At 64.1% G+C, this 55,551-nt stretch carries 54 protein-coding genes, 1 tRNA gene and 1 riboswitch (1 of these 56 only partly in view); of the genes, 21 read left to right on the forward strand and 34 right to left on the reverse strand.

What is annotated here, in order from left to right; translation table 11 throughout:
* A protein-coding gene (locus IQ24_RS14535; protein WP_145399010.1) for a sugar ABC transporter ATP-binding protein crosses the window boundary here: on the forward strand, positions 1-186 show its 3' portion. Its footprint begins 1,356 nt before the window's first position; the window shows 186 of its 1,542 coding nt (coding positions 1,357-1,542); its start codon lies beyond the left edge, outside the window; the stop codon is at positions 184-186.
* A complete protein-coding gene (locus tag IQ24_RS14540) occupies positions 179-1,192 on the forward strand; it encodes an ABC transporter permease (protein ID WP_242008210.1) in 1,014 nt (337 codons plus the stop codon). The genes IQ24_RS14535 and IQ24_RS14540 overlap by 8 nt, the downstream gene beginning before the upstream one ends.
* 42 nt (positions 1,193-1,234) lie before the next feature.
* Here IQ24_RS14540 and IQ24_RS14545 read toward each other — a convergent pair whose 3' ends face one another.
* Complete coding sequence (locus tag IQ24_RS14545; RefSeq protein WP_145399132.1) at positions 1,235-3,541, reverse strand: transketolase-like TK C-terminal-containing protein; 2,307 nt, start codon at positions 3,539-3,541, stop codon at positions 1,235-1,237.
* A 176-nt stretch (positions 3,542-3,717) separates the two neighbouring features.
* On the opposite strand from IQ24_RS14545, the gene IQ24_RS14550 reads away from it, so the two are divergent.
* Complete coding sequence (locus tag IQ24_RS14550; protein WP_422386280.1) at positions 3,718-4,188, forward strand: Lrp/AsnC family transcriptional regulator; 471 nt, start codon at positions 3,718-3,720, stop codon at positions 4,186-4,188.
* A gap of 45 nt (positions 4,189-4,233) precedes the next feature.
* Here IQ24_RS14550 and IQ24_RS14555 read toward each other — a convergent pair whose 3' ends face one another.
* The 11 genes from IQ24_RS14555 to IQ24_RS14605 form a co-directional block, all read right to left on the reverse strand.
* Entirely contained in the window at positions 4,234-4,575 is a 342-nt protein-coding gene (locus IQ24_RS14555) for a RidA family protein (RefSeq protein WP_145399012.1), read from the reverse strand.
* Positions 4,572-6,926, reverse strand: coding sequence for a molybdopterin-dependent oxidoreductase (locus IQ24_RS14560; protein ID WP_145399013.1), 2,355 nt, complete (start codon positions 6,924-6,926; stop codon positions 4,572-4,574). Before IQ24_RS14560 ends, IQ24_RS14555 begins: the two co-directional genes overlap by 4 nt.
* 10 nt (positions 6,927-6,936) lie before the next feature.
* On the reverse strand, positions 6,937-7,644 hold the full coding sequence (locus IQ24_RS14565; RefSeq protein WP_158637533.1) for a GntR family transcriptional regulator: 708 nt from the start codon (positions 7,642-7,644) through the stop codon (positions 6,937-6,939).
* A 1-nt stretch (position 7,645) separates the two neighbouring features.
* Positions 7,646-9,022 (reverse strand): FAD/NAD(P)-dependent oxidoreductase, encoded by a 1,377-nt coding sequence (locus IQ24_RS14570; protein WP_145399015.1) that lies wholly within the window; start codon positions 9,020-9,022, stop codon positions 7,646-7,648.
* On the reverse strand, positions 9,019-9,321 hold the full coding sequence (locus IQ24_RS14575; protein WP_242008211.1) for a (2Fe-2S)-binding protein: 303 nt from the start codon (positions 9,319-9,321) through the stop codon (positions 9,019-9,021). The genes IQ24_RS14570 and IQ24_RS14575 overlap by 4 nt, the downstream gene beginning before the upstream one ends.
* Complete coding sequence (locus IQ24_RS14580; protein WP_145399017.1) at positions 9,305-10,408, reverse strand: NAD(P)/FAD-dependent oxidoreductase; 1,104 nt, start codon at positions 10,406-10,408, stop codon at positions 9,305-9,307. The genes IQ24_RS14575 and IQ24_RS14580 overlap by 17 nt, the downstream gene beginning before the upstream one ends.
* Before the next feature lie 3 nt (positions 10,409-10,411).
* The gene (locus IQ24_RS14585; RefSeq protein ID WP_145399018.1) at positions 10,412-11,128 is read right to left on the reverse strand and encodes an aspartate/glutamate racemase family protein; all 717 of its coding nucleotides are present in this window, start codon (positions 11,126-11,128) and stop codon (positions 10,412-10,414) included.
* Positions 11,129-11,183: 55 nt separating this feature from the next.
* Positions 11,184-13,073: a TRAP transporter permease gene (locus IQ24_RS14590; protein WP_145399019.1), complete on the reverse strand. Its 1,890-nt coding sequence runs from the start codon at positions 13,071-13,073 to the stop codon at positions 11,184-11,186.
* Between the two features lie 58 nt (positions 13,074-13,131).
* The gene (locus tag IQ24_RS14595; protein ID WP_158637534.1) at positions 13,132-14,118 is read right to left on the reverse strand and encodes a TAXI family TRAP transporter solute-binding subunit; all 987 of its coding nucleotides are present in this window, start codon (positions 14,116-14,118) and stop codon (positions 13,132-13,134) included.
* Positions 14,119-14,200: 82 nt separating this feature from the next.
* A complete protein-coding gene (gene metC, locus IQ24_RS14600; protein WP_145399021.1) occupies positions 14,201-15,382 on the reverse strand; it encodes a cystathionine beta-lyase in 1,182 nt (393 codons plus the stop codon).
* 210 nt (positions 15,383-15,592) lie between these two features.
* On the reverse strand, positions 15,593-16,567 hold the full coding sequence (locus IQ24_RS14605; protein WP_145399022.1) for a quinone oxidoreductase family protein: 975 nt from the start codon (positions 16,565-16,567) through the stop codon (positions 15,593-15,595).
* 174 nt (positions 16,568-16,741) lie between these two features.
* On the opposite strand from IQ24_RS14605, the gene IQ24_RS14610 reads away from it, so the two are divergent.
* On the forward strand, positions 16,742-17,134 hold the full coding sequence (locus tag IQ24_RS14610) for a carboxymuconolactone decarboxylase family protein (RefSeq protein WP_145399023.1): 393 nt from the start codon (positions 16,742-16,744) through the stop codon (positions 17,132-17,134).
* 113 nt (positions 17,135-17,247) lie between these two features.
* Positions 17,248-17,604, forward strand: coding sequence for a hypothetical protein (locus tag IQ24_RS14615; RefSeq protein WP_199756586.1), 357 nt, complete (start codon positions 17,248-17,250; stop codon positions 17,602-17,604).
* A 51-nt stretch (positions 17,605-17,655) separates the two neighbouring features.
* On the opposite strand, the gene IQ24_RS14620 is transcribed toward IQ24_RS14615, so the two are convergent.
* Entirely contained in the window at positions 17,656-18,213 is a 558-nt protein-coding gene (locus IQ24_RS14620; RefSeq protein ID WP_145399024.1) for an NADPH-dependent FMN reductase, read from the reverse strand.
* A 151-nt stretch (positions 18,214-18,364) separates the two neighbouring features.
* A riboswitch (TPP riboswitch) is annotated at positions 18,365-18,480 on the forward strand.
* Between the two features lie 79 nt (positions 18,481-18,559).
* On the opposite strand from IQ24_RS14620, the gene IQ24_RS14625 reads away from it, so the two are divergent.
* The 5 genes from IQ24_RS14625 (at position 18,560) to IQ24_RS14645 (ending at position 22,291) form a co-directional block, all read left to right on the forward strand.
* Positions 18,560-19,201 (forward strand): TenA family protein, encoded by a 642-nt coding sequence (locus IQ24_RS14625; protein ID WP_145399025.1) that lies wholly within the window; start codon positions 18,560-18,562, stop codon positions 19,199-19,201.
* Positions 19,202-19,343: 142 nt separating this feature from the next.
* Positions 19,344-20,570, forward strand: coding sequence for a hypothetical protein (locus IQ24_RS14630; RefSeq protein ID WP_145399026.1), 1,227 nt, complete (start codon positions 19,344-19,346; stop codon positions 20,568-20,570).
* 112 nt (positions 20,571-20,682) lie between these two features.
* Positions 20,683-21,201, forward strand: coding sequence for a hypothetical protein (locus tag IQ24_RS14635; RefSeq protein ID WP_145399027.1), 519 nt, complete (start codon positions 20,683-20,685; stop codon positions 21,199-21,201).
* A gap of 29 nt (positions 21,202-21,230) precedes the next feature.
* Positions 21,231-21,881, forward strand: coding sequence for a hypothetical protein (locus IQ24_RS14640; RefSeq protein WP_145399028.1), 651 nt, complete (start codon positions 21,231-21,233; stop codon positions 21,879-21,881).
* A gap of 131 nt (positions 21,882-22,012) precedes the next feature.
* Positions 22,013-22,291, forward strand: a complete 279-nt coding sequence (locus tag IQ24_RS14645; RefSeq protein WP_145399029.1) for a hypothetical protein — start codon at positions 22,013-22,015, stop codon at positions 22,289-22,291.
* Positions 22,292-22,323: 32 nt separating this feature from the next.
* Here IQ24_RS14645 and IQ24_RS14650 read toward each other — a convergent pair whose 3' ends face one another.
* The 12 genes from IQ24_RS14650 to IQ24_RS14705 all read right to left on the reverse strand — a co-directional run bounded on the left by IQ24_RS14650 (position 22,324) and on the right by IQ24_RS14705 (position 32,727).
* Positions 22,324-22,788 (reverse strand): DUF411 domain-containing protein, encoded by a 465-nt coding sequence (locus IQ24_RS14650; protein WP_145399030.1) that lies wholly within the window; start codon positions 22,786-22,788, stop codon positions 22,324-22,326.
* A gap of 144 nt (positions 22,789-22,932) precedes the next feature.
* Positions 22,933-24,414, reverse strand: coding sequence for a multicopper oxidase family protein (locus tag IQ24_RS14655; RefSeq protein ID WP_145399031.1), 1,482 nt, complete (start codon positions 24,412-24,414; stop codon positions 22,933-22,935).
* A 67-nt stretch (positions 24,415-24,481) separates the two neighbouring features.
* Entirely contained in the window at positions 24,482-24,772 is a 291-nt protein-coding gene (locus tag IQ24_RS14660; protein WP_145399032.1) for a hypothetical protein, read from the reverse strand.
* Between the two features lie 193 nt (positions 24,773-24,965).
* On the reverse strand, positions 24,966-25,703 hold the full coding sequence (locus IQ24_RS14665; protein ID WP_145399033.1) for an HlyD family secretion protein: 738 nt from the start codon (positions 25,701-25,703) through the stop codon (positions 24,966-24,968).
* Between the two features lie 193 nt (positions 25,704-25,896).
* Positions 25,897-26,946 (reverse strand): LLM class flavin-dependent oxidoreductase, encoded by a 1,050-nt coding sequence (locus IQ24_RS14670; protein ID WP_145399034.1) that lies wholly within the window; start codon positions 26,944-26,946, stop codon positions 25,897-25,899.
* Positions 26,947-27,070: 124 nt separating this feature from the next.
* Entirely contained in the window at positions 27,071-27,631 is a 561-nt protein-coding gene (locus IQ24_RS14675) for a nucleotidyltransferase family protein (RefSeq protein WP_145399035.1), read from the reverse strand.
* Positions 27,628-28,527, reverse strand: a complete 900-nt coding sequence (locus IQ24_RS14680) for an XdhC family protein (RefSeq protein WP_145399036.1) — start codon at positions 28,525-28,527, stop codon at positions 27,628-27,630. The genes IQ24_RS14675 and IQ24_RS14680 overlap by 4 nt, the downstream gene beginning before the upstream one ends.
* A gap of 4 nt (positions 28,528-28,531) precedes the next feature.
* Positions 28,532-29,128 carry an Isoquinoline 1-oxidoreductase subunit gene (locus IQ24_RS14685; RefSeq protein WP_199756587.1) on the reverse strand — a complete coding sequence of 199 codons (597 nt, stop codon included), beginning with the start codon at positions 29,126-29,128 and terminating at the stop codon, positions 28,532-28,534.
* Positions 29,125-31,272 (reverse strand): xanthine dehydrogenase family protein molybdopterin-binding subunit, encoded by a 2,148-nt coding sequence (locus IQ24_RS14690; RefSeq protein ID WP_145399037.1) that lies wholly within the window; start codon positions 31,270-31,272, stop codon positions 29,125-29,127. The genes IQ24_RS14685 and IQ24_RS14690 overlap by 4 nt, the downstream gene beginning before the upstream one ends.
* Before the next feature lie 3 nt (positions 31,273-31,275).
* A complete protein-coding gene (locus tag IQ24_RS14695; protein WP_145399038.1) occupies positions 31,276-31,734 on the reverse strand; it encodes a (2Fe-2S)-binding protein in 459 nt (152 codons plus the stop codon).
* A 269-nt stretch (positions 31,735-32,003) separates the two neighbouring features.
* Complete coding sequence (locus IQ24_RS14700) at positions 32,004-32,399, reverse strand: (R)-mandelonitrile lyase (protein ID WP_145399039.1); 396 nt, start codon at positions 32,397-32,399, stop codon at positions 32,004-32,006.
* Between the two features lie 58 nt (positions 32,400-32,457).
* Positions 32,458-32,727, reverse strand: coding sequence for a GIY-YIG nuclease family protein (locus tag IQ24_RS14705; protein WP_199756588.1), 270 nt, complete (start codon positions 32,725-32,727; stop codon positions 32,458-32,460).
* Between the two features lie 173 nt (positions 32,728-32,900).
* On the opposite strand from IQ24_RS14705, the gene IQ24_RS14710 reads away from it, so the two are divergent.
* Together IQ24_RS14710 and IQ24_RS14715 are read left to right on the forward strand one after the other, a co-directional pair.
* Complete coding sequence (locus tag IQ24_RS14710; protein ID WP_145399041.1) at positions 32,901-34,034, forward strand: OmpA family protein; 1,134 nt, start codon at positions 32,901-32,903, stop codon at positions 34,032-34,034.
* Between the two features lie 92 nt (positions 34,035-34,126).
* The gene (locus tag IQ24_RS14715) at positions 34,127-34,969 is read left to right on the forward strand and encodes an EamA family transporter (protein WP_145399042.1); all 843 of its coding nucleotides are present in this window, start codon (positions 34,127-34,129) and stop codon (positions 34,967-34,969) included.
* Here the strand turns inward: IQ24_RS14715 and IQ24_RS14720 are convergent.
* From IQ24_RS14720 to IQ24_RS14740, 5 genes are all read right to left on the reverse strand, one after another.
* Positions 34,966-37,197 (reverse strand): PAS-domain containing protein, encoded by a 2,232-nt coding sequence (locus tag IQ24_RS14720; RefSeq protein WP_145399043.1) that lies wholly within the window; start codon positions 37,195-37,197, stop codon positions 34,966-34,968. The two genes, IQ24_RS14715 and IQ24_RS14720, sit on opposite strands and share 4 nt — an antisense overlap.
* Entirely contained in the window at positions 37,194-38,366 is a 1,173-nt protein-coding gene (locus IQ24_RS14725) for an FIST N-terminal domain-containing protein (RefSeq protein ID WP_145399044.1), read from the reverse strand. Before IQ24_RS14725 ends, IQ24_RS14720 begins: the two co-directional genes overlap by 4 nt.
* Positions 38,367-38,403: 37 nt before the next feature.
* Positions 38,404-39,084: a response regulator gene (locus IQ24_RS14730; protein ID WP_242008212.1), complete on the reverse strand. Its 681-nt coding sequence runs from the start codon at positions 39,082-39,084 to the stop codon at positions 38,404-38,406.
* Between the two features lie 139 nt (positions 39,085-39,223).
* Entirely contained in the window at positions 39,224-40,981 is a 1,758-nt protein-coding gene (locus IQ24_RS14735; RefSeq protein ID WP_145399046.1) for a PQQ-dependent methanol/ethanol family dehydrogenase, read from the reverse strand.
* Positions 40,982-41,134: 153 nt separating this feature from the next.
* On the reverse strand, positions 41,135-41,677 hold the full coding sequence (locus IQ24_RS14740) for a tetratricopeptide repeat protein (protein WP_145399047.1): 543 nt from the start codon (positions 41,675-41,677) through the stop codon (positions 41,135-41,137).
* Between the two features lie 168 nt (positions 41,678-41,845).
* Between IQ24_RS14740 and IQ24_RS14745 the strand changes: the two genes are divergently transcribed.
* The 4 genes from IQ24_RS14745 (at position 41,846) to IQ24_RS14760 (ending at position 45,687) form a co-directional block, all read left to right on the forward strand.
* Positions 41,846-43,018, forward strand: a complete 1,173-nt coding sequence (locus IQ24_RS14745) for an ABC transporter substrate-binding protein (RefSeq protein ID WP_242008213.1) — start codon at positions 41,846-41,848, stop codon at positions 43,016-43,018.
* Positions 43,015-43,974, forward strand: a complete 960-nt coding sequence (locus IQ24_RS14750) for a YVTN family beta-propeller repeat protein (protein ID WP_145399048.1) — start codon at positions 43,015-43,017, stop codon at positions 43,972-43,974. The genes IQ24_RS14745 and IQ24_RS14750 overlap by 4 nt, the downstream gene beginning before the upstream one ends.
* A gap of 121 nt (positions 43,975-44,095) precedes the next feature.
* Positions 44,096-44,779, forward strand: coding sequence for a cytochrome c-550 PedF (pedF, locus tag IQ24_RS14755; protein ID WP_145399049.1), 684 nt, complete (start codon positions 44,096-44,098; stop codon positions 44,777-44,779).
* A complete protein-coding gene (locus tag IQ24_RS14760) occupies positions 44,779-45,687 on the forward strand; it encodes a substrate-binding periplasmic protein (protein ID WP_338419478.1) in 909 nt (302 codons plus the stop codon). Before pedF ends, IQ24_RS14760 begins: the two co-directional genes overlap by 1 nt.
* 3 nt (positions 45,688-45,690) lie before the next feature.
* On the opposite strand, the gene IQ24_RS14765 is transcribed toward IQ24_RS14760, so the two are convergent.
* Both IQ24_RS14765 and IQ24_RS14770 read right to left on the reverse strand, forming a co-directional pair.
* Complete coding sequence (locus tag IQ24_RS14765) at positions 45,691-46,551, reverse strand: FAD:protein FMN transferase (RefSeq protein WP_145399051.1); 861 nt, start codon at positions 46,549-46,551, stop codon at positions 45,691-45,693.
* On the reverse strand, positions 46,548-48,575 hold the full coding sequence (locus tag IQ24_RS14770; protein WP_242008214.1) for a 4Fe-4S binding protein: 2,028 nt from the start codon (positions 48,573-48,575) through the stop codon (positions 46,548-46,550). Before IQ24_RS14770 ends, IQ24_RS14765 begins: the two co-directional genes overlap by 4 nt.
* 187 nt (positions 48,576-48,762) lie before the next feature.
* On the opposite strand from IQ24_RS14770, the gene IQ24_RS14775 reads away from it, so the two are divergent.
* A complete protein-coding gene (locus IQ24_RS14775; protein WP_145399053.1) occupies positions 48,763-49,188 on the forward strand; it encodes a cupin domain-containing protein in 426 nt (141 codons plus the stop codon).
* Positions 49,189-49,214: 26 nt separating this feature from the next.
* Entirely contained in the window at positions 49,215-50,738 is a 1,524-nt protein-coding gene (locus IQ24_RS14780) for a hypothetical protein (protein ID WP_199756589.1), read from the forward strand.
* A gap of 31 nt (positions 50,739-50,769) precedes the next feature.
* Here IQ24_RS14780 and IQ24_RS14785 read toward each other — a convergent pair whose 3' ends face one another.
* Positions 50,770-51,561, reverse strand: a complete 792-nt coding sequence (locus IQ24_RS14785) for a helix-turn-helix transcriptional regulator (protein ID WP_145399055.1) — start codon at positions 51,559-51,561, stop codon at positions 50,770-50,772.
* A gap of 442 nt (positions 51,562-52,003) precedes the next feature.
* On the opposite strand from IQ24_RS14785, the gene IQ24_RS14790 reads away from it, so the two are divergent.
* The 3 genes from IQ24_RS14790 (at position 52,004) to IQ24_RS14800 (ending at position 55,279) form a co-directional block, all read left to right on the forward strand.
* A complete protein-coding gene (locus IQ24_RS14790) occupies positions 52,004-53,887 on the forward strand; it encodes an NACHT domain-containing protein (RefSeq protein WP_145399056.1) in 1,884 nt (627 codons plus the stop codon).
* Between the two features lie 419 nt (positions 53,888-54,306).
* Entirely contained in the window at positions 54,307-54,942 is a 636-nt protein-coding gene (locus IQ24_RS14795) for a recombinase family protein (RefSeq protein ID WP_145399057.1), read from the forward strand.
* An 82-nt stretch (positions 54,943-55,024) separates the two neighbouring features.
* The gene (locus IQ24_RS14800; protein ID WP_145399058.1) at positions 55,025-55,279 is read left to right on the forward strand and encodes a hypothetical protein; all 255 of its coding nucleotides are present in this window, start codon (positions 55,025-55,027) and stop codon (positions 55,277-55,279) included.
* 145 nt (positions 55,280-55,424) lie between these two features.
* Here IQ24_RS14800 and IQ24_RS20145 read toward each other — a convergent pair.
* A tRNA-Tyr gene (locus IQ24_RS20145) sits at positions 55,425-55,508 on the reverse strand.
* Positions 55,509-55,551 lie beyond the last annotated feature (43 nt).

The raw sequence follows: 55,551 nt of genomic DNA on the forward strand, positions 1-55,551 counted from the left end.
GATCAGGGCGTCGGCATCTTGGTGGTGTCGTCAGAGGTGCCGGAACTGCTGGGCTTGGCCGACCGGGTGCTGGTCATGTCGCGCGGCGTGATCGCGGGAGAGCTTGCCCATCAAGACATGAGTGAAGAGGCCATCTTGCAACTGGCCTATGCCGAATATGCGAAAGAACAGGTGACCCGTGGCTAAAACCGACATGACCGAAATGACCGCGAAACGCTCACCCATGGCCGCGATCTCGGGCGTGATGCGCAATGCGGGAATCGCCGTGGCGCTGGTCCTGCTGATATTGGTCTTCAGCCTGACGACGACGACGTTCCTGACGCCGCTGAACCTGACCAATATCATGGTCCAGATCACGCTGAACATCATTCTGGCCGCAGGCATGACCTTCGTCATCCTGATCGGCGGGATCGACCTGTCCGTCGGCTCGGTCATGGCGCTGGCGGGCGTGGTGGGTGCCACTTTCGTCAGCAACCCCGAGCTTCCGACATGGCTCGCGATCCTTGGGATGATCGTCGCCTCCTGCGGGGTCGGCGCGATTGCGGGGACGATCAACGGGCTCATCTCGGCCTGGTGGGCGATCCCGTCCTTCATCGTGACCTTGGGCATGCTGAACATGGCCCGAGGCGGCGCGCTGCAATTCACGCAAGCGAACACCGTTTATATCGCCAACCCCGCCATCACCAAATTCGGCACGGCGACCGTCGCGGGCATCCCGGTCCTGTTCCTTGTCGCCGTCGCGATCATCATTCTGGGCTGGTTCGTTCTGAACAAGACCGTGTTCGGGCGGATGCTCTATGCCATCGGCAACAATGAAGAGGCCGTGCGTCTGGCCGGTCACAACACGCTGTTCTACAAGACCGCCGCCTTCGCGATCTGCGGACTTGGCGCGGGCATCGCCGCGATCATGTATATGGCCCGCCTGACCAGCGCGAGCCCGATCATGGGCAACGGGTATGAGCTGAACGCCATCGCCGCCGTCATCATCGGGGGCACCAGCCTTGCAGGCGGGCGCGGCTCGATGATCGGGACGCTGCTGGGCGCGGCGGTGATCGGGGTCTTGGGCAACGGGCTCATCCTGATCGGCGCCAGCGATTTCGTCCGCCAGATCATCACCGGCGCGGTCATCATTCTGGCGGTCATCCTTGATGCCGTGCAGGGGCGGCTGGCGGCCAAGCGCAAAGGCGCGTGAGGGTCAGCGGGCGGTGATCACCGCCCGCTGACTGCGTTCCCCTCAGGACAGGACCAGCGGCTTTCCCGCCGTCAGACCCGACACCGCCCGCACGATCGAGGCCGTGTCGATGCCGAAATGGCGGTAGAGGTCGTCGATGGTCCCGGTCTGGCCGAAATGCTCGACCCCCAGCGGAATGGTCTGATGCCCGGCAACCGAGCCCAGCCATGAGAGCGTCGTCGGATAGCCGTCGATCACCGTCACGATCCGGCAATGACGCGGCAGTGACTCAAGCAGGCGCTCGACCTGACTTTTCGCGTCCACCTGCCCGTGCCATCTGGCCCGCTGCGCCGCCGACCAACCGGCATGCAGCCGGTCCGCCGAAGTCACCGCAAGCACGCCGACATCGCGCCGACCCTGGGCGATCAGGCCCGCCGCCGCGATTGCCTCGGGCGCAACCGCGCCCTGATAGGCGATCACCACATCGCAGTTCGGGCCGGGTTCGCGCAGCCAGTAGCCGCCGTCGATGACGCCCTGCGCCAGCCTGTCCTTCGGCAGCGCCGCCTGCTCGATGGGCCGGGTGGTCAGGCGCAGATAGACCGAGCCGCCCTTGGCATCTCGCAGCCAGGTGCGGGGGTCGATCTCGGCCTCGCCATCGCGCTGCATATAGTCGAAGGCCCATTCCATGATGATGGCCAGTTCCTCGGCGAAGGCGGGCTCGAAGGCCGCCAGCCCGTCCTGCGCCATGCCGATCAGCGGGGTCGAGATCGACTGATGCGCGCCCCCCTCCGGTGCCAGCGTTATCCCCGAGGGCGTGCCCACGATCATGAAGCGCGCATCCTGATAGCAGGCATAGTTCAGCGCATCGAGACCGCGACAGACGAAGGGATCATAGACCGTGCCGATGGGCAGCAGGCGCTTGCCGAACAGCGAATGCGACAGGCCCGCGGCGGCCAGTTGCAGAAACAGGTTCATCTCGGCAATGCCAAGCTCGATATGCTGTCCCTCGGGCGCAAAGTCCCATTTCGCGGTCGAGGGGATGTTCTCGGCCCGGAACAGATCCTTGCGCGCCTCGCGCGCCCACAGCTTGCGGCGGTTGACCCAGGCCCCCAGCCCGGTCGTGCCGGTCACATCGGGGGACATGGTCACGATCCGCTCGGCCAGCGGGGTCTGCAAGCGCGACAGATCGTCAAGGATGCGCCCGAAGGTGGCCTGCGTCGAGGTCGCGCGATCCTGCGCCGCCGCGATGGCCGGAACGTCAAGGCGGTCGTCGACGAAGCGACGCGGGCCGCTGGTGAAGAAGGGCACCTGCCGCAGGAAGGTGCGCAGATCGGCGGGATCGGCGACCCCGGCCAGCGGCTCCCACTCCTGCCCCTCGGGCACGCCCATATGCTGCTGCCAACCGGCCATCTGCGCCTTGGTCATCAGCCCGCCGTGGTTGTCCTTATGGCCCGCAATCGGCGTGCCCCAGCCCTTGACCGTATAAGCCAGGAAGCAGACGGGACGGTCATGGTCGACGGCGGCGAAGGTCTGCGCCATGGTCTCGACACAGTTGCCGCCCAGATTTTCCATCAGCTCGGCCAATTCGGCATCGCTGCGCCGCTCGATCAGCGCGGTGACCTCGCCCTGATCGCCCAGATCATCCATCAGGCGCTTGCGCCAGACCGCCCCGCCCGAGAAGGTCAGCGCGGAATAAAGCTGGTTCGGGCAATCGTCGATCCATTGGCGCAGCCGCTCTCCGCCCGGCTCGGCGAAGGCCGCCCGCTGCAGGACGCCGTATTTCACCCGCACGACATCCCAGCCGAAGGCGTCGAACAGGCGCTCGATCCGCGACCACAGGCCCTCGCGCACCACGCCGTCCAGCGACTGACGGTTATAGTCGATCACCCACCAGACATTGCGCAGATCGTGCTTCCAGCCTTCCTGCAGGCATTCATGGACGTTGCCCTCATCGACCTCGGCATCGCCCATCAGCGCGATCATGCGCCCCTGCTTCAGGTCCGAGCCCCAGCTTTTATCGCTGATGTAATCCTGCACGATCGAGGCGAACGAGGTCACCGCCACCCCCAGCCCCACCGAGCCGGTCGAGAAGTCGACGTCATCCACATCCTTGGTCCGGCTGGGATAGCTTTGCACCCCGCCATAGCCGCGGAAATTCTTCATCCGCTCCAGATCCAGATTGCCCATCAGATATTGCATCGCATGGAAAATCGGCCCGGCATGCGGCTTCACCGCCACCCGATCCTCGGGGCGCAATTCCGAGAAATAAAGCGCGGTCATGATCGACACCATCGAGGCCGAGGACGCCTGATGCCCGCCGATCTTGATGCCATCGCTTTTGTCACGCAGATGGTTGGCGTTGTGGATCATCCAATGTGACAGCCACAGCAACCGGCTTTCGATGGTCTTGAGATGAGATTTTGTCACAGTGCGCGTCCTCCGATTCTGGGCATGACCAGAATATGACAAGCTTCGCGCGATTTCCGTGCTATTTCGGTGCCAACCATGATCAGATTTAGCGAAATCCCCTGCCAATGAAAAAATCCTTGCCGGAAACCGTCACGCTGGATGAGTTCGATATCCGCATCCTCAGAATTCTGCGCGATGAGGCCCGCATCGCCGTGCAGGACCTCAGCGAGCGGATCGGCCTTTCGCCGACGCCAGTGGCGCGCCGCATCCGCAATCTGGAAGCCTCAGGCATCATCACCGGCTATGCCGCGATGATCGACGAGGCGGCGCTTGGCTATTCGGTGACGGTCTTCGTTTCGGTGAAGCTTGACCGGCAGGTCGATCAGGCGCTGGCCGATTTCGAGAATGCGATCCGCGATTGCCCCGAGGTGGTCGATTGCTGGCTGATGACCGGCAACCGCGACTATCTGCTGCGCGTGGTCACCGATGGGCTGGCCGGGTTCGAAGAGTTTCTGACCGGGCGCCTGACCCGCCTGCCCGCCGTTTCCAGCATCGAAAGCTCGATCCCGCTCCGGCGCGTCAAGGCCGGGATCAGCCGGCAGCCCTGAGAGGCTGCGCGCCCGCACCCCGAACGGGCGGGCGCGCCTTCGATGTTACAGAATGGCGGTCGGGATGATCTCGACCAGAATGCGCGGATCTGCCATTTCCACGACGCCACAGGCGCGGGTCGGCGCGCCATCGGCATTGATCCATTGATCCCAGACGGCATTCATCGCAGCGTAATCATCCATCGACTTCAGCCAGATCTGGGCCGAGACCATCTTGGTCTTGTCGCTGCCATTTTCGGTCAGAAGCGTCTCGATCCGCGCCAGCGTCTGCCGGGTCTGTTCGGTGATATCGGCGGACAAATCATCCGCGACCTGACCGCCCATGAAAATGGTGCCATTGGCGATGATCGCGCGCGAGCGGCGGCCATTGTTGTCGATATGCTTCATTTTCTGGGTTCCTTCATTGGCATAAGCATCGGTCGTGAAATGAATTCCGGCGGTTCGAAGGCGCGCACAGGCGGCAGCGGCTGGGTATAAGGCGCGACCTCGACGAGGCACGAGTGCGCGGACGGCCCCTGCCCCAGTTTCGAGGTGCCGCGATCCGCCGTCAGCACATTGGGGTTGCCGTGACGCTCCAGCGGTTGGGGCGCGTCCCCCTCTTCCGGGTCGAACCATGCGCCGGTCGGAAGCTGCACCACACCCGGCAGCAGGTCCGAGGACAGGCGCACGGCGGCAAGGCAGGCCCCGCGATCATTGAAGACCCGCACCACCGTAGCGTCCGCGATGCCCCGCGCCTCGGCGTCGCTTGGATGCATGCGCAGCACCTCGCGCCCGTGCAGTTTCGCCGCCCGCGACTGGCCCACCAGATCATATTGGCTGTGCAGCCGCGTCGCGGGCTGGTTCGACATCAGGTGCAGCGGATACTTCCCCGCTGCCCCCAGCCATTCGCGGGGCGCGATCCATACCGGATGGCCGGGGCAGTCGTCATAGCCGAAGCCTGCGACGGTTTCGGAATAAAGCTCGATCCGGCCCGAGGGTGTCGACAGCGCATGGGCCTGCGGATCGGCGCGGAAATCGGCCAAAAGGTCGATCTGATCCTCCAGCGCTGGCGCGTCCAGAACCACTGGCCCGCCGCGCCAGAAACTGTCGAAATCGGGCAGGTCCAGCCCGTTCGCCGCTGCGCGCTGCCGACCTCTGCCATAAAGATGGCGCAGCCAATCCTCGGTGCTGCGCGAACGGGTGAACTCATCCTCGACGCCCAGTCGCTGCGCCAGCCCCGAGAAGACGGCGTAATCGTCCCGCGCCTCGCCCGCCGGATCGGCCACGCGATGGGACGCCGTGACGAAACGGTCACGCGAGGAAAAGGCGATGTCGTCACGTTCCAGCACCGTCGTCACCGGAAAGACGATATCGGCGTGCCGGGCCAGCGGGTTCCACCAGCTTTCATGGACGATCACCGCCTCGGGGCGCTGCCATGCGCGGCGCAGGCGGTTCAGGTCCTGATGATGGTGGAAGGGGTTGCCGCCCGCCCAATAGATCATCTTCAGATCGGGATAGATCCGGTCCATGCCGTTGAACTGATAGGGCTCCCCCGGATGCAGCAGCGCATCCGCGATGCGGGCGACCGGGATGTAATCCGTCACCGGATTAACGAGTTGCGGCATGGCAGGAAAGCTCAGGTCCGGGGTCGGATTGCCGATCCCGTTGGCCGAGGCATAGCCATAGCCGAAGCCCCCGCCCGGCAGGCCGATCTGCCCCAGCATCGAGGCCAGCGCCGCCGCCATCCAATAGGGCTGCTCACCATGATCGGCGCGTTGCAGCGACCACGCGACCATGATGAAGCTGCGGGTCGCGGCCAGGAGGCGGGCCAGTTCGCGGATACGGTCGGCAGGGACGCCAGTGATCGGCGCGGCCCAGTCAGGCGTCTTCGCGATGCTGTCAGCAGCCCCGGTGATATAGGCCTCCAGCCGGTCGAACCCATGGGTGTGGCTCGCCAGAAAATCGCGGTCGGCCAGGTCTTCGGCCAGCAGCACATGCGCCATGCCCAGCATCAGGGCCGTATCGGTGCCGGGCCGGATGGGCAGCCAGTCCGCGCCCTCGGCATCGTCCCGGATGGGTGAGGCCGAGATCAGACGCGCCCCCCGCGCCCGCAAGGCGGCAAGGTTCTCGGTCAGGATATGGCGCGCGATGCCGCCGGAACTGACCTGCGCGTTCTTCCAGGGCACGCCCCCCAGCATCAGCAGCGTCTGGGTATGGGCGGCGATGCGCGGCCATGTGCTGTGGCCTGAGACCAGCCCCCGGTCGTCCCCCAGAATATGCGGCACGATCATCGCGGCCGCCGCGAAACTGTAGTTCTGGACCGAGCGCGTATAGCCGCCCGCCGCGTTCAGAAAACGATGGATCTGGCTTTGCGCATGGTGGAACCGCCCGGCCGAGGCCCAACCGTAGGAGCCGCCATAGATCGCCTGATTGCCGTGCTCACTGCGAATGCGCGCGATCTCGGCTGCGGCCAGATCCAGCGCCTCATCCCAGGGCAGCTCGACGAAGGGCTCATGCCCGCGACCCGCGCCATCCGTCGCGACCCGCCCCGCCTCGCGTGCGGCAAGGAACGAGGCGCGGACCGAGGGGCGCAGAATGCGCGCGGGCGCGGTCAGCGCCTCGATCATGCCGTCGGACAGCGGCGAGGGGTCCGGGTCGATCTCGATCGGGCGAAGCTCGGCAATCCGGTCCCCTTCCAGGCGGGCGTGGTAGGTGCCCCAATGGGTCGCGACGGTCGGCTGTTCGGGTCTGGGCAGCATCGGTTTCGCCTTATGGCTGCCGCTTCAGGCGCGACCAGTCGTCGATCAGGCGCCATGCGACGGTGAAATGGGCTTTCTGCAGTTCCGCCATCCGCGCCGTATCGCGCGCGCGCAGGGTGTCGACCAGTTCGTGATGCTCGGCCGAGCGGCTTTGCCCGACCTCCTGCTCCAGAATGGCCAGATAGCGCACGCGATAAAGCCGCAGGCTGAGGTTCGCGTGAATCTCGATCAGCGTCTTGTTGCGCGAGGCGGCGATGATGGCCAGGTGGAAGGCCTGATTGGCGCGGAAATACTTGATCCGGTCGCCCTCGGCGCTGGCGGCCTCCATCAGGGCCAGCTGACGCTCGACATTCAGGAAGTCGCTTTCATTGGCCATGCGACAGGCGGCGACCCCGCCAATCGCCTCCAGCTCGGTATAGACGGTCAGCATGTCGGCGATGTCGTCGATGCTGTTTTTCACAACCACCGCGCCACGGTTCGGGATCAGCTCGACCAGCCGCTCGACCGAGAGGATCTTCAGCGCATCCCGCATCGGCGTGCGCGAGACATTCAGCTGTTCGGCAATCACCCGCTCGCGGATCGGCTCGCCCGGTTTCAGGATGTCATGGATGATCTGGTGACGGATATAGCCCGCGATCTGCACCGGCAGCGGCTCATCGCCTTCAAGGATCTGCCCCGGCGGTTCGGCCAAAATAGCTTGAGCAAAATTGGAATACATTTCAATTCCTTCCATCAACTCTTTCTGTGGGCAGACCCGCAACTTCGGCCAGTGTAACGGGTTTTACCGGCATCCTGATCCGATAATATCCGATGTCCTCGGGGCTTCTGCCCGAAATCTCGGACATGATCGAGACGACCGTCGGGCCACACATCCGGCCCTGACACGGACCCATTCCGGCGCGGCAGAAGGCCTTGAACTGATTGGGGCCGGGGCAGCCTTCCTGCATGGCGCGGGCCAGATCGCCGCGCGTCACCTCTTCACAGCGGCAGATCACCGTACGGTCGTCCTGCGGCGCAAGAAATGCCGGGGCCGGTCGATAGAGGCGATCAAGGAAGGGCCGGATCGCAACCTCGGCCGCGTAGTCCCGCAGCAGCCTGGCGCTGTCGGGCGCGCCGCGGTCCAGATCGCGCGCAATGGCCCGCGCGGCGATGCGGCCCGAAAGTGCGGCGGCCTTAGCCCCAGCGATGCCGCCGCCGTCACCCGCCACGAACAGCCAGGGCAGGCTGCTGCGTCCCTCGGCGTCGCGGTCGACGACCCATGCGGCCTGCGCCTTGTCCCAGTGATGGCTGGCGCGGGCGGCCATGGTCATATTCGCATTGGGGATCACGCCGTGATGCAGGAAGGCATGCGCGCACTCCAGCCGATGCGCCGTGCCGCCAGAGGTCCAGCGCACGGCGCTGAGCGCCTGATCCCCCTCGAACGCCACATCCGTCACGCCCCGGTGGAAGGGCACGCCCGAGCGGCGCAGACGCCTCAGCATCCGCAGGCCCTTCATCAGCATGCCGGGGCGACGCAGTGCGCCCGGCAGATGAGAGGCCGCGCCCAGCAGCGCGCCTTTCGTGGTCGTGTCCAGAATGGCGGCGATGGTCATGCCCGCGTCAAGATATTGGCAGGCAACCAGATAGAGAAGCGGCCCCGTTCCGACAAAAACCGCGCCATCGGCGGCCGTACCGGTGGTTTTCAGCATGATCTGCGCCGCACCCGCCGTCATCACGCCCGGCAGGGTCCAGCCGGGCACGGCAAAGGGACGCTCCATCGCGCCGGTCGCGACCAGCACCCGCGCGGCGGCCTGATCTCCGCCGCCCTCGGGCGCGGTGAAGGACAGCCCGTCCTCGGCGATCCGCCAGACGGTCGCGCGCGGCTGATAGCCCGCGCCCGAGGCCAGAAACGCCTTCGCCAAAGGACGGCCCGCAAGATAATCCGGGCCGAGGATGGCGGCGCTGCGATCACTGCGCGGACGGGTGATGTCGCGATAGATCTGCCCGCCCGGCCCCGGCTGCTCGTCATAAAGGGTGACGCGTAGGCCCAGAGCCCGCGCCTCGATTGCAGCGGCAAGTCCGGCGGGCCCTGCCCCGATAATGGCCAGATCGATCATTCAGCGGCCTCCAGATTGGCAGCACCCGATTGGCGGCGCAGGCGCATGCCTGCCCGGACCTGCTCAAGGCAGGCTTGGCGATTGGGGATGCCGTCGATCTCGATCAGGCAATCGAAACAGACGCCCATCATGCAGAACGGCAGGCGCGGCGCGCCGCTGACCGGGGTGGTGCGGAAGGGCGAAAACCCTGCCGTCAGAAGGGCAGCGGCCAGATTGGCCCCTTCGGGCAGATCGACCGGCGTGTCGTCCAGAAAGACACGGACGCGCGGGCCGGAACCGGGTTCAAGCGGCTGGAACATCGGCATCCTCGGGCTGGAAGGAACGGAAGGTCTGGGGGTCGAACCGGCCCGCGACCAGATGCGGGATCAGGCCCATCGCATGCCAGGGCGCAAGGGTCACGCCCGAATGGACGCAGACGACGAAAGCCCCGTCGCGGCTTTGATAGACCGGCACACCGGTGGGCGTCATGATGCGCAGCGCGCCCCATGCGCGGACCACGCGGGCGCGCGCCAGCATCGGGAAGACGGTGATCGCACGCCGTGCAGTTTCACGCAGGATCGGCAGGGTGGTGCCGTCATCGGTTCCCACCTCCTCCGAGCTTTCGCCGATGATGCAACCGCCCTCGACGGTCTGGCGGATGAAGCTGACATTGACCGGCAGGAAGGGTTGCAGCTTCTCGGTAATCAGGATCTGGCCGCGCACCGGGCGGACCGGGGCGGACAAGCCCAGCTTCGGGGCCAGCTCGGCATTGCCAAGGCCGCTTGCCAGCACGATGCGGCCACAGCGGAACGCGCCTTGCCCGGTCTGCGCGACAAAGCCCTGCCCGTCGCGGGCAAGGTCGGTGACGGTATGGCGCGGCAGGTAGCGCCCGCCACGGGCGATGAAGCCCGCGATCAGCGCGCGCAGCAGGAACAGCGGGTTGGCCGCGCCGTCATCGGGGGAAAAGGTGCCCCCCGCGACGTCCGGCCCGAGCATCGGCAGCCGCTCGGCCAGCGCGTCGCGATCCAGCACCTCGAAGGTATTCTTGATGCGGGTATCCGCGTTCGAGGCGGCCAGCGCCTTGCCGCGACGCTGAAGCTCTTCCTCGGTGAAGCAGACGAAGGCGGCGCCGGGGCGGCGGAAATGCAGGTCGATACCGGTCTCATCCTGAAGCATCGCCGCAAGCTGGGGCCAGTCCAGCGCCGCCTGACGGGTCAGGTCGGCATAGTCGGGAACCGTGACGCCCTTGCCCTGCACCCAGACGTTGCCCAGATTGCCCCGCGCCGCACGGAACGCCACATCACCCTGATCCAACAGGGTGACGCTTTCGCCCGCCCGGGCAAGGCCATAGGCGATCGAGGCACCGACGATGCCCCCACCCACGATGATGTAATCCGCCGCCGTCATGGGTCAGAACATCGGATAGGCGCGCGGGCGCAGACTGGCCTGGAAAGTATTGACCATGGTCACCGTGTCATAGACCGCGAGCCCCGTCGCCTCGGCGATGTAATAGGAGAACGGCGCAAGATTCGTGCATTCCAGAACGATGGCCCCGATGTCGGGGTGACGTTCGACAAAGGCGCGGGCGGTCGCCACCACCTCGGATTTCAGGGTCTCATAGGTGACCGAGGTATCGCCTTCCTTGATCCAACGCACAAAGTTCGAATCCTGCGGGATGCCCGCGACTGGCGTGTCCTGCGCAATGCCCACCGCGTCCAGATAAGGTCCGTTCAGCACGTCGCCGTTATAGGTCATGATACCCACGCGCTTGCCGGTGGGCAGCACCCGCTCGACCATCGGCACCTGCAACAGGCTTGAGGTCGCAACGGGGACCGAGCAGTGATCCGCAAGCTCGCGCTGATAGATCGACAGGAAGCCGCAGGTGGTGGTGATGCCGTCGACACCCGCCGCGATCAGCTCATCCGCGGCGCGCTTGAAGGGCTCAAGCAGGCTTGCGTTGTGCAGATCGGTCATGCGCGAGGGCACGGCGTCATGGACGATCTTATACTGGACCGGGAAATCCCAGGTCATCGCATTGCCGATATCGCCGATATAGCGCTGGAACGTGCTGTTCACCATCAGGATGCCAAGCGACACGCCGTAATAGGTCTTTTTCCGTGATTGCATTGTGATTTCCTTTCACGAGATCGCAGCGAGGCGGCGCTGGCGCGCCGCCTTTGGTTCAGTTGATGGCAGGGCGCGTTTCCTTGGTGCCCGGCATGGGCAGCAGCAGAAGCGCGATGAAGATCGAATAGCCCACAATCCCGCGCAGAATTTCAGGTGTCGTATGCCAAAGAGCGCAGGCGACACCGATGGCGAACAACGGCACCCGCAGCCACATCGGCAGGGGTCGCGAACTGTAGCCGACATAGGCCATCGAGATCAGGATGATCCCCGCCGATACCGCCATGGTCGCGGTGATGATCTCGTAAAGCGTGCCGTCCAGCGTCAGGGCCGGCTCATAGATGAAGGCGATACCGGTGATGAAACCGCCCGCCGCCATGCGGAACGCCCAGGCTCCGGTCGCCAGCGGATTGGCCTTGGCGATGGCCGCCGCCGCGTATGAGGCCGCAGCAACCGGGGGCGTCGCATCCGCCATGACCGCGAAGTAAAGCACGAAGAGGTGGATCGCGATCAGCGAGGCGCCGCCATGTTCGGCAATCAGCGGGGCGCCGATGGCCGCCGTGATGATATAGGCAGGCGTCGTCGGCACACCCATCCCCAGGAACAGGCAGCTGACCGCGACCAGCAGCACCAGAAGCAGCAGAGAGTTCCCGGCCAGCAGCTTGATGATGCCGGTAAAGGCCAGCAGAAGCCCGGTATTGGTCAGACCTGCCGTGATCATGCCTGCAGCCGCCACCGCCACCGCGATGATGCAAATCGTCGCGCCCGCATCGACGAAGGCGTCCAGCACCTTGCGCCATCCCATCCGGCTGTGCTTGCGCAGCCACGAGCAGATGAAGACCGCAATCGTCGCCCAGAAGGCCGAGAAATAGGGCGAGTAGCGCTGGCTCATCAGCACCATCAGGACGATCAGCGGGATGGCGAAATGGATGTCCTTCAGCACATCGCGGAAGGTCGCGATCTCTTCCTTCGGCAGCGCCTTGATGCCCAGCTTCTTGGCCATGAAATGGACCGAGCAGAAGACGCCCAGATAGTAAAGCGCCGCGCCGATGGCCGCAGCCGCAACGATATCGACATAGGGAACCGAGATCATCTCGGCCATGACGAAGGCCGCGGCCCCCATGATCGGCGGCATGATCAGGCCGCCGACGCTGGCTGCAGCCTCGATCCCGCCCGCCATCGCGGGGGAAAAGCCCATGCGCTTCATCTCGGGGATGGTCACCGCACCCGTCACCACGACGTTCGCGACCGAAGAGCCGCTGGTCATCCCGAACAGCCCCGATTCCACCACGACCACCTTGGCCGGACCGCCCGTGTAGCGCCCGGCGACGAAGGTCCCCAGATTCATGAACAGATTGCCCATGCCGCTGGTCTGCAGGAAGGCTCCGAAGATCAGGAAGGTGGCGACGATCGTGGCCGAGATCCCGGTCAGCGTGCCGTAAAGTCCGCTGCCATTCATCAGGTACAGAATGTCGATCACCTGAGTGTAGGGCAGATCGCGGTAATACCAGATCCCCGGCAGCAGGTCACAGATGAACATGTAAAGGATGACAAGACTGACCAGCAGCGACAGCACCACCGAAAGCGACCGCCGCACCGCCTCAAGGACCAGCAGGACCATGAGAGTGCCCAGCACGACCTCGGTCGTGGTCAGCGGGTCGATATAGGGGCTGTGGTCATAGACCCGGTCGGTGTTCAGATAGATGTAGAGGCTGGGCAGGAAGGCCAGAACCGCAAGGCACCAGTCCAGAATGCTGGGCCGATCCTCGGGCGAGCCCTTGCCCGCCGGATACAGCAGGAAGATCGGGGGAACGGCCAGCATCAGGTGCAGGCTGGCCAGTTTCAGCGGCTCGGGATAGCCACCGATGGTAAAGTAGAAGTGCAGCATGGCCATGGCTGCAAGCCATGCCGAGATTCCATATTTTACAGGGCCGCTGATCGTCCGCATGCCTTATCCTCCCTCATCATGGGCGAAGGCGCGGGCAAGGCCGCGCCTTCGGGATGGGTCACTTCATGAAGCCGAGTTCTTTGTAGGCCTTCTCGGCACCCGGATGCAGCGGCACCGGCTGGTTCTGCCAGGCGATGGCCGGATCGTATTTGCCCAGCACCTTGTAGATATTGGTGAATCGGCTGCGGTTCTCGATCAGCGTCTTGGTCATGCGATAGACGACATCTTCGTCGACCTTGCTGGAGACAAGGATCAGCGCCTCCATCGTGGTGACCGGGATGTCGGCCTCATTGCCCAGCCGCTCATAGCTTCCGGCCGGGATCACGCCCTGACCATAGCCATAGGTCTGGGTCAGATACTCCATCAGCGGGGCGTCCATGGCGATCAGCTTGGCGGGACGACGACCGTTCTCGATCTCCAGCGCGATGCCGGTCGGGACCGAACCCGCACCGAAGATCACGTTGATCTGGTTGTCATCGAAGGCCGAGATCAGCTGCGAATAGCTGCCGTTGATGACCTTGCCGCCACCGGCCGAGACCTTGGCCGCGTCATTCTGATAGAAAGCCAGCGTGCGCTGAAGCGTCAGCTCTTCCGAGGTGGCTTTGGGCGAGGTGCCGATCCTGATCGACGGATCGGCCAGAATTTCGCCAAGGCTGCGGGTTTCCGAACCATCGACGATGACGTGGAATTCGGCGGGCGCCCAGGTGCCCCCCATCGAGGTCAGGCCCTCATGCACCTTGCTGTAGGGCTCGGTGCCCTTGTCGGCGGCGGCGGCAAGGAAATCGATGCCCATGCCCATCTGGCTGATGCCGCCATCGATCATCGTCGGGTTGTCGCGCCCGCCGCCCGGCACCACGCGGATCGAGATGTCGGGGTTCTTTTCCATGACGATATTGGCGAGGCCCGTCACGATGGTGAACCAGCTTCCGCCAGCCGAGCCCGAGGCCCATTCAAGGTTGGTCTGCGCCTGTGCGCTGACGCCTGCGCCCGTCAGGATGCCAAGTCCAAGGGCCGCCGCGCGCAGCGTGCGTGAGAGTGTCGTCATCAGGGTCACCTTTCCTGTTTGGCTGTCCTTCAGGAGAGCCATCATCTTGATTTTGTTTATTTCAATCGCGGTACTCGTGACGTCATTTCTGGACGCTGGCGGCCAGAGCCGCCGCGAGGTCGTCTTTCAGGTCGTCTACATTCTCCAGCCCGATATGCAGCCGCACCAGCTGGCGCGGCTCATCCCACCGGGTTGCGGTGCGGGCATGTGCGGGATCGCCCAGCAGGACGAGGCTTTCATATCCGCCCCATGAAAAGCCCATCCCGAACATCGAGAGGCTTTCCGCAAAGCGAATGGCGGTGTCGCGATCTGTCGCATCCAGCAGCACTGAAAACAGGCCCGACGCACCCTGAAAATCGCGCTTCCAGATCGCGTGATCAGGATGGGACGGCAGGCCGGGATGCAGGACTTTGGCGACGCCCGGCTGCTGCTCCAGCCATTTGGCCAGCGCCAGTGCCGAGTTCTGGTGCTGGGTCAGCCGCGCCGACAGCGTGCGTAAGCCCCGCGCGGCCAGATAGACGTTGTCCGGTGCGGCATGATAACCGACCCAGTTCGCCGCCTCGCGCAGCGGACGGTGCAGCGCGCTGTCGGCGACGGTGACCAGTCCCAGCATGGCATCGGAATGGCCAACGATATATTTGGTCGCTGCCTGCACGACGATATCGACGCCCAGCTCCAGCGGCTTGCAGAAAAGCGCGGTGGCCCAGGTGTTGTCGCACATGGTCAGCACACCCCGCGCCCGCGCGGCTGCGGTGATCGCTGGAATATCCTGCAGCTCGAAGGTCAGCGAGCCCGGGCTTTCCAGATAGATCAGCTTCGTATTGTCGCGGATCAGCGGGGCAATATCGGCGCGCGGATCGTAATATTCGACCTCGACGCCATTGCGCGAAATGAAGGCATCCAGACTGGTCCGGGCGGGCTCATAGACCGTATCGACGACCAGCACATGATCGCCGGGCTTCAGAAAGGTGATCAGCGGCAGCACGCAGGCGGCCAGCCCCGAGGGGACTGCCAGCGTCGCTGCCCCGCCTTCAAACTCGGACATCGCCTGTTCGAAGGCAAAGACATCGGGCGTGCCGAAGCGGCCATAGAACACCGTCCCCGTGTCGAAGCGGCTTTTCTTGGCCTGATCGAGGTCCGAGACCTTATCGAAAAGAATGGTCGAGGCGCGTTGCAGCGGCTGGTTGACCGTCCCGTTCGGGCATTGGCCCCGGCCCGCTTGCACCAGCATTGTTTCCGTCGATTTCCCGAGTTTCCCGGCCATGTGGCATCCTTCCGGTCGCTGATAAATTCAGCATGCTATACATAAAAATGGCATGCAATCTTTATTTTTGCGTCACGAAGAAAGAAAATGGTCTGTGCTAAAATCAGGCGTTCCGGCAGATTTTTCAGTTCGAAGTTGGCGCTGCAGAGAGGATTTTCTCCGCAACGCCAAGAGGTTGAATTGCGGGCGAGCGGACCCGCCTGCCTTGTCTCAGACCAGCAGGACGATCTGCCCCGTGGTGCGACGCGCCGCCAGATCGGCATGGGCGCGGGAGGCCTCGGCCAGTGGATAGGTGTGGCTGATCTCGGCGCGGATGATGCCCTTGCGCATGGCATCGAACAGGTTTCCGGCCGCGGCCAGCAGATCGGCGCGCTCGGCGATATAGGGGAAGACCTGTGGACGCGACAGCGCGATGCATTTCGGCGCAAGCACCGCGATGTTCACCGGCGGCACCGCGCCCGAGGCGTTGCCGAAGCTGACCAGATGTCCGAATCGGGCAATCGCCGCCAGCGAGACATCAAAGGTGTCTTTGCCGACCCCGTCGAAGATCTTGTCCGCACCCTTGCCGCCAGTGATCTCCATTACGCGGGCGGCGATATCCTCGCTGCCGCTGTCGATGATATGATCGGCCCCTGCCCCGCGCGCGATCTCGGCCTTTGCGGGCGAGCCCACGGTCGCGATCACCGTGCAGCCGATGGCCTTGGCCCAGGCGGTCATCAGCTGACCAACCCCGCCCGCAGCGGCATGGATCAGCACCGTCTCTCCGGCATGAACGGGCGCGGTCTTGTGCAGCAGACGCTCGGCCGTCATGCCCTTCAGCATCAGCGCAGCCGCATCGCGATCCGAGATGTCGTCGGGCAGCGGCACCATGCGTTCGGCGGGAACATTGCGCAGCTCGGAATAGGCCCCCGGCGCGGTCATCACATAGGCCACGCGCTGACCGACCGTCAGGTCGGTGACGCCCTCGCCCACGGCCTCGACCACACCCGCAGCCTCCATCCCCGGCGTGCCGGGCAGGGTCATCATCGGATAGGCCCCCTCGCGCACATAGATGTCGATGAAGTTCACGCCCACGACGGTATGGCGCACGCTCACCTCACCCGGTCCCGGCGCGGGGATCTGGACCTCGGTCCATTCAAGAACCTCGGGTCCGCCGCTTTTCTGCTGAACGATGCTGTGGGTCACGGTGCTTTCTCCTTGAGGTGAATCAGAGGCACGCAGACCATGGTCCGCGATGCAGGCCCTGAATTGCATACCATATTGACAGATAGAATGCCGTATATCAACGTATACTTGACACGCTCGCGCTTTGTCGAAGCCATCGTCCAGCGTGTTCCGCACATCAGGAAGGAGGATTCCATGAGCAAACCCCAGCCCATCGAATACAAGGATGCGTCGCCCGAGGTGAAAGCCGTCTTCGACGACATCATGCAGTCGCGCGGCCTGCCCGACGTCAACAATTTCTGGAAACACCTTGCCAATGACCCGCGCGGCCTGAAGCGCACGTGGGAAAGCGTGAAAGAGGTCATGGCCCCCGGCGCGCTGGACCCGATGGTGAAAGAGATGGTGTATCTCGCGGTCTCGGTCACCAACAACTGCGGCTATTGCATCGCCAGCCACACCGCCGCCGCCCAGAAGGCCGGCATGACGCCCGAGATGTTCGGCGAGCTCATGGGCGTCGTCGGCATGGCGAATGAGACCAACCGCCTCGTCAACGGCTACCGCGTCCCGATCGACCCGCAATTCGAATGATCATCGGCGGGGCGGTTTCTCGGGTGCGCCCGAGAGACCCACCGTTGCAATGAGCGGTTTCCCTCACGCGGGCCTGACGATATTGGCAGGCAAAACACCAAGTGAGGGACATCATGAACAAGCTTCTCTATCTGGCGCTGGCCGTCGCGCTGATCGGTTTCGGCGCCTATCGCCAGTTTGGCGCGACGGGCGTCTCGGCCGACGATCAGGCCCGTTGCGAGCGGATCGTGCAGGCCGACAACGCAGGCAGCCAAGAGGCGCTGGATGCGCTTTTGCCCAAATGCAATGAGCCGGGCATGGTCGCCATGATGGACGCACGGGCGACCGGTGCCGATGCGCAGACCGCCGCGTCGAACATCGCAGCCGCCAACCAGAACGACATCCTGTCCATCCTGATCAACTGCGCCCTGATCGGGGCCGGGATCGGCGCACTTGGCGCGGCCCTTGGCGCAACGCGCAAACGCGCCTGACCGAATTGCGCGCGCCTTGCCGGGCGCGCGCGACCCCATTGCAGCAGTGCCTTAGCCTCGGCTGCGGATGAATTGCACGAACCCGTCCATGAAGCGGCGCAGCTGATCGCGCACGGCGTCATCCTGCAGCTCACCCTCGGGCGAGAAGGCCTTCCCCGCACGAGAGGCCATCAACCGCCCTCCGAACCACGCATCGGTACCCAAAGTGCGCAGCGTCGGCAGCCAAGCGTTCTGCGCCAGAATCGTGCCGAAGCCGCCGGGCGAGGCCCCCATGATCGCGAAAGGCCGACCGCCAAAGACCTTGGCGATGTCCTCGCTGGGGCGCGAGGTCCAGTCGATGGCGTTCTTGAAGGGGCCGGGGATGCTGTTGTTGTATTCGGGTGTGACCAGCAGCACGCCATCGGCGGCGATCATCGCCTCTTTCAGCGCGGTGACGGCGGGCGGAATGCCGGTCTCGGCCTCTTCATCGGCGTTGTAAAGCGGGATGCCCGCGATCGTATGCACCTCAAGGGTCGCGCCCTCGGGCATCACCTGCGAGGCCGCGCGCAAAAGGCCGGTGTTGAACGACGCCTTCCGCAGACTGCCCGAGATTCCCACGATTTTCGTCATTGCGCATGTTCCCTGTAACGCCCGATGCCGGGCAGATTGTGGCCGCAGATCCGGCCTGTCCTGAAAACCTGCGGCATTGCCCTGCCCTTGTCCATGCCCCGGCGACGATACCCTGCCAGCAGGTGACAGCGCCCCCGCGCTGCGCTATGCAGGCCCCACCAAGGGGAGCCTCGACAAGGGGCTGAGAGACCGCTGGCGAAAGCAGCGCGGTGACCCTTCGAACCTGATCCGGATAATGCCGGCGAAGGGATGGGACCGAAGACGCCTGCCTCTTGCCGGCCTCATTGCGAGGCCACATGACGACAAAGAACTCGTGGTCTCGCTGCCAGCCAAGAAAGGGCAGCAGATGACCGAACGCTTTACCGAGACCCTGAAAGAGGCCAATGCCACGGCATGGAGTGACGCGGTCGACCACCGTTTCGTCACCCAACTTTTCGCCGGGACCATCGCCGATGAGGTGATGGCGGCCTATCTGATTCAGGATCACCGCTTTCTGGACAGTTTCCTGACGCTTCAGGGCGCAGCCATGGCCTCGGCCGACACGTTCGAGGCACGGCTGCGTTTTGGCCGCTTCGCCGGAATGGTCGCGGGTGAGGAGAACACCTATTTCCTGCGCGCCTTCGAGGCATTGGGCGTCAGCGAGTTCCAGCGCGAAAACACCCCCGACAAGGAACCGACCAAGGGCTTCCAGGCGATCATGCGCGAGGCCGCAGCGACGCGGTCTTACGCGGCGGCGCTGTCGGTGCTGACCGTGGCAGAATGGCTCTATTACGAATGGGCGGCGGGCACATCTCGGGCGCTTCCCGAAAGCTTCGTCCATGCCGAATGGGTGACCCTGCACGACAACCCCGATTTCAACGATTTCGTGGCCTTCCTGCGGTCCGAACTGGATCGCGTCGGCCCCCCGCACGCTGACGTCTGCCACGATTTCTTCTCTCGCGCCGTGGCGCTTGAGCTGGAATTTTTTAATGTGGCTTATGATCAATAGATCGTAAGCATATGCGGTCGCTGGAGATTTTTTCGGCGACCGCGCGACCGCCACCCTGCAACAATTCCTGACTGGACAGATCCGATCCGCCTGACACAGACTGCCCCTGTTACCCGTGCCCCTGTTTCACGAGCCTCCGGTCATGAGCCTCCTTCGCATCTTCCCGCTTGCCGCAGCCCTTTCCGCCGCCGTGCCGACCCTGACGCTGGCCGAGGCGCGCCAGCACGGCAATGTCGTCTTCGACCTGCCAAACGGCTGGGTCACCGGCGCCACCCGCGATGATGGAACGCTGGTGATCCTGTCCCGCCTGCCCGACGACGAATGTGAATATTGCTATATGTATGTCGGCTCGGGGCTCGATCGGGCCGAAGATCCGGTCTTCTACCTCAAGCGCAATCCGCGCCTATTTCTGGAAGAGGACGACGGCGATCCGAAAGAGGTCGTTCCCGCCGACGCCTTCGATCTGGGCCCGCACAAAGGCGCGATGCTGGGGCAGTTGGTCGATGGAGAGCTGCGCATCCTGATGGCGCTGTCCGTCGGCAACCGGACCGAGGTTTTCGCCTTCGAAGGGAACGGCGACGAGCCCGAGGAAATCCAGGCCGACCTCAAGGTCTTCGAGCGCGATCTGGTGCCGCTGGTCTCCTCCGCGCGCTTCCTTTCAGATGGCGCGAAGCCGCTGCTGGGGCCAGCGCAGCCCGGTGATCTGGCGGGCATCTATCAGGGCAGCGGCATCCGTTGGAGCCTTGGGCTCGACATGATGATGCAAAGCTCAACCTATGTGAACCTTTACGTTTTCTGGAAGGACGGCCATTTCTATGACGGCACGCCGCCGGACGGGCTTCAGCCCCTCGACACGGCCGCCGCGCTGAAATCGGGCGACATGTCATGGGGCAATTACCGCGTCAGCGGTGGGAAGCTGCATCTGGACTATGCCGATGGCGATAGCGATGAGCTCGACTTCGACGGCAATGTGGTGGACGGCTTCAGCTGCGGCGAAACCACCTGCTATCTGGCCGACAGCATCCCCGATGGCAGCAAGATCGAAGGCACCGTCGACAACACCAGCTACACTGGCTTCAGCCCCAACTCGGGCGTTTCGGGTGGGGTCGGGTCCTCCAGCACGCTGACATTCCTTGCGGACGGGAACTGGACCTACAAAAGCAGCACGGGCGTTTCGGGCAATTTCGACAGCGGTGGCGGCTATGCGATCAGCGGCGGAAATCAGGCCGATGGCTCCTACCGGATCGAGAACAGCACCGTCATCCGCAGCTTCAATGACGGCAGCCCCGATCTGACCTCGCTGATCTACAAGGTCGGGAACGAGATCCTTATCGGCAGCTCATTCTTCGACGGGAAGGTCGTCCGGTAAACGCTTCTCGGCGAGAGTTTGCCCAGAGCCCTCCCCGTCCGGCTTTCCGTTGAACCGCAGCCGCCCCCGGATCGTTTTCCGGTGTGCTTGGTTCTGAATAGGTTGCTGTACATTGCGAAATCTCATCCCATCCCTGCCGATGGCCGCGCTTCTTGCCTTGCTGACGCAAGCCGCCGCCGCCCAATCCGTGCCCGAGCGGAAGATCCTGCTGCCCGCCGCGGACGAGCTGACCGTCGCGAACCAGCAGGCCGAGGGCCGCGCCCTTCTGCTGGAGCTGATCCCGACCGGCGAGACGCTGGAGAGCTGGACGCGCCTTGTCACCCTGACGAATGCGCCCGATCTGGGCGCCGTCCCCGAGGACACCGCACTGAAGGAATTCGCCACCCGCTATGCCGGGGCCTGCGGCGGCAACAGTCAGGAAACGCCGCTCGACATCGACCAGAAGGGGATGAAGGGCCTGCGCCTTGACTGCTCGAAAGCGGCCGATACCGGCAAGCTGGAGACGGTCTTCGTGCGGATGATCGACACCGGGGCGGATATGGCCATTGTGCAGGTCGCCTTCCGCGGTCTGGCCGTGCCCTCCGACGCGCAATGGGCGCGGGACTATCTGGCTGGCGTCAAAGTCGAGTGAAGACCCAAATCATGAACAGGAAACACATCGTGCGTATACTTCCGATCCTCGCGCTCAGCCTTGTCGCCATGCCCGCTTTGGCCCAGCAAACCGCCCTGCTGGATTATGGCAACGATGATTTCGTCACCGGCCGCCAGTTCTATTCCGAGGTCGACCGCGCCCGCATCGCCACCGCGCTCGACAGCACCGCCAGTGACGCCACGCGCGCCATGGGCAAGGATTTCGTCATTCTGGGCGACGCCGCCGGTGCCTTCTCGGCCCCCGGCACGCAAGAGCACATCTATCTGATCCAGAAAGAGGCCCCCGTCGCCATCGACCCCTTCCCGAAAGGCCCGGCCCCGCTGTTGCTGGCGCTGAAGGATGACGGCGTTGCGGGCGTCTGGACCCTGCCCGCCGAGGGTCAGTACCAGCGCCTGGTCGCTGCCGCCGATGGCAATGGCGACGGCCGCTCCGAGGTTCTGCTGGAGGGTGCGTTCATGAACATGGGTGAGATCAACATGTCGGTCGACGTGGCCACGCTTGACGACAAGGGCCAGGCGACGGTGCAGCAGACCCTGTCCGAGGTGCTGATTGACTCCTGCGAGAATGAAGGCGGCACCAGGACCCGCAAGGCTGCCACGGTGTCCGTCGGCCCTGACGGGTTCACGACCGAGCAACGCGACATCGGTTGCGGGTCCTGACCCCGCCCGCTGACTGCGCGGCTTGAACGCAATCCTTTCCGCGCAAGGTTTGGCGCGGAAAGGAGCAATCGCCACGGTCGGGCGTTGCGGCATGTTCGCGTTGCCCGGCCCCTTTGCCGCAAGGAGATCCCATGCTGCGCAAGCTTCTCCTCGTGCTCGCCTGGATCGCGATCCTGCTGGTCGAGCTTCTGGTCGCCGGAACGACGATCTTCATCGCGCAGTACTATTATTTTGCCGGATTCGAGGCGCTTGGCTGGGCTTCGAGCAACAATGTCGCATTGGCGATCTCGATTATCGCGGGGTTCCTCACCGGGATCGTCCTGAGTTTTGTCATAGACTATCTGGCGAAACGCTGGACCGGGCTGACCCCGCTGAAGGACGTAAGCGGCAGCTTTCCCTTCTTCCCTTGATCGACGCCGATCCAGCGCCCCTGTCGCAGGGCTTATCGGCCCGGACCTGCCGCGTAACTGCTGAAGACCTCGGTCTGCCCTTCCTCGCCGATCAGCAGGACGTCATAGGCCTCGCGCGTGGCCTCCGGCCCCATCCCCGGTGAACCGATGGGCATGCCCGGCGCAGTCAGGCCGATGGCCGTCGGGCGCTCGGCCAGAAGACGTTTAATGTCTTCAGCCGGAACATGGCCTTCGATCACGTAGCCGTCGATGGTCGCGGTGTGGCACGAGGCAAGCTCGGGCGTGACGCCGCTTGCGGCCTTCAGCCGGGAAAGCTGGCTGTTCGGCATATCCGTCACGCTGACCTCGAACTCCGCCTCTTCCATCAGGCTGACCCATTCGGCGCAGCAGACGCAGGAGGGGTCCTTGCTGACATGCAGCGCATTCGAGGGCTCGGACTGGGCTGGGGCCGCCAAGGTCATGGCCAGAAGCAGGGCTAAGAATGTTTCTCGGATCATTTTCCAGTTCCTTGAGATTGAATGGATTTCATGGAGATTTCTCTCCGCGTTCTTGTACTGACGGTACCATGAAAAGACCGCTTCATTTCAGGTACCGATAGATCCCGGCGCCGGGGCAACCCCGGCACCGGGCGTCGCGTTGCATCAGGCGGTGACGGCGAATTCGGTCATCATGCCGGTTTCCAGATGCGGGATGTGGTGGCAATGCAGCATCCAGCGCGCCGCCTCGCCCGCATCCATGGCGATGGTGACCATCGCATTCGGCGGCACATAGACCGTGTCACGCCGCGCGCCGTTCACCCGCTTGCCGTTGATGCCGACCACCTGGAAGACATGGCCATGAAGGTGCATGGGATGGCCCATCATCGACATGTTGTGGAACATGATCTCGACCCGCTCTCCGCTCTTTGCGGCCAGCGCCTTGTGCTCGCCCCAGATCTTGCCGTCGATGGTCCAGCGATAGGGCTGCATCGAGCCGCCCAGCATCACCATATGCGTGCGGTCCGCCTCACGCTGCGGCAGGCTTTCGGCGGCCTGAAGGCGCGCCTCCTGCGACAGGTCGATGTCGAAGGCGGGGGCGTCCACGTCCCCCATCGCTGGGACTTTCCCGACCTGCGCATTCGCCGTAGCCAGGATCAGGCCCGTACGTTCCCGCGCCCCTTCGCGCAGCGCAAGGATCGGCCAGACACCTTCGCCGCTCAGGTCCAGTTCCAGATCCATCCGCTGCGCCATGGAAAGGCCAAAGCGGCTGCCCTCAACCGGGACGACCGCGTGACCATCGACGGCGACCAGCCGTGCTGTGGCCCCGCCGGTGTCGATCCAGAAGGTCGTGGCCGAGGCTGCGTTGATGATGCGCAGCCGCACTCGACCGCCCTTGTCGATGCGCACCACCTGCGGATCGGCGAGTGTCCGGTCATTCGTGAGATAGGCGTCCCAATCGTAGTCGTTGAGGTCCATCTGCATGCCGTCCATCTGCATCGAGGAATGATCCATGCCGCCCATGTCATGGCCCATCGCAGCATGACCCATCCCCATCCCCTGGCCGGTCGAGGCGGCGGGCATCTGATGCGTGCCCATGTCGTGACCGCCGCCGTGGCCTTCCGCGACCACCGCCATAATCTCCTCGGGCGATTTGAACGAGAAGTCCTGCAGGAGCATCATCACCTCTTGCCGGTCGGCGGTGGCATCCTCGGCGCTGCGCACGATCAGAGGGGCGGCAAGGCCGCGCATTTCCTGCAGCGGAATATGCGCGTGCATCCAATAGGTGCCGGGAAGCGGCGCGTAATCGTAACGCCGCGCCTCGCCCGGCTTGAGCGTAGGCAGCGGCAGATCGGGCACCCCGTCCTGTTCGTAGGGCGGCACCTGCCCATGCCAATGCAGCAGGGTCGGCAGGTCGATGCCATTCGTCAGCTCGACCTGAAAGCGCTGGCCGGGGTCAAGGATCAGCCCCTGCCCGGCCGGGCCTTCGACGCCGAAGACCGTGGCGGGCTTGCCGTCAACCTCGATCACGCGGGTGGCGGTGCGCAAGGCGAGCGGCGCGTTCGCCATCACCATGCGGGGAAGTGCCGCGACCGAGGCCAGCGCAGCACCGGCGGCCAGAACGCCGCGGCGGGAAAAATGTGTCATTGTCGTCTCCGTTCGGGGGGTTTCTCCCCGTCTTTTCACACTGGAGCGGCCGCAAAGCCGCGCGAATTCAGGCGAAAAGAGCGATCGGAGGTCGCTGGTCCAAGGCGAGGCTGATGCCATCCAGCGCCTCGCCCCCGGGCATCTGGGCCAGCGTCGAGACGGGTTGGAACAGGACCGCCCCATCGGCTTCAGTCAGGATCGTATTGCTGAGGCCCGAGCAGACAAAATCGCACAGATCCTTGCTGCTGTGACAGCTGCCGTGATCGGTGCATTGCTGCGAGGTCGGCGCGTGAGCACCATGCGTTTGCATCTGCGCGGGCGCGTGATCGGGCTCGGCCATGGCCATGGCCATGGCCATCTGCGACCCATGAGACTGTGCCGCAAGAATCATCATGACAAACGCGAGAAGCGTCATGATCGAGAATGCCAGATGTCGCGCCCGTGGTGCCTGCATGCCGACAATCTGCCGCAGCGCGTCAGGCAAGACAAGCGTACAGCCGCCCCGGACGGGACGGCTGACCTGACTGTGAAGGCGGGAAAGCCGCCCTTGATCAGATCTCGCGAACGCTCGGCGTCACCGACAGGACCGGAGCCCCGGCGCCGACGAATTGCCCCTCGCGCACGGCGCTGGCATCGACGACGCCGTCGCGGGGGGCGGTGACATTGGTGCGCTCCAGCTCGATCATCGCAAGGTCAAGGCCCGCGCGCTTGCCGCTGAGTTCCGCATTGGCCTGCTGCGCCTGCAGCGACAGCACGTTGATCCGTTCCCGCTCGGCGGCGATCTCGGCCTGTTTTTCGGCGATCTGCGCGTCAGCGCGGGCGATTTCGGCCCCGGAAAGACCGGCGCGCTCGGCCTCCAGCGCGGCAAGACCCGCCATCGCGTGATCGACCACGCGAAGCTGCAGCAGGATCTGGCTTTCGATGCTGTAGATCTGCGCCTCGGCCGCCAGCACGGCCGCCTCGGCCTGCTGGACCTGTGCCTGATATTCGGTCGCGTCGATCTGCAACAGCAGATCGCCCTTCTTCACCTTCTGCAGATCCGCGACCAGAAGCCGGGTCACGCGACCCTCGACCTCGGCGCTGACCGGCGTCGCACCGGCCTGCATCTGGGCGCCGCTCAGGCTGTCCCAGCCCAGCGGGATCGCGACGGCCAGCCCGATTGCCGCCGCGATGACCAAGGCGCGCGCCACGGCCCGCCAGTCGCGCTTGCGCGGTGTCCGGGTCGGGGTTTCTGCTGCAACGGCGGGCGTTTCTGTTTTCGGTTTGAACTGAACGACTGGCTGGTTCATGGCGCGAATTCCTAAAGTTAGTCCGGACGGGCGCGAGATGTCCCGTCGTGTTGAAAGACATATAGGTCAGCCATCATCATGTTTGAAATGAATACTCATCATTCACGATATGAACTGAATTAATGCATAATGACAAAGAACGGCCCCCGGGACCTGTCAGGTCCGGGGGCCGCAATGTTGGGCGAGTCAGGTCTCAGTTGATCGGGTCGCCCTGCACGGGGCCTTCCCAGTTGGGCTTCCAGCCAAGCGCAGGCGCGACGTGCTTGGCGAAGGATTCCAGAATGTGGAGGTTGTAATCCACTCCCAGCTGGTTCGGGATCGTCAGCATCAGCGTATCGGCCAGCATGACGGCCTTGTCCTTCTTCAACTGCTCGATCAGCTGGTCCGGCTCGGCCGCATAGGTGCGCCCAAAGGTCGAACGGAAGCCGTCGATCATGCCGACCCCGTCATGGCGATCCGCCGCGCCGCCGAAATAGGTCAGGTCCTGCGTATTCATGATCGGGAACACGCTGCGACTGACCGAGACGCGGGGCGCGCCCTTGTGTCCGGCCTCGCGATAGGCTTCGCGGAAGCGGACGATCTGTTCGGCCTGAAGCTCATCGAAGGGCATCCCCGCCTCTTCCGTCAGAAGGGTCGATGACATCAGGTTCAGCCCCTGCTTCCCCGTCCATTCCGCCGTCTCGCGCGTGGCCGAGCCCCACCAGATATGGTCGCGCAGGGTCTCGGACCGGGGCTCGATGGGCATCATCTGCCCGCCGGTCGTCTGGCGGTCGCCACGGGCCAGCCGTTCGCCGTCGATGGCGCGCATGAAAAGGTCGAACTTCTCGCGCGCGATATCCGCGCCGCGCGGATCTTCCGAGCCGGTGTAACCGAAGGTCTCATAGCCCCGGACCACCGTCTCGGGCGAGCCACGGCTGATGCCAAGCGCGATGCGCCCGTCAGCCAAAATATCCAGCGCGGCGGCCTCTTCGGCCAGATACAGCGAGTTTTCATAGCGCATGTCGATGACGCCGGTGCCGACCTCGATATGCTTGGTCTTCGCGGCAATCGTCGCCAGAAGCGGAATGGGCGAGGCCTGCTGACGGGCAAAGTGGTGGACGCGGAAATAGGCGCCGTTGACGCCAAGCTCATCCGCGCCGACGCCGATCTCGGCTGCTTGCTTGATCATCTCGCTGGCGTTGCGGGTCTGCGAGCCTTGGGCGTTCATATAGTGGCCAAAGCTCAGGAATCCGAATGCTCTCATGGGAATTCTCCTGCCGCCAGAGGCGGTCTGAATAGTGGTTGTCCCAGATATGGCGTTCGGCAGATACGGGGTGGAGGGGCCGCCAAAGGAACATGGCGTCCACTTTTATCGAACGGCTTTTGCCTTAGTGGTTCTTCGCCAGATCCGACAACGCCTGAGGCGTATCGACATCCCAAAGACGCCGTGCCGGGATCGCAAGGCGTGAAGCGGCATCCAGATCCCGCAGCAGGGCACCCGCACCGCGATCCCCGGTCAGGCCCATCAGCCGGGGAAACCAGCTTGCCGGGAAGATCGCCGGAGGGCTGGGCGCATCCTCCAGCCAGGCGCTGCCGGGCCGGTCGGGCGGCAGGGCCAGAAGCGCGCGTATGTCATCCGGCAGCAGCAGGGCCATGTCACCCAGAGCAATCACGATGCGGGTCGCGCCAAGGCGCTGCAGCTCGGCGACGCCCGCCATGATGCTGGCCGACTGGGGCCCGGGCGGGATCATCAGTGTCGCGAAACCCTCGGCGCGCAGCAGGTCCGCCACCGGCTGGGCCGAGACGACAGCAAGCCGCAGATCCACGCCCGACAGCGCGCGCGCCGCATGGATCACCAGTGGCGCGCCATTGAGATCGGCCAGCAGCTTGTCCTCCGCCCCGAAGCGGCGCGACTGGCCCGCCGCCAGCAGAAGGGCGGCGACCGTCATCGAAGCTGCGTCCGTTCCAGCACCTGCGCCAGCACCGAAGCCGCCAACGTGCGCGGATCGCGGGCCGAGGGGATCAGCCCGAAGGGTGAAGCCAGCCGCGCGATGCGGTCGGGGGGCAGGCCCATTGCCGCCAGCGCCTCGCAGCGCGCGTGATGCGCGCGAAGGCTGCCCTGCGCGCCGACATAGATCGCGGGCGATTGCAGGGCGGCGGCCAGCAAGGGCGGCTCCCAATCATGGTCGTGGAAGAACAGGGTGACAGCGGTGCGGGCGTCAATCGCCAGATCCTGCGGCCAATCGGGGCCGGGCAGAAGACGGGTGCGGGCAAGGCCCGAGAGCGTCTCGGGGTCGGGCGACAGCGCCTCGACCGGGAAACCGGCGGCGGCAGCAAGGGAGGCGAAGCAATGCGCCTCGGGGCCTTTGCCCAGAACCAGAAAGCGCGGTTGCGGCTGGATGTGAAGGGTCAGCGGGCCAAGGGTCGGCATGGCCGGGCGCCGGGCCGCGAGATCGGTGGCGGCCTGCCGCAACGCCTCCAGATCGGGCCGGGGCAGGATCAGGATGTCGAGCCCGCCGCCGCAGGGCAGCGCCAGATCGCGGAAGGGCGAGCCCGCGCCATAGCGCAGCGTGCGCGGATGCCCGTCCGTCAACGCCTCGCGGGCATGCAGCACCACGTCACGCTCGATACAGCCCGAGGACAGGCTGCCCCAAGTCGCGCCCATGGCATCTATCGCCATGACCGCCCCGACCGGGCGATAGGACGGCCCCTCAACCCCGGTGATCACCGCCAGCGCCACCCGATCCGCCGCCAGCGCCGGTCCCAGCGGGACGTCGCTTTCGCAGATCAAAGTGGCGGGGGCGATTTCGTCCGCCGGGGAGAGCCTGAGGGCTGGCTGGTTCATCGGGTCAGCCCGGACAGGCCGCGCCGGTGTCGATCCACGCGCGGGTCAACTGCCCGAAGATCTCCTGACTGCCGGGCGCGGGTTTGCGGCCCTCACCCGGATCCCAGCCCCAACCGACCAGCCCGTCATGGGCGTGGTGTTCGTAGAGATCCTCCAGCGTGCGGTCTCCGTTCCGGGCAGGGTCCTTGATCTGGGCGCAGATCTCGCCCAGTGACACGCCCTGCCAGCCCATGCTGACCGGGGCCAGCATCCAGCTGTCATGGCCGGGAATGCTGCCCTTCTCGGTCGAGAAGCCGACATTCGTCGTGCCGTGGCAGGTGTTGCAGTTCATCCCCGGGGCGCCGAAATCGGCATCGCCCCGAACCACCGGCGGCTCATGCGCATGCATGTCGTCGCCCTGCGTCGGGCCGCCCGTGACTGTGTGGCAGTTCAGGCAGCGCGGGTGGGTCAGCACCTTGCCCATTTCCTGAAACAGCGCGGCCGAGCGTTCGGTCTGGTCCGTAATATTCGCGAAAGCGTCGGGACCGTTCAGCCCGTCCTGCGCCAGAACCGGCGAGGCCGCGATCAGCCCCGCCACCAACATAACCGTCAGGTGCTTCATGAGATCACTCCGGCAAGGAAGGGCAGTTGGTGCTGCTTCTGTCCGCTAAGCGCGCGCCAGGCGTTCGCGAGCGCTGGCCCAAGCGGCGGCACGCCCGGCTCACCCACGCCGGTCGGGTCGGCGTCGCTTTGGATGATCGCGACTTCGACTTCTGGCATCTCGGAGATGCGCAGCATCGGGTAGTCGTGGAAGTTCGACTGCTCGACCTCGCCGCCCGGTGCCATGGTGATCTTGCTGTGCAGGACGGCGCTGAGGGCATAGCCGATGCCGCCCTCCATCTGCGCGCGGATCACGTCGGGGTTCACGGCCACGCCGCAATCGACGGCGCACCAGACCTTGGTGACATGGGGCTTGCCGCCCCGATCCTCGACCTCGACCACCTCGGCGACATAAGTGTCGAAGCTTTTGGTATAGGCCATGCCATAGCCCTTGCCGTCGCGGGTACGACCCGTCCAGCCCGAGATTTCGGCGACCTTTTCGATCACGCCGCGTTCGCGCGTGGCCTCGGGCGGTAGCAGTTCCAGCCGTCCGGCGATGGAATCCTTGCCCATCGCTTCAAGCACTTCGTCCAGAAACGCCTCGACAGCATAAGCCGTATGCGTATGCCCGACCGAGCGCCACCACAGGACCGAGACCGGGCTTTCCATCTGCCCCCAGCCAATCCGCCGCGCGCCGAACTGATAGGGCAAGCCGCTGGAGCCCTCGAATGAGGTGCTGTCGGGCGCGCCCTTCAGCATCGCGGCCATGGGCGTGCCGGTCAGGATCGACTGGTTCGCGACGACGTTTTCCCATGACAGGATTTTGCCGTCATCGCTGATCCCCGCGCGCAGTTTATGGACGGTGATCGGGCGGTAATAGCCGCCTTTCAGGTCGTCCTCGCGCGTCCAGACCAGCTTGAAGGCGCCGTCGCGGCCAGCGGCCTTGGCAATCTCGGCAGCCTCGATCGCCAGATGCGAGGACCCCTGAGCGCGCCGCCCGAAAGACCCGCCCGCCATCAACACATTGATCGAGACATCCTCAATGGGGATGCCAAGTGTGGTCGCGACCGCCATATGGTCGAAGGTCGGGAACTGGCAGCCATACCACATCTCGGCTTTGCCGCCCTTGGTCTCGATCACCGCATCCAGCGGTTCCAGTGGGGCGTGGGCGAGATAAGGGAAGCGGAATTCAGCCTCGATCACCTGTGCCGGGTTCGTCACCGCCGCAATATCACCCTGTTCCTCGACCGTCTTGCCGCCTTCGGCCACCATCTGGGCCAGCGAGGCATAGATTTCATCGGTCCCCCGCGTCTCGGCACCCGCATCGTCCCATTCGACGACCAGCGCCTCGCGGCCCTTCATGGCGGCATAGGTGTTCGTCGCATAGACCGCGACACCCGAGGAGATCGGGCGCACCATCTCGACGCCCTTGACGGCCAGCGCGGCCTTGTCGTCAACGCTTTTGACCTTCGCCCCGAATTTCGGGGGATGAGCGACCAGCACGGTCAGCATGCCGTCGCGATAGACATCCATCGTGAAGATCGCGGTGCCGTCGGTCTTCGACTTGGTATCCAGACGCGGCAGATCCTTCCCGATCAGCACGAAATCTTTCGCGGTTTTCAGCGGCGGGTCTTCCGGCACGGCTTGCTTGGCCGCAGCCTCGGTCAGCGCGCCGAAGCCCGAGGTTTTGCCCGAGGCTTCATGCGCCACGACCCCGGCCTTCACGGTGATTTCCTCGGCCGGAACGCCCCATTCCGCCGCAGCAGCGGCAACCAGCATCGCGCGGGCGGCGGCCCCGGCCTTCCTCATCTGCATGTAGCTGTTCGCCATCGCGGTCGAGCCGCCCGTGCCCTGCGCCCCGAAGGCGAGGTTGGCGTAAAGCTTGGCATCTGCAGGCGCGCCCTCGGCCCGCATCTGGGACCAGTCGGCGTCCAACTCCTCGGCGACCAGTGTCGAGAGGCCGGTATAGGGGCCCTGACCCATCTCGATATGCTTGATCATCACGGTGACGAGGTCGTCCGTGCCGATGCGAATGAAGGCATTGGGGGCGAAAGGCGCGGTCGCCGCCGCACCTTGGGCGCGAGCGCGGCCCATCGGTAGGGACAGGGCGATCATCAGCCCCGCGCCTCCGGCCAGAAAGCCCCGGCGGGTGGTAGAGACATTCATGGCCTAACCCTCCAGCGTCTTGGCGGCGGCGTGGATCGCCTGCCGGATGCGGACATAAGTAGCGCAGCGGCAGATATTCCCAGCCATCGCGTTGTTGATGTCATCGTCGGTCGGGCTTGGCACCTGCTGCAACAGCGCGGTCGCCGACATGATCTGCCCGGACTGGCACCAGCCGCATTGCGGCACGTCGATCTCATTCCATGCGGCCTGAACGGCGGTGATCTCGGGGCCTTCCATGCCTTCGATGGTGGTGACCTCGCTGCCCTCGACCGCGCTGATCGGGGTCACGCAAGAGCGTCGGGGAACGCCGTCCAGCATCACGGTGCAGGCGCCGCATTGCGCGACGCCGCAACCGAACTTGGTGCCGGTCAGGCGCAATTCGTCGCGCAGGACCCAAAGCAGTGGTGTGTCGGGATCGATATCAAGGTCGTAATCGCGACCGTTTACCTGAAATTTTGTCATACCTGGCCTCGTAAGCTGGGGGACGGTATCCATGGTGCCCGAAGGACCGGCGGCGTCAGTCGAACCATTCGGTCAGCCACGAAGTGACCCCAAATCTGCGCCAAAACATTTGGCTTGGCAACGTGCGGAAGGGCAGGAAAATCGCCACCGCCGGGCCCGTTGCAAGATTTTGCGCATATCGCTTTGACATGCCTGCCGATTTTTTGCCCGGGTGGATGTGGCCGCTCAGGACGGGTATCGGTGCGGAGAACCCATCGCAGCCGCCACGCTCAGCCGAGGTAATCGGCCTCGCTGACATGCTCCATCCAGTCGACCACCTTGCCGTCCTGAACCTCCTGCAGGGCGATATGAGACATGGCGGTTTCGGGGGCCGCGCCATGCCAGTGCTTTTCTCCGGGCGCAAACCAGATGACATCGCCGGGGCGGATCTCTTCGACCGGGCCACCCAGCTTCTGCACCCGCCCGACGCCTGCGGTCACGATCAGCGTCTGGCCCAGCGGATGGGTGTGCCATGCGGTGCGCGCGCCCGGCTCGAAGGTGACCAGCGCGCCCTGCACACGCTCGGGCGTGGCGGGGTTGAAAAGCGCATCGATGCGCACACGACCCGTGAACCAGTCGGCAGGCCCCGGGCGCGAGGGGGTATGTCCGGCGCGAAAAATCTCCATCCTCAGTCTCCGTGATGCGGCCTCTGGCCTATCGCAACGCCCCCAGGGGCCGCAAAGTTCACGCCCCCGGCTGGCCCTGCGCCGTCAGCGCCAGCCGCCGCCGCAACTGACGGTCGCGCTTCAGATGCCATTCGCGGCTCATCGCCTCATTCCGGCTGGGCCATTGCTCGGCGTAAAGCATCACCCAGACGCGCCCGCGGGTCGAGCGCGCGCCGATGGAGCTGCCATTGTGCTCGGCCAGACGGCGATCCAGATCCAGCGTCCAGCCGACATAGGTCAGATAGCGCGTGGGCGTCGGGCAGCCCAGAACGTAAACATATGCGGTCATCATCGTCCCGAGGCTGGCGAGTGGCCCTGCCTCTCTAGCGCGCGCGGGAACCCTGCAGCAAGGCGGGGTTGAGCAACCTCCCGCACAGCCATCGAAATTCCGCTTTCCATCCCCCCGCGCCTCGGGTTTGGTGCGGCCAGCCCTGTACCTTGAAGATTGCAAAGGCCTTTCGCATGACCGGACGCCCCCCTGTTTCCTATCGCCGCCGCAAGGCGCGGCTTGCCACGACCGCAATGGCCCTGCTGGCACTCGGGACCGGCCTTGCGCGGGCCGAGGACGCGCCCGCGATCCCGCCCATTCCCGCCATCGTCGTCCCCGACTTCATGGGGATCGAGCCTGCGCAGCAAAACTTCGAGGATGCGCTTGGCGACCAGCTGGCCGGGATCGAGGGCCTCCGTGTCGCCCCGGCGCGCTGCGACGCCGCAGGTGCGCTGCTGCCCAGCCTTGGCATGGTGCTGCAGGACGACGCGGGCATCACCGCCAATCTGGGCGACAAGGGGCAATATCTGATCGACGCCGATGGCACCGGCGTCGTGAACCTCGGGACCGCGCGTTTCATCGTCGAGGATGACGGCTCGGGCGTCATCAACCGCGAAGGCGATGTCGAAGAGCAGATCACCGTCGAGGCCGATGGCTCGGGCACCTATAACAGCCCCGATCAGCAGATCACGCTGGATGGTCAGGGCGGCGGCACCTGGAACTCGGATGCGCGCGGCCAGATCACGATCGAGGCGGATGGCAGCGGCACCTGGAACGGCCCGCTGGGCCAGATCATCAACGAAGGCGACGGCTCGGGCAGCTGGAACGGCAGCCGGAGCATCATCAACGACGGCAATGGGCGCGGCACGGTCGACGGGCAGGAAGTGGATATGGAGCCGCTTCCCCCCGTCCCGCCTGCCGGAAAGTTTCCGCTGCTGACGAAGTTCCGCATTCCGCCCGCACCCTGCGGCTATGTCATCACGCTGGACGACAGCATCCTGTTCGATTTCGACCAATCCGACCTGCGCGCGGATGCCACCGCGACCGTCGACGCCTTGGCCGAAGCCTTCACCAAGGTCAGCCCCGCGCGGCTGGAGATTCGCGGCCATACCGACAGCAAGGGCAGCGACGACTATAATCAGGACCTGTCCGAGCGCCGCGCCCGGACCGTCGCCTCTGCGCTGAGCGAGCGTGAGGTGACCAGCGACATGGCGGCCCAAGGTTTCGGCGAAAGCCAGCCCGTCGCCGCGAATGAGATCGACGGCACCGACAACCCCGCCGGACGGCAGCTGAACCGGCGGGTCGAGATCTTTGTGCCGAACAGATAAACGCCGCCAACCGAGGGCACGGGCGGCTGACGATTTCTGATGCCGCCCGCGCCCATGGCGATATGATCGGCCTTGGCAAAACGGGAAGACCCATGGCGCGCCTCTCGGATATTCTGCTGACCGCCATCGCTCCGGCGATCTGGGGCAGCACCTATATCATCACGACCGAGCTGCTGCCGCCCGGCCATCCGATCACCGTCGCGATGATCCGGACGCTGCCGGCGGGGCTGATCCTGCTGGCGCTGTTGCGGGCGGTGCCTTCGGGCATCTGGGTCATGCGCTCGTTCATTCTGGGGGCGCTGAATTTCACGATTTTCCAGACGCTGCTGTTCGTCTCGGCCTATCGGCTGCCCGGAGGGATCGCCGCCACGATGGGCGCGGTCCAACCGCTGATCGTGATTTTCGTCGCCGCGATGATTCTGAAGCGCCCCGTCCGCACAGGCGCGATTCTGGCGGCGCTGGCCGGGCTAATCGGCGTGGGGCTGCTGGTTCTGCAAAGCCACGCGCGGCTGGATGTGCTGGGGATTCTGGCCGCCCTTGGCGGGGCGCTGTCCATGGCCTTCGGGACGGTGCTGACGCGGAAATGGAGCCCGGCAATCTCTCCGCTGGTGCTGACCTCTTGGCAGTTGACAGCAGGCGGGCTGCTTCTGCTGCCGATCGCGCTGATCTTCGAGCCGCCGCTGCCGCATCTGACGCCCGCCAATCTGGGCGGCTTTGCCTATCTGATCCTGCTGACCGCGCTGACCTATGTGCTGTGGTTTCGCGGCGTCGCACGGCTTGAGCCCTCGGCCGTGTCGACGCTGTCCTTCCTCAGCCCCTTTGTCGCGATCCTGCTGGGCTGGGCGATTCTTGGTCAGGCGCTGAGCGGATTGCAGATCGCGGGCGCGGTCATTGTCGTCCTCAGCATCGTGGCCAGCCAGCGGGTCGCGCGCTAACCGCTTGTCGCGATGAAGGCGGCCAGAGTGCGCGGCGCCACGGGCTTCATCAGGATCTGGATTTCGGCCTCGGCCGCGCGCTCCTGCACCTCTTCCGAGCGGTCGGCGGTGACCAGCCGCGCGGGCAGATCGCGGCCAAAGCGGGCACGCAGCGCGCCAAGGCAGGCGATGCCGTCCATGCCCTCGCCCAGCTGATAGTCGACAAGGCACAGATCGGGCTCCAGCCCGGTTTCGGCGATCAGGTCCAGCGCCGCCTCTCCGCTGGGGACGTCCAGAACCGTCAGCCCCCATTTCTCCAGCAGTTCGACCATGGCATGGGCCAGATCGGCGTCGTTTTCGACAAGAAGAACCGTGCGCGACATCTCATCCTCGCCGCGACCAAGCTGCGCGGCAGTGGTGGGGACGACCGCCGGACGCTCGGCCCTGCCAGCCTTCAGGCCGACGGCGAAGGTCGAGCCTTTCCCAAGCGCCGAGTGCAGCGTGATCTGATGGCCCAGCAGCAGCGAGGCGCGTTCGACAATCGCCAGCCCCAGACCCAGCCCCTCGCTGGCGGAGCTGCGCGCGCCGCCGCGATGGAATTCGCGGAAGATCTGGCTTTGCTCTGCCTCGGCAATGCCGGGGCCGGAATCCCGGACCTCGACCAGCCAGTCGGGGCCGCGACGGCGCACCCCAACGAAGACCCGCCCGCTGGCGGTATAGCGGATCGCGTTGGAGATCAGGTTCTGCAGGATGCGGCGCAGATAGATCTGGTCCGACATGACGATGCCGGTCGCCGGGCGGATGATCAGGCGCAGCCCCTTCAGCTCGGCCAGCGGGGTGAACTCCTCGCGCAGCTGGTCAAACAGTGGGCCAAGGGCAATCGGCTCGATGCTGACGGCGGCATTGCCGGATTCCAGACGCGAGATGTCCAGAAGCGCGCCCAGCAGCGTCTCGACCGAATCGAGTGAGCGTTGGACCTTGTCGATGGTCTTCTGCGCCCGCTCTCCCATCGCCTCATCCTGAAGCGAGGCCAGGTACAACGTCGCCGCCGACAGCGGCTGCAACAGATCGTGGCTGGCCGCCGCGACAAAGCGCGCGCGCGAGGAATTGGCCCGCTCGGCCTGCGAGAGTGCATCCTCCAGCTTCAGCGTGCGCTCGGCCACGCGGGCCTCCAGCGTTTCATTGGCGCGCGAAAGCTCCAGCAGCGCGTGACGCTCGGCCGTGACATCGTCGACGGACATGACAAAGCCACCGCCCGGGGTTTCCTGCGCGATGATGTCATAGATCTGGCGGCTGCCCTTGCGTTGAAGCTCGGTCCGGAAGCTGTCCTTGCGCCGGACCGAACGCACCCAGGAGGCCAGCCGGTGATGCGAATGGCCATGCGGAAAGTCGAATTGCGCGGTCAGCAGGTCGAAAAGCTGGTCGAACTGCATGCCCTGCCGCAGCCGCGTGCGGGGCAGCGTCAGGAATTCGGCCAGACGCTCATTCCAGCCCAGAAGGTAAAGGCGCGCATCGAAGATGCAGACGCCCAGCTTCAGATGCTCGAGCGTAGAATGCAGGATCTGCGCCTGATCGTCCAGCAGGCGCCCGCGTTCCTGCCGCTCCTTCCGGATCAGGTCGGTGACCTCGGTCTGCAGGATAGCGGTACCGCCGTCGCGGGTCCGATGTTCGGAGACCTGCACCCAGCGATCCGGGCCCATGGGCTGGGTCAGGATGAAGTGATGTTCGTCATGGCGGCGCTGGCGCATGCCGATCCATTCGGCGCGGCTCATGCCGTCGAGCATCTTCAGATGCTGCGAGCCCGCCACCAGTTGCAGGTAATCCGTGAAGCTGAGCCCCGGCACCAGTCTATCGACGATGTCGGGCAGCAGCGCGTTGAAGCGCGAATTGCACATGATCAGGACGTCGTTCGCGTCGAACAGCGCGAAGCCTTCCTGAATCGTCTCGACCGCCGCCGCAAGGTTCTGCCGGGCCGTCCCGGTTTCGCGATTGGCCGCCGCAAGCTGCGCGTTCGAGATGTTCAGAAGGTCCAGCGCCCGCTCAAGATCGCGGGTCCGCGTGCGCACCTGATCTTCCAGCATGGCGGCGTGGTGGAACTGCGCATAGCCCGCCGCGTCCGGCTCGGCCGCCGCCTCGGAATGCCGGATCAGCGAGCTGGCGATCCGCAAAAGCTTTTCGTTCTGCCGCTCAAGGCTGTCGTCGGGGCGAAAGATCTGCGCCAGTTCCTCTGGCAGGGAAGGCGCGCTCATGCCGGATCATCCGCGCTGAAGAAGGCGACGCCGGTCAGCGTCTGGTTGACATGCAGGCCGCCGAACTGTTCGCCATAGGTGGAAAAGCCGATGACCCGATTGGCCGAAAGCACGCGCGAAACCTCGCCCAGTTTCTGGCGTCCCTCGGCGTCGATGCGGCGGAAGATGCAGTCGAAGCCCAGAATCATCTCGGGCTTGCGGGTGCCGAACATGCCGGCCAGCGTGCGGGTCAGATGCTCGGTCATATCCTCGGGCTCAGCGATGGTCAGGACCATGCCCTCGGCAATCGCGCCATAGAAGGCCAGCCCGTGATCCGCCGTGGCGCGGCGAATGGCGCGGACGTGGTAGCGCCCGCCCGCGCGCACCATCACCGGCTGCGTCGCGAAGATGAAGGGCGACAGCGCCTCGGGCGGGATGTTCAGAAGCCGCGCATATTCCAGCGCCGCAGGTTCATCATTGATGCGGGTCACGACGCGGTTGATCGGGTCGGCGCCGGTCACGATCATCCGCGCCGAGGAGGGCCGCGTCGCATCCAGTGAGAAATGCCGGAACGCCCCCTTGGAGCGCATGAGGCACAGCACCGCGCCGCTGTCCAGCCTACGGCCATTGGCCAGCACCCGCGCGTCGCGGAAGAACCCCGCATCCCCGGCCGAGCCGCCGATCATCGGCACCTGCCCCAGCCCCGCAGCCAGCGCCGCGATCAGCGCCTCTTCCCGGCCCGAGATCCCGTCGACCAGCATGATCGCCAGCTCATGCGGGAAGGCCTCGGCGCGGCGACCCAGCGCCTGCCGCGCGGCCAAAAGCTGCGAGACAAGGTCGCGCGTCTCCAGCCGGTCCAGATGCTCGATCATCAAGAGTTCGACCGCGAAACCGGCGGCGGGAAAGCCCATGGCGACGATCTGGCCGGTCTGATAGCCGGTTTCGGTGATTTCTCCGGCGGTGGTGCAGCCGATGATCTGGGCACCGGGAAAGCTGGCCGCGCTGGTTTTCAAGAGCGGGTCCAGCTGCGCCTCGATCGAGACGAACAGGATCACCAGCGCAAAGGGACCGGGCCCCAGACCACGCGCCAGACCCGCAGCCGGATCCGGGTGATCGGCGGCGACCGAGGCGCTGCGCGGGGTCATATCCGCGCCGGCACCTTCAGCAATTTCAAGGCGATCTGGGGTCATGTCCTCGCTCGCTTACCGAGAGGACGTTAGAAGCTCGCTAATGGCCCGACAAGGGGCCAGTCGTCTGCGCTTCGCGGGCCATCAGCACCGCCTGTGTGCGCGAGGTCACACCCAGCTTGCGCATGATCGCGGTGACATGCGCCTTCACCGTGGTCTCGGCGATGTCCATGTCATGGGCGATCTGCTTGTTCATCTTGCCTTCGCAGACCTGTTCCAGGATCTTCGCCTGCTGCCGCGTGAGCTGCGACATGCGGCGGATCGCATCATCCTGCGGCGAGGGCTGGCCGCGCTCGGTCAGGGTGGCAAGGTTCGCCTCGGGCACGAAAATCTCGCCCATGGCGATGGTCTCGAAGGCCTGGCGGAAAAGGTCGCGCTTGGAATGCTTGGGCAGGAAGCCCGCCGCCCCCGCCACCAGCGCCGAGCGGATGATCCGCGGCTCGGCCGCCGAGGTCACGACGACGACCGGCACATCGGGCGCGGTCTGTCGCAGCGCCATCAGCCCTTCCAGCCCGTCGACATCCGGCAGGTTCAGGTCCAGCAGGATGATGTCGGGGCGGTCGCCCTGCTCGATCATCTTGATGGCCGCATCCAGCTTTTCGGCATGTTCGACGACCTGAACTCCGGCCACGGTTTGCAGGGTCATCGCCAGCGCGTCGCCGAACAGCGGATGATCCTCGATGATCAGGGCCGTCCGAAAGCCGGATCTGGGCCGGTTCATGGCGCTGTCTTCATCCTGCATCTGGGCTTTGCCTCTGGCTTGGAGTTGTCGAATCTGGCGTTCAGTTGAAATTTTGCGTCGAGATGCCCGCCAAGGCAACTCGGCCGGAGGTCGCCCCCGGCCGAGGTCAGTTTCAGGATCAGTTCGCGGCTGCGGGCAGCTTGAACGTCCAGACGGTGCCACCCTGGTTCAGGTAGTTCACCTTCTTGGCAACCTCGCCGCCCCACAGCGGGACCGCACCACCCCAGCCCGAGATGACCGAGACGAACTGCTCGCCATCCTGTTCCCAGGTGATCGGCTGGCCGACGACGCCCGAGCCGGTCTGGAAGGACCAGAGCTTTTCGCCGGTTTCGTCGTCGAAGGCGATGAACTCACCCTCGGGGTTGCCGGTGAAGACCAGACCGCCGGCGGTGGTCATCACGCCACCCCACAGCGGGGCGTCGTTCTTGTATTCCCACTTCACTTCGCCGGTGTTCGGGTCGATGGCCTTCAGGCTGCCGATGTGGTCTTCGAAGATCGGCTTGATGGTGAAGCCCGCGCCCAGATAGGCCGCGCCCTTCTTGTAGCTGATCGGCTCGTTCCAGATGTCCATGCCCCATTCGTTCGAGGGGACGTAGAAGAGGCCGGTCTTCTGGCTATGCGCCATCGGCATCCAGTTCTTGCCGCCCAGGAAGGACGGAACCGCAAAGACCTGCTGGCCCTTGCCGCCTTCGGCGGAGGTGTCCGGCGCGCCGGGACGGTTGTCCTCGTTATAGATCGGGCGGCCGTTTTCATCGATGCCGCTGGCCCAGGTGATGTTCTTCACGAAGGGATAGGCTGCGATGAATTTTCCGTCGTCACGGTTGAGGACATAGAAGAAGCCGTTGCGGTCGGCGGTCGCGTAGCGCTTGTTGCCGTCCTTGTCGACGAAGCCCACGACCTCGTTCACACCGTCGAAGTCCCAGCCTTCGCGCGGCGTGGTCTGGAAGTGCCACTTGATCTCGCCGTTTGCGGGGTCGATGCCAAGGCGCGAGGCGGCGTAGAGGTTGTCACCCTTGTTGCCCTCGACCGGCGTGCCGGCGTTGCGCAGGTGCGAGTTCCAGGGCGAGGGGTTGCCCGCGCCGAAGACCAGCGTCTTGGTGTCGGCGTCATAAGCGCCGCCCAGCCAGGTCGCGCCACCGCCGGTTTTCCACATGTCGCCCGGCCAGGTTGCGTTCAGCTCGCCGGTCATGGTGGTTTCTTCGCCGTTCATCGTGCCCATGTGGCCTTCGATGACGGGACGGGTCCAGACGGTCTCGCCGGTCTCGGCGTCCAGCGCGCGAACCTCGCCGACGATGCCGAATTCACCACCCGAGTTGCCGGTGATGACAAGGCCGTTCACGACCAGCGGGGCAGCCGTGATCGAGTAGCCTTCCTTGTAGTCGGCGATCTTCTTGTTCCATTTCACGTCGCCGGTCTTCAGGTCCAGCGCAACGATGCGCGCGTCCAGCGTGCCGAAATAGATGTTGTCGCCATAGATCGCGCCGCCCCGGTTGATGACGTCGCAGCAGGGCAGGATGCCTTCCGGCAGGCGGGCGTCATACTGCCAGATTTCCTTGCCGGTCTTCAGGTCGATCGCATAGATGCGCGAATAGGACCCGGTGACATACATCACGCCGTCATGGACCAGCGGCTGGCTTTCCTGACCGCGCTGCTTTTCCCCGCCCAGCGAGAAGGCCCAGGCCGGAACCAGGTTCTTGACGTTGTCCTTGTTCAGCGTGGTCAGCGGGCTGAAGCGCTGCAAGTCACGGCCCATGCCGTTGGTCAGCACGTCATTCGTGGTCTGCTGATCGTTCAGCAGATCCTCCTCGGTCACGGCGGCCTGCGCCGTTCCGATGCAGGTCAGGGCCATTACAGTGGCCAAGACGAAGCGGTTCATGACTGTCTCCTCCTTCGGGGTCCTGCCGCGATCTGTCCATCTTCGCAGTCGGGCGTCGCTCCTAGTATGGAAAGCCTGACGGGTCGGGATATTGTCCATTGGTCGAAGCAGGGCATTTTCCCCGGGTCAATCCGGGCACTTACCCGCGCACCCTCAGAACAGCGACTGATAGCGCCACTCATCGGCGTCGGGCGTGATCGCGCGGGGGTCATAGCCTGCATCCTGCAACACCTTGGCGGGGGCAAGCCCATCCCGCGCGGCCTCATCGACATAGCGCCGACCGGCGTCGGGGTCAGGCGCCACACCGCGACCGCGCAAGAGGTCCAGCCCATAGTTCAGTTTGCCGACCGGATCGCCCGCCTCGGCCGCTCGGCGGTCCCATTCGGCGGCGGCTTCCGAGTTCTGCTCGGCCCCCAGCCCGTTTTCATCCAGCTGGCTCATCCAGGTCATCGCATGGGTCCAGCCGTCATCGGCGCATTGGGTGAAGATGTCGCGCGCCTCGGCGTGGCGTCCGGATTTGGTCACCAGATAGCCGGTGGCGCAATTCGTCATCGAGGTCTCGCCCCGGGCAATGTCGTCAAGGACGCGGTTGATCGACAGCTCCTCGGGGTTGGTCTGACCCAGTTCGTCAAGGTCCTCGGCCATGGCGGGCGCGGCTGTCGCGGCGACAAGGGCAATCAGCAGGGTCAGGCGCATGGGGGAACCTCGGCAAGGGTTGCGGTCAGCCGATTCTAGCAGATCCCGCTCAACCATTGGGCTTAGACGTTGGTCGAATTGCAGGGGCACGCTTCGCCATCACAGTTTCAGGGATCACAGCAGACAGGGACCTGAGGGATGGGGAACCTGAAGGGAGGGAGACGCCGCATGACCAGAATGATGCTTGTCGCCACCGGTCTTGCTGCGCTGGCCGTGCCCGCATGGGCCGACACCCTGCGCATCGACTGGCTGGAGCGTCAGACCGTGCCCCCTCCGGTGCTGTCGAACCTTGAGGAAACCCCCGAGGATCTGGGCCTTGCCGGGGCGCGTCTGGGCGTCAAGGACATCGCCACGACCGGCAAGTTCATGGGCCATGACTATGTGCTGAACGAAACCCGCGTCGCGCCCGAGGATGATTTCCTCTCTGCCGCGAAAGCGGTGATTGCCGATGGCGCGAAGGTGCTGGTGGTCAAGGCCCCTGCCCCCGATCTGCTGGCGCTGGCGGACCTGCCCGAGGCCAAGGACCTGCTGATCCTGAACGCCTTTGCCCCCGATGACAGCCTGCGCGGCGCCGATTGCCGGGCGAATGTGCTGCACTCGGTCCCGAGCCTTGCCATGCGCGCCGATGCGCTTGGCCAATATGTGCTGGCCAAGAAATGGACCCGGCTGGCGCTGGTGTCCGGCCCCAACCCCGAGGACAAGGCCTTCGCCGAGGCGATGAAGGCCTCGCTGACGAAATTCGGCCTGACTCTGGAGGGCGAAAAGGCCTGGGCCTTCGATGCCGACATGCGCCGCGTCGCCTCGGAAGAGGTGCCGCTTTTCACGCAGGACCTGCCCGCGCATGACCTGCTGCTGGTCGCCGATGAGCGCGGCGATTTCGGCCGCTACATCGCCTATAACACCTGGTCGCCCAGCCTGCTGGCGGGCTCGGAGGGGATTGTGCCGAAAGGCTGGTCGCCGGTGGTCGAGCATTTCGGCGCGGCCCAGCTGCAAAGCCGCTTCATCGCCGACACCAGCCGCCAGATGCAGGCTGAGGATTTCGCCGCATGGGCCGCCGTCAACGCCATCGGCGAAGAGGTCGCGCGTTTCGGCGGCGAGGACGCCCCCAGCATGCGCGCGAACCTGCTGTCGGACAAATTCCGGCTGGCGGGCTTTCTGGGCACGCCGCTGTCATTCCGCGACTGGGACGGCCAGATGCGCCAGCCCGTGCCGCTGGTCACCCCGCGCGCCGTGGTGATGCTGGCCCCGCTTGAAGGCTTCCTGCACGAGCGGTCGGAACTCGACACATTGGGCACGGACCTGCGCGAAAGCACCTGCACTGCATTTGGAGACAAGACATGATCCGCGCCCTGCTTCTGACGACCGTACTGGCCAGCCCCGCGATGGCCGATGAAATCTGGGTCACGAATGAGCTCGACAACACCGTCAGCGTGATCGATGCCGACAGCTTCGAGGTCTTGCACACCTATGAAACAGGCCAGCGCCCGCGCGGCGTCACCTTCTCGCGCGATTTTTCCGTGCTCTATATCTGCGCCTCGGATTCCGACACGGTGCAGGTGATGGACCCGAACACGGGCAAGATCCTGCATGAACTGCCCTCGGGCGAGGACCCCGAGCAATTCGTCGTCTCGCCCGACGACCGCTTCCTTTACATCGCGAACGAGGATGACGCGATCACCACCGTCGTCGACACCCAGACCCGCAAGGTCGTGGCCCAGATCGACGTCGGCATCGAGCCCGAGGGCATGGCCGTCTCGCCCGATGGCAAGATCCAGGTCACCACCTCGGAAACGACCAATATGGCCCATTGGATCGACACCGAAACGCATAAGATCATCGCCAATACCATGGTCGATTCCCGCCCCCGCCACGCCGAATTCTCACCCGACGGCAAGCAGCTGTGGGTCAGCGCCGAGGTGGGCGGCACGGTCTCGGTCTTTGATGTCGAGACGCAGCAGGAACTGGGCAAGATCGGCTTCGAGATGCCCAATATTCGGCCCGAGAAACTGCAGCCCGTGGGCATGAAATTCTCGCCCGATGCCAGCAAGGTCTTCGTGGCACTTGGACCGGCGAACCACATCGCCGTGGTCGATGTCGCCACCCGCGAGGTCGAGGAGTATATTCTGGTCGGCCGCCGCGTCTGGCACATGGCCATCTCGCCCGATGAGACCAAGCTTTTCACCACGAACGGCGTTTCAGGCGATGTCACGGTCGTCGATATTGCGACCCGCAAGCCGCTGAAAACAGTAAAGGTTGGCCGCTATCCCTGGGGCGCGGCCGCCCGCCCGACGAACTGAGGGGCGGCGCGCGCCCGGGCGCATCAGGGGAAATTGTCCCGCTTCGACCAATGGACAATACCCCTGAAAACCGCGCGCCCGTAAAGCTTGGATCAGCATACAGATGACATGGGAGGATAACATGTCCCCGAACGCCAAGATCTCGACCCTTGCTGCTCTCGCGCTGGCGACGCTGTTGCCCTTGCAGGCCATCGGTCATGGCGATGTCGCGCCGCAGCCGATGAACACTGACGCCCTGCCCGACGTGGGCGAGGAATGGCTGACGGTAAATCCTTACCGCGCCGAGGAAGTGGGCGAGGAGGTCTGGAAGAAGGCCATCCAGATCGGCGATTCCGGCTATAACCAGAACTGCGCGCGCTGCCACGGGCTGGGTGCGGTCTCGGGCGGTCTGGCCCCCGACCTGCGCTTCCTTGAGGCGGAAGAGGCCGGTGACGAATGGTTCGCCGACCGCTTCATCCACGGCTACACGCAGGACGGCACCACCAAGATGCCCGCCTTTGGCGAGGTTCTGGGCCAGAAGGCCGGTTGGGCGATCCGCACCTATATCGAGACCCGCCCCGAAGATGGCGCGCTGGACGATCACACCGCCCGCCTGACGGAAATCCGCAATGAGCTGAAGGCAGGCGGCGGCGATATCGAGAAGATCAAGGCCGAGCTGCAAGAGATCAACGCGGGCGTCGCCACCGCCTCGGGCGCGCCGGTCGCTGACAGCGTTGCGGCCCGCGCGGCGGCCTCGCTGACCGATCAGGCCAGCGAAAAACATGCAGCCGAGATCCTGACTGTCGGACTTTCCGCGGCAGAATGATGGCTCGGGCACACGAATCGCTGCGTGTGCTGGCTGCAAGCCTGGCGGCAGCGCTGGTCCTTTCCGGACCGGCGCTGGCCGCCTGTGCCGACACGCCGCCGGAACAACGGCTGCAGAACACCTTCCCCACCGACATCGGCCGCTCGCTGGATCAGATCCGCGAGGATGGCTGGATCGAGGTGGCGCTTTACGAAGATTTCGCCCCATGGTCCTGGGAACAGGACGGAAAAATTCAGGGTATCGACGTCGACATTGCCCGCCTGATCGCCGATGATCTGGGGGTCGAGCTTCGCCCGCGCCTTGTGCAGGCCAGCGAGACGCTGGACGCCGATCTTCTGAACTATGTCTATCGCGGCGCGGTCGTCGGCGGGCATGTGTCGAACCTTTTCATGCACGCGCCCTATGACGTCGAATATGCCTGCCGCTTCGATCAGGTGGTCTTCACCGGCATCTATGCCGAGGAACATCTGGCCATCGCCTATAGCGCCAAGGCCTATCCCGAAAAGCCGCCGGTCCCGGCGGTGTTTCGCTATGATCCCGTCGCTGTCGAAAACGACTCCATTTCGGATTTCTACCTGACCGGCCTCTCGCAGGGCGCGACGAATGACAAGATCCACCGCTTGCCGAACATACAGGCGGCGATGGAGGCGCTGGCGGCTGGCGAGGTGATGGCGGTGATGGCCCCCCGCTCGCAGATCGATCCGCTGCTGACCGAGGGCATCGAGGTGCACGAGCCGCCCTTCGTCGGGCTGGCCAAGTCGAAATGGCCGTTGGCCATCGCGCTGTCGTTCCAGCATCGCCCGCTGGGGTACGAGGTCGACGACATCATCGACGCCGCCATCGCGGATGGCCGCATTCCGGCGATTTTCGAGGCGCATAAGGTGACCTTCCACCCGCCGGAACGCTAAGCCTTAAAGCTGGCCCAGATTGCCGTCGAAATCGACAAGCCGCACCGGCCCGACCCCAAGTCGGGCCGCTGCCGTTTTCATCGCCGGGCGCTCCATCAGCACGAAAGCCGTGGCAGCGGCATCGGCCAGCGCGGCGCTGTCAGCCTCGACGCTGACGGTCGACCACAGCGGCGGCTGCCCCTGCGGTCCCATGATATGGCTTTCGCCCCCGGCAAAGCGCAGCGCGGCGGGCGAGGAGGTCGCGATCGCGCGGCCCGGGCGCAGGGTCAGCTGACCCAGAACCCCGCTCTCGGGGTCGGAAAGGCCCAGCTGGAATTCCGCGCCCAAAGCCCGCGCCTCGCCCATGTCGACAAGGACGCCGCCCAGGTCGCGCAGTGCGGGCAGCGCGGCCACGCGGTCGGTTGCCAGCCCCTGTGCCAGCCCGTTGAAGGTCAGCTGCTGGCCGGGCTGCAGGCGGATCTCTCCCGCCGTGGCGATCTGGGCGAAGGTCGCGGGCAAGCGACCCGCCCCCTGCCCCTCTGACAGTCGCAGCCATTGGCTTTGGACCGAGGGATCGAAGGCCCCGCCCGTCGCCTCATGCACCTCAAGCGCCAGATCGACCGCCTGCTGCATCAGCGCCGAGGCGTGGCCGCGACCTTCGCGGTTCAGCCGCGTCAGTTCGGACTCGCGGTAGAGCGACAGCGTGTCCTCGACCAGCCGGATCTCGGCCAGCACCTGATCGACGACCGCCCGAGGGGCCGCGCCGCCACGCACAAGGATGCGGGCATCCGCGCCCATGACCTGCCCCTGCCATTCGGCGGCCATCGCGCCCCCACCGGCGGCGCAGGCCCCCGCGACGATCTGAAGGAAGCGGCGACGTTTCATGCGGCACGGCTCCTTTGGCGGGCGGCGATGATCAGCGGCACGCAAAGCTTCGGATCATCATGGATCTTCACGCAATCAAGGCATTGGAAGCATTCGGAATAGCGGATCTCGCCCTTGGTGCCGATGGCGGCGTAATTGCATTTGACCTTGCAAAGCTGGCAGGGAGAGCCGCATTGCACGCGGCGCGGAATCCATTTGCGCAGCCTCAGCAACCCGCCCAGACGCATCAGCGCGCCCAGCGGACAGATCGAGCGGCAGAAGCCCTTGAACCAGACCATCGAGACCGCAAGCCACCCCCCCGCCCACAGCAGATAGGGCCAGGGCCGGTCGAAATGCATGGTGATCGCGGTCTTGAAGGGCTCGATCTCGGCCACGGTTTCGGTGTGCTGAGGGGCGATGAAGCTGGTCAGGACCAGCACGGCCAGTGCGGCGGGCCCGGTCCACAAAAGCGCCCGGCCCAGAGAGCGCGGCGGCTGCCATTGCGGCAGGCCCAGACGGCGGCCCAGATGGTGCGCGAATTCCTGCATGGCCCCAAAAGGGCACAGCCAGCCGCAGAAAAGGCCCCGGCCCCAAAGCACGAAGCCCAGAATGGCCGCGACCCAGACGAGCAGCGAGAAGGGGTCGTAAAGCAGCACCTCAAGCCCGCCGCCCTGCATGACGCCGCGCAACACCGCCAGAGGCGTGACGATGGAAAGCTGCCCCTGCCCCCAGAAGCCCACGAAGCCGATGACGACGGCCAGAACGGCCAGCCGGATCGCGGTATAGTGGCGCTGCGCGGCCAAGCGGGACTGGCGCAGCAGCAGCGCGGTGAGGGCCAGCAGCCCCACGCCCAGAAGGATCAGGTCGACCATGCGGATCTGGATGGCACTCAGCCAGGGCGGCAATTGCGTCACCGCCTCGGGGCGCAGGAAGAAGCGCTCGGGCAGGCCCATGGTCAGGGCGAAATCGCGACTGCCGGCTTCCGGCTGGAACATGCCGTGCTGTCGCTCGGCGATCAGGGACAACTGCCATTCCCGCGACGGGTCGAAGCCCAGCCGCCGGTCCAGCCGCAGCACCATGACCGTGGCGTCGGAGAGCTCTTCCGGCACGCCCTCACCCAGCGAGACCGAGAGATCCGCGTCGCGCAGCGCCAGCGGCAACCCGTCCTGCTGGGCCGAGACCAGATCGGGCGCGGTATTGCGCACGAACTCGGATGAGACGAGCCCCTGCCGCCCGGCCTCGATCAGCAAAAGCGGCTCATCATCGGGCGATAGGCTGGCGAGGCGTTGCACATCGGCCAGAGAATCCGCGTCCAGCAAGGCCTGCGCCAAGGCGGGCGGGCCGATGTCGATGGCGTAAAGATCGATGAAGGGCGCGTCCGGATCCTCCGCCGCCTCGGGGTCGTCATCGGCCCAGATGCTGCCCGCGAAGGCGGTGTCGACCTCGGCATTGGTGACGCGCAGGTGGCGGATCAGCCCCTCGGCCAGCGCGCCTTCCCAATCCAGCGCCTCGCTGTGGTCGGGGTCCGGGCGGGGCGGCGGGCCTGCGGAAATGCCCTGCAGCTTTTCGCGCGCCACCGCCAGCGTCGCGGCCAGGATCGATTCATGGGCAATGCGGACGCTGGCCGTCGCCTTGGTCACCCCGTCCAGATAGACCAGCTCCGAGCCGCCGGAATTGCCATAGGCCGTCCCCACCACCAGCGGCTCATGGATGGAATGGCCGCGATACTGGGTCAGGAAATCGCGCAGCGGCGCCTCGCCCAGACCCGAGACGAAAATCGGCTCATTATGGGCCAGAAGGCGGGTGTCGATGAAGGTGCCCTCAAGATCGATCAGCACCAGAATGTTGATGGGCTGGCCCGAAAAGCCCGGCAGGGGGGCCAGCGGTCCGGTCTCGAACACATAGCCCGCCTCGCCGCCGCCCGAATTCAGCAGGCTCCAGACGCCCGCATCGTTGACCGGCTCGCCCAGAGCATAGGGGGCGACGATCATCGGCTCCAACTGGTCGCGGGTCAGCGGCGCCGCCAGAAGCGGTGTTGCCAGCATCAACCAAAGAAGGACCGCGCGCCACATGCGGGCCAGATTACTGCGCCGTGATCACCGGCCAATTCGACCTTGGTAGAATTCGCGCCCCATTTCGGAAATCGTTCGGCAATGAGTGTTTCGTGTCATGCGCGCTTATGCCGCAGCCGACTAGGCTTCAGGTAACGCATTCATCGACAGGGAGGATACGATGACCACGTTTACGAAGCTGCTGCTGGCCGCCGGACTGAGCTTTGCCACCACCGGTGTCGCGCTGGCCGCAGGCGCAGAGGTGACCCATGTTCCGGGCGCGCAGGCCCAGGACATCGCGCCGATGGAGGTGCCCGGCGTCAACGCCTGGCTGCAGGACGCGCTGTCGGCCGAGGCCACCGACAAGCCGCTGACCTGCGGGTTCTTCCGCATCGCCAAATCCGATGAGCCGCTGATCTATGACTATGACTATGACGAGACCAAGATCGTTCTGGATGGCGTGATCACCGTCGATGACGGCACCAAGAAGGTCGACGCGCAGAAGGGCGATGTGCTGCTGCTGCCGAAGGGCGCGCATATCACCTTCACCACCGAGACCGAAGGCACGGCATGGGTGTGCGGCGCACGCCCCCGCGACACCGCCTGAGCACCCTGGGGAGGGAGGAGGACATGATGCGTAAAACGGTTGCAGCCCCTGCGGGGGCTCTGGCCATCCTTGCTTCGACCATGATGGCGGGCGCGGATGGACCTTCCAATCTTCACGACCTGACGGCGGGGGACCCGTTCTTCTATACCGCCGATCAGGACATCAAGGCCGATGACGGCCAGCGCGAGATGCTGGGCGTGGGCCGCCCCGACCGCACCCATTCGGGCATCCCGCACCTGCCCGTCTTCATGGGCTATATGAATACGAACTATACCTATCGCTTCGTGACCGTGGCCGAGCAGGTCTTCACTATGATCGGCGAAGGCAAGCATGGTCTCTGGCGGGTGCAGGACAATGGCACGATCCGCGAATATCTGAAGCCGGGCGCGACCGGGCTGAAAGAGGGCGCCGACCCGCTCGCGGTAGAAAATGAGGGCGTCGTCGGCAGCGATTACGCCTCGTTCATCCCCGAGGCGGGCTGGGACGGCTACCGCTACCCCGATCAGAAGATCGACGATCAGGGGCGGCTGACCTTCATCGACCTGCCGATCACCCACCCGAAATATCAGGGCAAGTACCAGAACCACGACCCGATCGACCTGCCGAATTTCTATTGCACGATGTCGGAGAACGATTTCCCCTATGCGCTGCAGGCGATGGACTTCGCCTTTGCCCAGAAGGCCGCGAACAAGGTCGGACCGCTGGGCAAACGCGCCGGGCTCGACGTCAGCGAGAACTACACCCGCGTGCTGCGACTGAGCCATTTCCCCGATGCCCGCACCTGGGTGAACACCGGGGTCGAGGGTCAGGACGCGCTGCATGTCGACTGGAAACCCGTCGACACCACCCAGACCGAGGCCGAGTATTACCTCGTCGAGCGGCCCTTCTTCAACAAGCCCTATCTATTCGTGGCGGCGGTCTATGACAATCGCGACAATGACGATCTGAGCTATGTCCGCCCTGCGGGTCCCTATTGGGACGCTTTGGGCGAACGGCAGGCGGGGCTGAAGACCGAGGTGACGCAGGCCCCGCGCTTCCATCTGGAAGGCGGCGGCGAGGCGGCGGCGGTGGGCACGCCCCTTTTCGGGGTCCATCACCCGAACCGTGCGGCCTATAAGGGCGGCGGGGCCTGCCCGCTGAAAGGCGGCGATTGGGGGCGCTATCCCGACACCAGCGGCGGTGCGGGCTGGCCCACCAATTACGAAGAGGTGACGCCGCTCTGCGACGCAGTTCTGGTCGATATCAAGTTCTACTCGAACCTCGACCAGCAGGAATGGACGGACCCGAAGAAATACCTCGCCAATGCCGCGACGGGTTCGACCGATGTGACCTATAAGGTCATGCCGGGCGATTACGGCACCTTCACCGACCCCTACAACACCGCGCAGGGCAAGGTGAACCCGGACGCGATGTCGGTGCCCGAGGAGATCACGCTGACCTATTCCTCGGTCGCGTCGCCCGTCGAATTCGAACGCCCTGCCCCGAGATCGCTTGATACCGCGCAGATGGTGCCGACGCCCAGCACCTCCTGCCGCCCGATCCCGGGCTAAGCCCGTCCCGCGCGTGGCAGCATGCGCGGGATCAGAGCCACAGCTCGCATTTGCGGATCAGCTCGGCCCGGTTCGTCGCCTGCAGCGACAGCCGGGCATTGCGCAACTGGTTCTCGATGGTGCGGGCGGATTTGCCCAGAGCCTCGGCGATCTCCTCGCAGCTCAGCCCCTGGGCCGCCAGACGGATGGCGTCAAGCTCTGCCGGGCTGGGGCGGCGCACCGCCGCCTGCCCGCCCTCGCGCGCGCTCCACATCCGGCTGACCGCCAGCAGCGGTCCCAGAAAATCCTGAGAGAACGCCGCGATCCCGCCCAGTTCATCATCGGACCAGGCGTGGATGTCACGGGTGAAATCCATGCACATCAGCCCCACCGGGCGGCGCTGATAGGTCAGGCGCTGAAACAGGATCGACTTGCTGCTGATCGAGGTGAAATCATTGCGGCAATCATTGAGAAACGGGTGCAGCGCCACCTCATCGCAGCTGACCGGGCGCGCGCCATGCCAGGCGCGGCGAAAGACATAGGCCTGATTGGGATAGGAGGCCTCATCGCAGCGGGGCGGATCGGTGCGCCGGTTGTAATGCACGCGGATCGGCGCATAGTCGCGGTCCCGAGGCTGGGCAAAACCCAGATCGACGCGGCAGACGCCGACGTTCTCGATCAGATGGTCAAGCGCCACGGCAGCCAGTTCTTCCGGGTCCTCGATCACAAGGATCATATGGGCCACGCAGTTCAGCTCGGACGCTGAACGGTCGCGGCGGAAGCGATCAAGGAAACCTTCTTTCAACTGCTTGCGTGACGGAGGTGTTGTCAGCAAATCCTGCATCAAGACTGCCCGCCAAGGGCGAAAAGGTTACATATCTGTGACAAGCATAGGGGGAGGCTTCGGTCGCAGGCAAGACCTCCGATCTGCAGGCGGACGGACATGGGACCAAAATGGGAGGGTTCGACCGGACGCGCAGCGCGTCAAACGCAATCAAGCCATTGATATCTGGGGAATGGTGGGCGACCCTGGAACGGCCACCATCTCCATAAGAGCCTGATCTTGCTAGCATTTCACTGTGCGCGAGTTGCGTTGTGTCACACCTATGTGTCGCACTTCGAGCAATACGTAGCAAGCAGATAGGTGCACCTCAAATATGGAGATACTTTGAGCGACCCTCACGTACGCACAATGAGGATATCGGAAGGCGCAGTGCTTCAAACATCGGTTGACGGCACCATAAATCTGATCTCCTCTTTCCTCAAATATATGGAGAATTGAGCATATGTCGGGAATCGAATCGGTTGCTGTAGCCAAAGCGGGCCTTGCGGCGAGTAGCGCGCTCAGTGCCCGCATCAACAAGATTCTTGATCTCTTGTTGGAAAAGGCTCCAGCCTTCGTTTCCGAGAAGTTTAAAAACGGGCAGATGATTATCAATAAAGGCCTCCCCACCTACCTAGAGGCCAACTATGCGAAATGTGAAACTCTTCGCACTTTACTGCGAAGAGACGCCCCCGTCCTTTTAGATGATGTCTATGTTGAGCCTAAGTTTTCGATAGAGTCAGATGAAGTTACCAGTGATGACCTCCTTCGACGCAACAGCTTAGATGGCTGCCCTTTGCTTGTCACAGGAACGGCCGGAAGCGGAAAGTCAGTTTTCCTTAAATGGTGCTTCAGGCAATCCATAGTCAAAGGTCATACCTATTACCCAGTGTTCTTTGAACTACGAAGCATGGGGAATGATGCTAGCAGCAACCTTCTAGACTCTATTTACCAATCAATTTCCGACTACGCAGAAGGCTTCACGAAAGCACAGTTCAATTTTGGACTCAGGAAGGGCTTATTCTATTTAATGATTGATGCACTGGATGAGGCACCGATTGAAGTACGGGAAAGCATAGAGAAGGATATTATCGAAATAACAAGGAAGTACCCAAAATGCCCACTGATACTGACCTCTAGACCCAGCAATGACTTGAAGTCATGGGAAGGCTTCACGGAGGCGCATCTACTTCCTTTTGATCGAACAGGCTGCATAGATTACATAAGAAAAATAGATTTTGACGAATCGCGGAAGTCTGATTTCCTAACCGCTTTGACCGCCGACTTTTTCGTCAAGCATAGTGAGTTCTTATCTAACGCCTTGCTTGCAGCCATGATGCTACTGACATTCGATGAATTTGGGGAGATACCGGAACGCCGTCATATTTTTTACCAGAAGTGTTTTGACGTCCTTATTCGTGAGCATGATCAGTCAAAGGGAAGATATCGCAGAAAACTTGTATCAGGCCTCGATCACTCACAAGTTGAGACACTGTTCCAGAGCTTCTGCGCACTGTCATACCTTGAGGGAAAGTACAACTTTACCTCCAAAACACTGATCGAATATCTTGAAGATGCGCTAGAATTTTGCGGCCTCCAAGCAGACATTGACGCAGTCGCGGAGGACTTCTGTAATTCCGTCAGTATAATTCAGCAAGATGGCGATCACTACGAGTTCGTCCACCGATCCTTTCAGGAGTACTTCTACGCAAAGTTCTGCTTGAGCGATCGTTCCTATACACTAGTTGATAAGGCACTCGAGGTCGCGTCAAGAATAGACAGCAAGGGCATGCTTGACATGATAGCCGATATGAACTCGAGCTATTTTCATACCGAACTTATAATGCCCATCGTAGACGCAATTCTAAAAAAGACCAGCGGCACAAGTCCAACAGATAAACCTGACATGGTTTTAAAGTTATTCTGCGATTCCGTTGGGTACTCTCCGGCGGATGAGGTTCCGGGACTGTATACTTTTTTCCTATCCACTTCAGCCGGAAATGTCGCGTATAAGCAACTAAACTCTTATGTACTTTTTTACATCAACAACAACCTTCATAAGCACTACCAGGAATTTAAAGCTCAAATTGAATGGCCCGATCTATTAAATAATGACGAAATTAGGGAGATGACATCTACCGCCTCCCACTCCGAGCGGCGAGACTCAGGAATCGACGTCCCTCTATCACACAGAAACAGAGCTACACTCTCCAAGATGAAGGCGGACATCCTTGCAGAATCAATCATTTCATCTTTGGAAATAACTAGCCAATACATGAAGGAGGACTTGAAGAAGAAGGCAAATAGCCTATCAAACCGCATGCGAAGCCGTGGGAAATCTCGATAATTATTGCCCCACAGACCCCTCTCGTGTTATATTAGCATAGCCAAATCTTTATTGGCTTTGCGCAGACGACATCTATTCGGTAAACCTAGGCCTCATTCAGTCAAGGATGACAAGCAGCGTTTTGTAAACCGTCCTAACTTCCGAAAAATTTTTGCGCGGGGGCATCTATCTATCCTAGCCCGCCAGATGTCCCCCATAGCCCCCTCTCCAGCCAAGGCAACGGCGGCAAGGCCAGCGCCTCATGGACTTGCCCGTCCGACACTCATTGCCACCCGTAGCGCAGACAGCAGCCTCGTGCGTCCGCAGAGGTATAGTCCAGCGGACACTCGGTGAACTGCGCAATAGCGTGTCCGTAAGGGTTGACATCCATCAACGGACATCTGTATCAACGGACACAACCTTATCGGATAGGATGGCTCATGTCCCAGACAATCCTCTATGCCCGCGTCAGTACAGCGGATCAGACCCTTGACCACCAGCGCACCCAAGCGGAGGCTGCGGGCTTCCGTATTGACGAGGTGATTGCCGACCATGGCGTGTCCGGTGTCTCCACCAAGCTAGCTGAGCGGCCCGAAGGAAAACGCTTGTTCGACAAGCTGCGCGCCGGGGATACGCTTGTCGTTCGCTGGGTTGACCGTCTGGGCCGAGATTACCGGGATGTCACCGACTGCATTCGGGACTTCATGCGGCGCGGTGTGGTTATCCGTACAGTCATCAACAATATGGAATTCGATGGCGCGACCTCAGACCCGGTACAGCAGGCCGTCAGGGACGCGCTAATCGCCTTCATGGCCGCTACAGCACAAGCACAGGCCGAGGCCACCAAGGAAGCGCAGAGGGCCGGGATTTCCGCCGTGAAGGATAATCCGCAGAAGTACCGGGGCAAGAAACCTAGTTATGACCGGGCTGCGCTTGAGCAGGTCCTGAGCCTGTCAGCGGAGGGCGCAGGCACTAGCGAGATTGCGAAGGCAACCGGGCTGTCGCGGCAAGCGGTGCTGCGGATCAAGGCTGATCCTACGGCGGCGCAAGCAGCATTAGAACGCTGGGCGGCATGAAGGCTCGCCAGAGGGGCCTACCACGGGCATCTAGGCAAGGGATAGCCAAGGGTACACCCGGCGCGCGACCGACAGCGTGGTCATGACCGACGAACTGCTACAATGGCACCAGACCAACGGGGCAAGTCTGGACTGGATCTGCATTGGCAGCGTGTCACCGATGATGGTGGCCTATCGCGATAACGAATTCAGGAAGCAGAGCGTCCGCGAAACGATTGCCCCGCTGAGCGATACACAGGCCGAGGCGATCTATTTCGCGGCGCGCCTGATCCGCGACGGCAAGGCAACCGCCGAGGTGGCGCTAGGCATTGTCGAGCGGGTGTTTGACGAGGCCTGACCAGATCGCGCCCGGCTTAGCGGTCGGGCGTTAAAACCTGACGCCGTTTGTACTATCCAATCACATTTCCAATGTTGGGTATGCAAGCGGGTAAAAATCCACGCATCCAAAATCTCCAGGAAAATCAATGATTTGTGAGATTGAATGGTGGGCGACCCTGGAATCGAACCAGGCGTGGGTCTCCCCGGCGGAGTTACAGTCCGCTGCCGCACCTTGCAGCCCGTCGCCCGCCGATCGCTTACGGCGTGCCGGGTGATTAACCGGCCTGACGC

It is taken from the genome of Paracoccus sulfuroxidans, from assembly GCF_007830335.1.
Classification (GTDB): Bacteria; Pseudomonadota; Alphaproteobacteria; order Rhodobacterales; family Rhodobacteraceae; genus Paracoccus; species Paracoccus sulfuroxidans.

Excerpts from the sequence above, each read along its gene's own strand:
- IQ24_RS14545 (WP_145399132.1), bottom strand. The coding sequence starts at position 3,541 with ATGATCCACAACGCCAACCATCTGCGTGACAAAAGCGATGGCATCAAG.
- IQ24_RS14555 (WP_145399012.1), bottom strand. The coding sequence starts at position 4,575 with ATGAAGCATATCGACAACAATGGCCGCCGCTCGCGCGCGATCATCGCC.
- IQ24_RS14560 (WP_145399013.1), bottom strand. The coding sequence starts at position 6,926 with ATGCTGCCCAGACCCGAACAGCCGACCGTCGCGACCCATTGGGGCACC.
- IQ24_RS14565 (WP_158637533.1), bottom strand. The coding sequence starts at position 7,644 with ATGTATTCCAATTTTGCTCAAGCTATTTTGGCCGAACCGCCGGGGCAG.
- IQ24_RS14570 (WP_145399015.1), bottom strand. The coding sequence starts at position 9,022 with ATGATCGATCTGGCCATTATCGGGGCAGGGCCCGCCGGACTTGCCGCT.
- IQ24_RS14575 (WP_242008211.1), bottom strand. The coding sequence starts at position 9,321 with ATGTTCCAGCCGCTTGAACCCGGTTCCGGCCCGCGCGTCCGTGTCTTT.
- IQ24_RS14580 (WP_145399017.1), bottom strand. The coding sequence starts at position 10,408 with ATGACGGCGGCGGATTACATCATCGTGGGTGGGGGCATCGTCGGTGCC.
- IQ24_RS14585 (WP_145399018.1), bottom strand. The coding sequence starts at position 11,128 with ATGCAATCACGGAAAAAGACCTATTACGGCGTGTCGCTTGGCATCCTG.
- IQ24_RS14590 (WP_145399019.1), bottom strand. The coding sequence starts at position 13,073 with ATGCGGACGATCAGCGGCCCTGTAAAATATGGAATCTCGGCATGGCTT.
- IQ24_RS14595 (WP_158637534.1), bottom strand. The coding sequence starts at position 14,118 with ATGACGACACTCTCACGCACGCTGCGCGCGGCGGCCCTTGGACTTGGC.
- metC (WP_145399021.1), bottom strand. The coding sequence starts at position 15,382 with ATGGCCGGGAAACTCGGGAAATCGACGGAAACAATGCTGGTGCAAGCG.
- IQ24_RS14610 (WP_145399023.1), top strand. The coding sequence starts at position 16,742 with ATGAGCAAACCCCAGCCCATCGAATACAAGGATGCGTCGCCCGAGGTG.
- IQ24_RS14615 (WP_199756586.1), top strand. The coding sequence starts at position 17,248 with ATGAACAAGCTTCTCTATCTGGCGCTGGCCGTCGCGCTGATCGGTTTC.
- IQ24_RS14620 (WP_145399024.1), bottom strand. The coding sequence starts at position 18,213 with ATGACGAAAATCGTGGGAATCTCGGGCAGTCTGCGGAAGGCGTCGTTC.
- IQ24_RS14625 (WP_145399025.1), top strand. The coding sequence starts at position 18,560 with ATGACCGAACGCTTTACCGAGACCCTGAAAGAGGCCAATGCCACGGCA.
- IQ24_RS14630 (WP_145399026.1), top strand. The coding sequence starts at position 19,344 with ATGAGCCTCCTTCGCATCTTCCCGCTTGCCGCAGCCCTTTCCGCCGCC.
- IQ24_RS14645 (WP_145399029.1), top strand. The coding sequence starts at position 22,013 with ATGCTGCGCAAGCTTCTCCTCGTGCTCGCCTGGATCGCGATCCTGCTG.
- IQ24_RS14650 (WP_145399030.1), bottom strand. The coding sequence starts at position 22,788 with ATGATCCGAGAAACATTCTTAGCCCTGCTTCTGGCCATGACCTTGGCG.
- IQ24_RS14655 (WP_145399031.1), bottom strand. The coding sequence starts at position 24,414 with ATGACACATTTTTCCCGCCGCGGCGTTCTGGCCGCCGGTGCTGCGCTG.
- IQ24_RS14660 (WP_145399032.1), bottom strand. The coding sequence starts at position 24,772 with ATGGCCATGGCCATGGCCATGGCCGAGCCCGATCACGCGCCCGCGCAG.
- IQ24_RS14665 (WP_145399033.1), bottom strand. The coding sequence starts at position 25,703 with ATGAACCAGCCAGTCGTTCAGTTCAAACCGAAAACAGAAACGCCCGCC.
- IQ24_RS14670 (WP_145399034.1), bottom strand. The coding sequence starts at position 26,946 with ATGAGAGCATTCGGATTCCTGAGCTTTGGCCACTATATGAACGCCCAA.
- IQ24_RS14675 (WP_145399035.1), bottom strand. The coding sequence starts at position 27,631 with ATGACGGTCGCCGCCCTTCTGCTGGCGGCGGGCCAGTCGCGCCGCTTC.
- IQ24_RS14680 (WP_145399036.1), bottom strand. The coding sequence starts at position 28,527 with ATGAACCAGCCAGCCCTCAGGCTCTCCCCGGCGGACGAAATCGCCCCC.
- IQ24_RS14685 (WP_199756587.1), bottom strand. The coding sequence starts at position 29,128 with ATGAAGCACCTGACGGTTATGTTGGTGGCGGGGCTGATCGCGGCCTCG.
- IQ24_RS14690 (WP_145399037.1), bottom strand. The coding sequence starts at position 31,272 with ATGAATGTCTCTACCACCCGCCGGGGCTTTCTGGCCGGAGGCGCGGGG.
- IQ24_RS14695 (WP_145399038.1), bottom strand. The coding sequence starts at position 31,734 with ATGACAAAATTTCAGGTAAACGGTCGCGATTACGACCTTGATATCGAT.
- IQ24_RS14700 (WP_145399039.1), bottom strand. The coding sequence starts at position 32,399 with ATGGAGATTTTTCGCGCCGGACATACCCCCTCGCGCCCGGGGCCTGCC.
- IQ24_RS14705 (WP_199756588.1), bottom strand. The coding sequence starts at position 32,727 with ATGACCGCATATGTTTACGTTCTGGGCTGCCCGACGCCCACGCGCTAT.
- IQ24_RS14710 (WP_145399041.1), top strand. The coding sequence starts at position 32,901 with ATGACCGGACGCCCCCCTGTTTCCTATCGCCGCCGCAAGGCGCGGCTT.
- IQ24_RS14715 (WP_145399042.1), top strand. The coding sequence starts at position 34,127 with ATGGCGCGCCTCTCGGATATTCTGCTGACCGCCATCGCTCCGGCGATC.
- IQ24_RS14720 (WP_145399043.1), bottom strand. The coding sequence starts at position 37,197 with ATGAGCGCGCCTTCCCTGCCAGAGGAACTGGCGCAGATCTTTCGCCCC.
- IQ24_RS14725 (WP_145399044.1), bottom strand. The coding sequence starts at position 38,366 with ATGACCCCAGATCGCCTTGAAATTGCTGAAGGTGCCGGCGCGGATATG.
- IQ24_RS14730 (WP_242008212.1), bottom strand. The coding sequence starts at position 39,084 with ATGAACCGGCCCAGATCCGGCTTTCGGACGGCCCTGATCATCGAGGAT.
- IQ24_RS14735 (WP_145399046.1), bottom strand. The coding sequence starts at position 40,981 with ATGAACCGCTTCGTCTTGGCCACTGTAATGGCCCTGACCTGCATCGGA.
- IQ24_RS14740 (WP_145399047.1), bottom strand. The coding sequence starts at position 41,677 with ATGCGCCTGACCCTGCTGATTGCCCTTGTCGCCGCGACAGCCGCGCCC.
- IQ24_RS14745 (WP_242008213.1), top strand. The coding sequence starts at position 41,846 with ATGACCAGAATGATGCTTGTCGCCACCGGTCTTGCTGCGCTGGCCGTG.
- IQ24_RS14750 (WP_145399048.1), top strand. The coding sequence starts at position 43,015 with ATGATCCGCGCCCTGCTTCTGACGACCGTACTGGCCAGCCCCGCGATG.
- pedF (WP_145399049.1), top strand. The coding sequence starts at position 44,096 with ATGTCCCCGAACGCCAAGATCTCGACCCTTGCTGCTCTCGCGCTGGCG.
- IQ24_RS14760 (WP_338419478.1), top strand. The coding sequence starts at position 44,779 with ATGGCTCGGGCACACGAATCGCTGCGTGTGCTGGCTGCAAGCCTGGCG.
- IQ24_RS14765 (WP_145399051.1), bottom strand. The coding sequence starts at position 46,551 with ATGAAACGTCGCCGCTTCCTTCAGATCGTCGCGGGGGCCTGCGCCGCC.
- IQ24_RS14770 (WP_242008214.1), bottom strand. The coding sequence starts at position 48,575 with ATGCTGGCAACACCGCTTCTGGCGGCGCCGCTGACCCGCGACCAGTTG.
- IQ24_RS14775 (WP_145399053.1), top strand. The coding sequence starts at position 48,763 with ATGACCACGTTTACGAAGCTGCTGCTGGCCGCCGGACTGAGCTTTGCC.
- IQ24_RS14780 (WP_199756589.1), top strand. The coding sequence starts at position 49,215 with ATGCGTAAAACGGTTGCAGCCCCTGCGGGGGCTCTGGCCATCCTTGCT.
- IQ24_RS14785 (WP_145399055.1), bottom strand. The coding sequence starts at position 51,561 with ATGCAGGATTTGCTGACAACACCTCCGTCACGCAAGCAGTTGAAAGAA.
- IQ24_RS14790 (WP_145399056.1), top strand. The coding sequence starts at position 52,004 with ATGTCGGGAATCGAATCGGTTGCTGTAGCCAAAGCGGGCCTTGCGGCG.
- IQ24_RS14795 (WP_145399057.1), top strand. The coding sequence starts at position 54,307 with ATGTCCCAGACAATCCTCTATGCCCGCGTCAGTACAGCGGATCAGACC.
- IQ24_RS14800 (WP_145399058.1), top strand. The coding sequence starts at position 55,025 with ATGACCGACGAACTGCTACAATGGCACCAGACCAACGGGGCAAGTCTG.